This is a genomic window from Marinobacter halodurans, from assembly GCF_004327985.1.
GTDB lineage: Bacteria > Pseudomonadota > Gammaproteobacteria > Pseudomonadales > Oleiphilaceae > Marinobacter_A > Marinobacter_A halodurans.
In genome coordinates this window covers 1-54,979 of record NZ_SJDL01000031.1, presented here as the reverse complement: position 1 = coordinate 54,979, position 54,979 = coordinate 1, and the positions used below count along the sequence as shown (strand labels likewise).

At 62.6% G+C, this 54,979-nt stretch carries 61 protein-coding genes (1 of these 61 cut by a window edge); 41 read left to right on the top strand and 20 right to left on the bottom strand.

Annotated elements, in window-relative coordinates; translation table 11 throughout:
- Positions 1 to 480, bottom strand: partial view of a LysR family transcriptional regulator gene (locus EZI54_RS17400; RefSeq protein ID WP_131483150.1) — the 5' portion only. The gene continues 420 nt to the left of window position 1, outside the view; the window shows 480 of its 900 coding nt (coding positions 1–480); the start codon lies at positions 478 to 480; the stop codon falls past the left edge of the window.
- Positions 481 to 719: 239 nt separating this feature from the next.
- Between EZI54_RS17400 and EZI54_RS17395 the strand changes: the two genes are divergently transcribed.
- The 8 genes from EZI54_RS17395 to EZI54_RS17360 all read left to right on the top strand — a co-directional run bounded on the left by EZI54_RS17395 (position 720) and on the right by EZI54_RS17360 (position 8,533).
- Positions 720 to 2,081: an MFS transporter gene (locus EZI54_RS17395; RefSeq protein WP_131483170.1), complete on the top strand. Its 1,362-nt coding sequence runs from the start codon at positions 720 to 722 to the stop codon at positions 2,079 to 2,081.
- Between the two features lie 245 nt (positions 2,082 to 2,326).
- The gene (locus EZI54_RS25110; RefSeq protein ID WP_242674509.1) at positions 2,327 to 3,367 is read left to right on the top strand and encodes a methyl-accepting chemotaxis protein; all 1,041 of its coding nucleotides are present in this window, start codon (positions 2,327 to 2,329) and stop codon (positions 3,365 to 3,367) included.
- Between the two features lie 276 nt (positions 3,368 to 3,643).
- Complete coding sequence (locus tag EZI54_RS17385; RefSeq protein WP_131483149.1) at positions 3,644 to 4,384, top strand: NUDIX hydrolase; 741 nt, start codon at positions 3,644 to 3,646, stop codon at positions 4,382 to 4,384.
- Between the two features lie 320 nt (positions 4,385 to 4,704).
- On the top strand, positions 4,705 to 6,594 hold the full coding sequence (locus EZI54_RS17380) for a potassium transporter Kup (protein ID WP_131483148.1): 1,890 nt from the start codon (positions 4,705 to 4,707) through the stop codon (positions 6,592 to 6,594).
- A gap of 103 nt (positions 6,595 to 6,697) precedes the next feature.
- The gene (locus EZI54_RS17375) at positions 6,698 to 7,078 is read left to right on the top strand and encodes a hypothetical protein (protein ID WP_131483147.1); all 381 of its coding nucleotides are present in this window, start codon (positions 6,698 to 6,700) and stop codon (positions 7,076 to 7,078) included.
- 60 nt (positions 7,079 to 7,138) lie between these two features.
- Entirely contained in the window at positions 7,139 to 7,600 is a 462-nt protein-coding gene (locus EZI54_RS17370) for an SRPBCC family protein (protein ID WP_131483146.1), read from the top strand.
- 68 nt (positions 7,601 to 7,668) lie between these two features.
- Positions 7,669 to 8,151 carry a GNAT family N-acetyltransferase gene (locus EZI54_RS17365; RefSeq protein WP_165495783.1) on the top strand — a complete coding sequence of 161 codons (483 nt, stop codon included), beginning with the start codon at positions 7,669 to 7,671 and terminating at the stop codon, positions 8,149 to 8,151.
- Positions 8,141 to 8,533: a DUF4345 family protein gene (locus EZI54_RS17360; RefSeq protein WP_165495782.1), complete on the top strand. Its 393-nt coding sequence runs from the start codon at positions 8,141 to 8,143 to the stop codon at positions 8,531 to 8,533. The genes EZI54_RS17365 and EZI54_RS17360 overlap by 11 nt, the downstream gene beginning before the upstream one ends.
- An 18-nt stretch (positions 8,534 to 8,551) precedes the next feature.
- Here the strand turns inward: EZI54_RS17360 and EZI54_RS17355 are convergent, their stop codons facing one another.
- Together EZI54_RS17355 and EZI54_RS17350 are read right to left on the bottom strand one after the other, a co-directional pair.
- Complete coding sequence (locus EZI54_RS17355; RefSeq protein ID WP_131483143.1) at positions 8,552 to 8,902, bottom strand: antibiotic biosynthesis monooxygenase family protein; 351 nt, start codon at positions 8,900 to 8,902, stop codon at positions 8,552 to 8,554.
- A complete protein-coding gene (locus EZI54_RS17350; protein ID WP_131483142.1) occupies positions 8,899 to 9,246 on the bottom strand; it encodes an NIPSNAP family protein in 348 nt (115 codons plus the stop codon). The genes EZI54_RS17355 and EZI54_RS17350 overlap by 4 nt, the downstream gene beginning before the upstream one ends.
- Positions 9,247 to 9,326: 80 nt before the next feature.
- Between EZI54_RS17350 and EZI54_RS17345 the strand changes: the two genes are divergently transcribed.
- Positions 9,327 to 10,046 (top strand): ArsR/SmtB family transcription factor, encoded by a 720-nt coding sequence (locus tag EZI54_RS17345; protein WP_131483141.1) that lies wholly within the window; start codon positions 9,327 to 9,329, stop codon positions 10,044 to 10,046.
- Positions 10,047 to 10,108: 62 nt separating this feature from the next.
- On the top strand, positions 10,109 to 10,540 hold the full coding sequence (locus EZI54_RS17340; protein WP_131483140.1) for a GNAT family N-acetyltransferase: 432 nt from the start codon (positions 10,109 to 10,111) through the stop codon (positions 10,538 to 10,540).
- A 14-nt stretch (positions 10,541 to 10,554) separates the two neighbouring features.
- Here the strand turns inward: EZI54_RS17340 and EZI54_RS17335 are convergent, their stop codons facing one another.
- The 5 genes from EZI54_RS17335 to EZI54_RS17315 all read right to left on the bottom strand — a co-directional run bounded on the left by EZI54_RS17335 (position 10,555) and on the right by EZI54_RS17315 (position 14,590).
- Positions 10,555 to 11,088: a response regulator transcription factor gene (locus EZI54_RS17335; RefSeq protein WP_131483139.1), complete on the bottom strand. Its 534-nt coding sequence runs from the start codon at positions 11,086 to 11,088 to the stop codon at positions 10,555 to 10,557.
- A gap of 1 nt (position 11,089) precedes the next feature.
- On the bottom strand, positions 11,090 to 12,388 hold the full coding sequence (locus EZI54_RS17330) for a sensor histidine kinase (protein WP_341352860.1): 1,299 nt from the start codon (positions 12,386 to 12,388) through the stop codon (positions 11,090 to 11,092).
- Between the two features lie 48 nt (positions 12,389 to 12,436).
- Positions 12,437 to 13,333, bottom strand: coding sequence for an alpha/beta hydrolase family protein (locus EZI54_RS17325; protein WP_131483138.1), 897 nt, complete (start codon positions 13,331 to 13,333; stop codon positions 12,437 to 12,439).
- A 20-nt stretch (positions 13,334 to 13,353) separates the two neighbouring features.
- Positions 13,354 to 13,767 (bottom strand): MarR family winged helix-turn-helix transcriptional regulator, encoded by a 414-nt coding sequence (locus tag EZI54_RS17320; protein ID WP_131483137.1) that lies wholly within the window; start codon positions 13,765 to 13,767, stop codon positions 13,354 to 13,356.
- Positions 13,768 to 13,978: 211 nt separating this feature from the next.
- Positions 13,979 to 14,590 carry a phosphoribosyltransferase gene (locus EZI54_RS17315; protein WP_131483136.1) on the bottom strand — a complete coding sequence of 204 codons (612 nt, stop codon included), beginning with the start codon at positions 14,588 to 14,590 and terminating at the stop codon, positions 13,979 to 13,981.
- 179 nt (positions 14,591 to 14,769) lie between these two features.
- On the opposite strand from EZI54_RS17315, the gene EZI54_RS17310 reads away from it, so the two are divergent.
- Entirely contained in the window at positions 14,770 to 15,342 is a 573-nt protein-coding gene (locus EZI54_RS17310; protein ID WP_131483135.1) for a phosphoribosyltransferase, read from the top strand.
- Positions 15,343 to 15,346: 4 nt separating this feature from the next.
- On the opposite strand, the gene EZI54_RS17305 is transcribed toward EZI54_RS17310, so the two are convergent.
- From EZI54_RS17305 to EZI54_RS17295, 3 genes are all read right to left on the bottom strand, one after another.
- On the bottom strand, positions 15,347 to 16,093 hold the full coding sequence (locus EZI54_RS17305) for a siderophore-interacting protein (RefSeq protein ID WP_131483134.1): 747 nt from the start codon (positions 16,091 to 16,093) through the stop codon (positions 15,347 to 15,349).
- On the bottom strand, positions 16,071 to 16,559 hold the full coding sequence (locus EZI54_RS17300) for a MarR family winged helix-turn-helix transcriptional regulator (RefSeq protein WP_131483133.1): 489 nt from the start codon (positions 16,557 to 16,559) through the stop codon (positions 16,071 to 16,073). The genes EZI54_RS17305 and EZI54_RS17300 overlap by 23 nt, the downstream gene beginning before the upstream one ends.
- A 136-nt stretch (positions 16,560 to 16,695) precedes the next feature.
- Positions 16,696 to 17,913: a PilT/PilU family type 4a pilus ATPase gene (locus tag EZI54_RS17295; protein ID WP_131483132.1), complete on the bottom strand. Its 1,218-nt coding sequence runs from the start codon at positions 17,911 to 17,913 to the stop codon at positions 16,696 to 16,698.
- A 218-nt stretch (positions 17,914 to 18,131) separates the two neighbouring features.
- On the opposite strand from EZI54_RS17295, the gene EZI54_RS17290 reads away from it, so the two are divergent.
- Entirely contained in the window at positions 18,132 to 18,521 is a 390-nt protein-coding gene (locus EZI54_RS17290) for a nuclear transport factor 2 family protein (protein ID WP_131483131.1), read from the top strand.
- 85 nt (positions 18,522 to 18,606) lie between these two features.
- Here the strand turns inward: EZI54_RS17290 and EZI54_RS17285 are convergent, their stop codons facing one another.
- On the bottom strand, positions 18,607 to 19,902 hold the full coding sequence (locus EZI54_RS17285; protein ID WP_131483130.1) for a hypothetical protein: 1,296 nt from the start codon (positions 19,900 to 19,902) through the stop codon (positions 18,607 to 18,609).
- 246 nt (positions 19,903 to 20,148) lie between these two features.
- Between EZI54_RS17285 and EZI54_RS24485 the strand changes: the two genes are divergently transcribed.
- Positions 20,149 to 20,313: a hypothetical protein gene (locus tag EZI54_RS24485; RefSeq protein WP_165495781.1), complete on the top strand. Its 165-nt coding sequence runs from the start codon at positions 20,149 to 20,151 to the stop codon at positions 20,311 to 20,313.
- Between the two features lie 10 nt (positions 20,314 to 20,323).
- Here EZI54_RS24485 and EZI54_RS17280 read toward each other — a convergent pair whose 3' ends face one another.
- On the bottom strand, positions 20,324 to 20,965 hold the full coding sequence (locus EZI54_RS17280) for a DUF4396 domain-containing protein (protein ID WP_207389256.1): 642 nt from the start codon (positions 20,963 to 20,965) through the stop codon (positions 20,324 to 20,326).
- A 718-nt stretch (positions 20,966 to 21,683) separates the two neighbouring features.
- Here EZI54_RS17280 and cyoA point away from each other — a divergent pair.
- From cyoA to EZI54_RS17245, 7 genes are all read left to right on the top strand, one after another.
- Positions 21,684 to 22,610, top strand: coding sequence for a ubiquinol oxidase subunit II (cyoA, locus tag EZI54_RS17275; protein ID WP_131483129.1), 927 nt, complete (start codon positions 21,684 to 21,686; stop codon positions 22,608 to 22,610).
- Positions 22,611 to 22,614: 4 nt separating this feature from the next.
- Positions 22,615 to 24,606 (top strand): cytochrome o ubiquinol oxidase subunit I, encoded by a 1,992-nt coding sequence (cyoB, locus tag EZI54_RS17270; protein WP_131483128.1) that lies wholly within the window; start codon positions 22,615 to 22,617, stop codon positions 24,604 to 24,606.
- Positions 24,607 to 24,608: 2 nt separating this feature from the next.
- The gene (locus EZI54_RS17265; protein WP_131483127.1) at positions 24,609 to 25,235 is read left to right on the top strand and encodes a cytochrome o ubiquinol oxidase subunit III; all 627 of its coding nucleotides are present in this window, start codon (positions 24,609 to 24,611) and stop codon (positions 25,233 to 25,235) included.
- Complete coding sequence (gene cyoD, locus EZI54_RS17260; RefSeq protein WP_131483126.1) at positions 25,236 to 25,562, top strand: cytochrome o ubiquinol oxidase subunit IV; 327 nt, start codon at positions 25,236 to 25,238, stop codon at positions 25,560 to 25,562. It begins immediately after the preceding gene.
- On the top strand, positions 25,562 to 26,452 hold the full coding sequence (gene cyoE, locus EZI54_RS17255; RefSeq protein WP_207389255.1) for a heme o synthase: 891 nt from the start codon (positions 25,562 to 25,564) through the stop codon (positions 26,450 to 26,452). The genes cyoD and cyoE overlap by 1 nt, the downstream gene beginning before the upstream one ends.
- A 254-nt stretch (positions 26,453 to 26,706) precedes the next feature.
- Complete coding sequence (locus tag EZI54_RS17250; protein WP_131483125.1) at positions 26,707 to 27,318, top strand: Yip1 family protein; 612 nt, start codon at positions 26,707 to 26,709, stop codon at positions 27,316 to 27,318.
- Between the two features lie 304 nt (positions 27,319 to 27,622).
- Positions 27,623 to 29,191 (top strand): bifunctional GNAT family N-acetyltransferase/carbon-nitrogen hydrolase family protein, encoded by a 1,569-nt coding sequence (locus EZI54_RS17245; RefSeq protein ID WP_131483124.1) that lies wholly within the window; start codon positions 27,623 to 27,625, stop codon positions 29,189 to 29,191.
- Between the two features lie 4 nt (positions 29,192 to 29,195).
- On the opposite strand, the gene EZI54_RS17240 is transcribed toward EZI54_RS17245, so the two are convergent.
- On the bottom strand, positions 29,196 to 30,254 hold the full coding sequence (locus tag EZI54_RS17240) for an NAD(P)-dependent alcohol dehydrogenase (RefSeq protein WP_131483165.1): 1,059 nt from the start codon (positions 30,252 to 30,254) through the stop codon (positions 29,196 to 29,198).
- 202 nt (positions 30,255 to 30,456) lie between these two features.
- Between EZI54_RS17240 and EZI54_RS17235 the strand changes: the two genes are divergently transcribed.
- The 11 genes from EZI54_RS17235 to EZI54_RS17185 all read left to right on the top strand — a co-directional run bounded on the left by EZI54_RS17235 (position 30,457) and on the right by EZI54_RS17185 (position 42,397).
- The gene (locus EZI54_RS17235; RefSeq protein ID WP_131483123.1) at positions 30,457 to 30,714 is read left to right on the top strand and encodes a hypothetical protein; all 258 of its coding nucleotides are present in this window, start codon (positions 30,457 to 30,459) and stop codon (positions 30,712 to 30,714) included.
- A gap of 357 nt (positions 30,715 to 31,071) precedes the next feature.
- Positions 31,072 to 32,523 (top strand): carbohydrate porin, encoded by a 1,452-nt coding sequence (locus EZI54_RS17230; protein WP_423227007.1) that lies wholly within the window; start codon positions 31,072 to 31,074, stop codon positions 32,521 to 32,523.
- A gap of 195 nt (positions 32,524 to 32,718) precedes the next feature.
- A complete protein-coding gene (locus EZI54_RS17225; RefSeq protein ID WP_131483121.1) occupies positions 32,719 to 33,990 on the top strand; it encodes an ABC transporter substrate-binding protein in 1,272 nt (423 codons plus the stop codon).
- 99 nt (positions 33,991 to 34,089) lie between these two features.
- Positions 34,090 to 35,013 (top strand): carbohydrate ABC transporter permease, encoded by a 924-nt coding sequence (locus tag EZI54_RS17220; protein ID WP_131483164.1) that lies wholly within the window; start codon positions 34,090 to 34,092, stop codon positions 35,011 to 35,013.
- 14 nt (positions 35,014 to 35,027) lie between these two features.
- The gene (locus EZI54_RS17215) at positions 35,028 to 35,870 is read left to right on the top strand and encodes a carbohydrate ABC transporter permease (protein ID WP_131483163.1); all 843 of its coding nucleotides are present in this window, start codon (positions 35,028 to 35,030) and stop codon (positions 35,868 to 35,870) included.
- Positions 35,871 to 35,888: 18 nt separating this feature from the next.
- Positions 35,889 to 37,505, top strand: coding sequence for an alpha-glucosidase (locus tag EZI54_RS17210; RefSeq protein ID WP_131483120.1), 1,617 nt, complete (start codon positions 35,889 to 35,891; stop codon positions 37,503 to 37,505).
- Positions 37,506 to 37,539: 34 nt separating this feature from the next.
- Complete coding sequence (locus tag EZI54_RS17205) at positions 37,540 to 38,688, top strand: ABC transporter ATP-binding protein (protein ID WP_131483119.1); 1,149 nt, start codon at positions 37,540 to 37,542, stop codon at positions 38,686 to 38,688.
- Complete coding sequence (locus tag EZI54_RS17200) at positions 38,685 to 39,758, top strand: LacI family DNA-binding transcriptional regulator (protein ID WP_131483118.1); 1,074 nt, start codon at positions 38,685 to 38,687, stop codon at positions 39,756 to 39,758. The genes EZI54_RS17205 and EZI54_RS17200 overlap by 4 nt, the downstream gene beginning before the upstream one ends.
- 112 nt (positions 39,759 to 39,870) lie before the next feature.
- Positions 39,871 to 40,992: a diguanylate cyclase gene (locus EZI54_RS17195; protein WP_131483117.1), complete on the top strand. Its 1,122-nt coding sequence runs from the start codon at positions 39,871 to 39,873 to the stop codon at positions 40,990 to 40,992.
- A 105-nt stretch (positions 40,993 to 41,097) separates the two neighbouring features.
- Positions 41,098 to 41,787, top strand: a complete 690-nt coding sequence (locus EZI54_RS17190; protein WP_131483116.1) for an SDR family oxidoreductase — start codon at positions 41,098 to 41,100, stop codon at positions 41,785 to 41,787.
- An 82-nt stretch (positions 41,788 to 41,869) separates the two neighbouring features.
- Entirely contained in the window at positions 41,870 to 42,397 is a 528-nt protein-coding gene (locus tag EZI54_RS17185; RefSeq protein ID WP_131483115.1) for a C40 family peptidase, read from the top strand.
- Here the strand turns inward: EZI54_RS17185 and EZI54_RS17180 are convergent, their stop codons facing one another.
- Entirely contained in the window at positions 42,398 to 43,801 is a 1,404-nt protein-coding gene (locus EZI54_RS17180) for an SLC13 family permease (RefSeq protein ID WP_131483114.1), read from the bottom strand. It abuts the gene before it with no gap.
- A gap of 73 nt (positions 43,802 to 43,874) precedes the next feature.
- Between EZI54_RS17180 and EZI54_RS17175 the strand changes: the two genes are divergently transcribed.
- The 3 genes from EZI54_RS17175 to EZI54_RS17165 are packed head-to-tail and all read left to right on the top strand — an operon-like array spanning position 43,875 to position 44,885.
- Positions 43,875 to 44,318, top strand: coding sequence for an AraC family ligand binding domain-containing protein (locus tag EZI54_RS17175; protein ID WP_131483113.1), 444 nt, complete (start codon positions 43,875 to 43,877; stop codon positions 44,316 to 44,318).
- Entirely contained in the window at positions 44,291 to 44,674 is a 384-nt protein-coding gene (locus EZI54_RS17170) for a helix-turn-helix domain-containing protein (RefSeq protein ID WP_165495780.1), read from the top strand. The genes EZI54_RS17175 and EZI54_RS17170 overlap by 28 nt, the downstream gene beginning before the upstream one ends.
- Before the next feature lie 7 nt (positions 44,675 to 44,681).
- On the top strand, positions 44,682 to 44,885 hold the full coding sequence (locus EZI54_RS17165) for a hypothetical protein (RefSeq protein WP_131483111.1): 204 nt from the start codon (positions 44,682 to 44,684) through the stop codon (positions 44,883 to 44,885).
- A 218-nt stretch (positions 44,886 to 45,103) separates the two neighbouring features.
- On the opposite strand, the gene EZI54_RS17160 is transcribed toward EZI54_RS17165, so the two are convergent.
- Entirely contained in the window at positions 45,104 to 45,979 is an 876-nt protein-coding gene (locus tag EZI54_RS17160; RefSeq protein WP_131483110.1) for a complex I NDUFA9 subunit family protein, read from the bottom strand.
- A 129-nt stretch (positions 45,980 to 46,108) separates the two neighbouring features.
- The gene (locus EZI54_RS17155) at positions 46,109 to 47,212 is read right to left on the bottom strand and encodes a diguanylate cyclase (RefSeq protein WP_131483109.1); all 1,104 of its coding nucleotides are present in this window, start codon (positions 47,210 to 47,212) and stop codon (positions 46,109 to 46,111) included.
- A 198-nt stretch (positions 47,213 to 47,410) separates the two neighbouring features.
- Between EZI54_RS17155 and EZI54_RS17150 the strand changes: the two genes are divergently transcribed.
- Both EZI54_RS17150 and EZI54_RS17145 read left to right on the top strand, forming a co-directional pair.
- Positions 47,411 to 47,788 (top strand): SpoIIAA family protein, encoded by a 378-nt coding sequence (locus tag EZI54_RS17150; protein WP_131483108.1) that lies wholly within the window; start codon positions 47,411 to 47,413, stop codon positions 47,786 to 47,788.
- 42 nt (positions 47,789 to 47,830) lie between these two features.
- Positions 47,831 to 48,511, top strand: a complete 681-nt coding sequence (locus EZI54_RS17145; protein ID WP_131483107.1) for a DUF4336 domain-containing protein — start codon at positions 47,831 to 47,833, stop codon at positions 48,509 to 48,511.
- Here the strand turns inward: EZI54_RS17145 and EZI54_RS17140 are convergent.
- Positions 48,483 to 49,361: an eIF2B alpha/beta/delta subunit family protein gene (locus EZI54_RS17140; RefSeq protein ID WP_131483106.1), complete on the bottom strand. Its 879-nt coding sequence runs from the start codon at positions 49,359 to 49,361 to the stop codon at positions 48,483 to 48,485. The two genes, EZI54_RS17145 and EZI54_RS17140, sit on opposite strands and share 29 nt — an antisense overlap.
- Before the next feature lie 74 nt (positions 49,362 to 49,435).
- Between EZI54_RS17140 and EZI54_RS17135 the strand changes: the two genes are divergently transcribed.
- The 5 genes from EZI54_RS17135 to EZI54_RS17115 all read left to right on the top strand — a co-directional run bounded on the left by EZI54_RS17135 (position 49,436) and on the right by EZI54_RS17115 (position 53,342).
- Positions 49,436 to 49,807 carry a thiol-disulfide oxidoreductase DCC family protein gene (locus tag EZI54_RS17135; RefSeq protein ID WP_131483105.1) on the top strand — a complete coding sequence of 124 codons (372 nt, stop codon included), beginning with the start codon at positions 49,436 to 49,438 and terminating at the stop codon, positions 49,805 to 49,807.
- A gap of 62 nt (positions 49,808 to 49,869) precedes the next feature.
- Positions 49,870 to 50,409, top strand: coding sequence for a DUF2058 domain-containing protein (locus EZI54_RS17130; protein WP_131483104.1), 540 nt, complete (start codon positions 49,870 to 49,872; stop codon positions 50,407 to 50,409).
- A gap of 282 nt (positions 50,410 to 50,691) precedes the next feature.
- On the top strand, positions 50,692 to 51,216 hold the full coding sequence (locus EZI54_RS17125; RefSeq protein WP_131483103.1) for a MarR family transcriptional regulator: 525 nt from the start codon (positions 50,692 to 50,694) through the stop codon (positions 51,214 to 51,216).
- Positions 51,213 to 52,277 (top strand): HlyD family secretion protein, encoded by a 1,065-nt coding sequence (locus tag EZI54_RS17120; RefSeq protein ID WP_131483102.1) that lies wholly within the window; start codon positions 51,213 to 51,215, stop codon positions 52,275 to 52,277. Before EZI54_RS17125 ends, EZI54_RS17120 begins: the two co-directional genes overlap by 4 nt.
- A gap of 9 nt (positions 52,278 to 52,286) precedes the next feature.
- Positions 52,287 to 53,342 (top strand): DUF2955 domain-containing protein, encoded by a 1,056-nt coding sequence (locus EZI54_RS17115; RefSeq protein ID WP_131483101.1) that lies wholly within the window; start codon positions 52,287 to 52,289, stop codon positions 53,340 to 53,342.
- A gap of 99 nt (positions 53,343 to 53,441) precedes the next feature.
- Here EZI54_RS17115 and EZI54_RS17110 read toward each other — a convergent pair whose 3' ends face one another.
- Both EZI54_RS17110 and EZI54_RS24845 read right to left on the bottom strand, forming a co-directional pair.
- A complete protein-coding gene (locus EZI54_RS17110; RefSeq protein ID WP_131483100.1) occupies positions 53,442 to 54,746 on the bottom strand; it encodes a WD40 repeat domain-containing protein in 1,305 nt (434 codons plus the stop codon).
- Positions 54,743 to 54,979: hypothetical protein (locus EZI54_RS24845; RefSeq protein ID WP_207389253.1), on the bottom strand; the 237-nt coding region annotated here is incomplete at its 5' end. The genes EZI54_RS24845 and EZI54_RS17110, both read right to left, overlap by 4 nt.

Below are 54,979 nucleotides of genomic sequence, written 5' to 3'. Positions count from 1 at the left end.
TTTCAGTTCCGGTCCCGCGCTGGCGCCGATCACGCCGGTCTCCAGATCCACACTGCCGTCGCGCAGGGGGTGGCTGTCCTTGTCAGGTTTGGGGACGAAACGTAAACGTACGCCCGGGGCGTCCTGCTCGATGCGGGCGATGAGGCGGGCGCCGAAATTCTCCACGAAGCCTTCACGGTTGCGCAGCGTGAACGTCCGTTGTAGCCCCTGCAGATCCAAACCCTCGACGGGACGCAGGACGGCTTGGGCCTCCTGCACGAGCCGATTGACGGTTTCGCGCAGCTCCAGGGCACGGGGTGTAGGGACGAGGCCGCGCCCGGCCCGGACCAGCAACGGGTCGCCGGTGGTTTCCCGCAGTCGCGCCAGTGAACGGCTCATGGCCGAAGGACTTAGGCTCAGGCGCCGGGCGGCGCGCGCCACATTACCTTCGGCCAGCAGCGCATCGAGGGTCACGAGGAGATTGAGATCGGGGCGTGTCATTCGGTCACCATAGCACGATCCGGCCATTTTGGAATGGCGTCAGGTGCATGAATAAAGTGCAAACCGTGCGTCTTCCGCAACCGTTGGTCGGTTGCTAGCTTGGAGTTTCTCTAGTTCAACTGCAGGAGAATGCCATGCCCTCCATCACACCAACGAACGCCCGGCCAACCTGGGACACGGTGGATAAAAATGGTACCCGGCCGCCCGTCGTCGGCACGTTAATTACGCTGGCCCTGTCCATGCTGCTATCGTCCCTTGGCACCAGCATCGCCAATGTTGGTTTGCCCACGCTGGCGCAGGCTTTCGGAGCGTCCTTTCACCAGGTGGAGTGGGTGGTATTGGCCTATTTGCTGGCCATCACCAGCCTGGCGGTGAGCGTGGGCCGACTTGGTGACATTCTCGGGCGTCGCCGGTTGTTTTGGCTGGGGCTGGCGGTGTTCACTGTCGCATCTGGGGCCTGCGGGGTGGCGCCCAGGCTTGAGCGGCTGGTGGCCGCCCGCGCGGTTCAGGGGGCGGGTGCCGCCGTGATGATGGCTCTGGCGATGGCACTCGTCAGCGAGACGGTGCCCCGGGAGCGGGTCGGTAGTGCCATGGGCTTGCTCGGAACGATGTCGGCCATCGGCACCGCGCTGGGGCCGTCCCTGGGCGGCTTCCTGATCGACGGGTTGGGGTGGCCGGCGATGTTCTGGGTTAACGTACCGATTGGCCTGTTGGCTCTCTTCTTTGCTTCTCGATTCCTGCCCTCTGATATTCGGCCCTCAGGGGCGGATCGTCCCCGTTTCGATGTGGCAGGCACAACGCTCCTGGCGGGGAGTCTGGCGGTATATGCGTTCGCCATGACGCTGGGCCATCGTCACGGGGGCATCGGCAATCCCGTGATGCTGGGCATCGCAGCATTCGGAATGGCGTTGTTCTTTTTGGTTGAACGCCGGGTTGCATCGCCACTGATCCGTCTGGCGGCCTTCCGAAATCCAACGTTCAGCGCGGGCCTGGTCGGCAACAGTCTGGTGGCGACAGTCATCATGACCACCTTCGTCGTCGGGCCGTTTTACCTCTCGCGATCATTGGGGCTGGGCACGGCCCAGGTCGGACTGGTCATGGCGGTTGGTCCGGCGATTTCCTCTGTCACCGGTGTGTTGGCAGGACGGCTGGTCGACCGTTTCGGTACCGCACTGGTGGCGGTGGCCGGGCTCACCCTGTTGGCTGTGGGCGCTGGCGCCCTCGCGACATTGCCGATGATGTTCGGCACGGCGGGCTACATCACCGGCATTGCGATCCTGACGCCGGGTTATCAGCTGTTCCAGGCGGCCAACAATACGGCGGTCATGACAGACGTCTCCGCCGATCAGCGTGGTGTCATGTCCGGTATGTTGGGCCTGTCGCGCAACCTCGGGCTGATCACCGGCGCTTCGGTCATGGGTGCGGTCTTTTCCTTTGCGGTGGGGAGCACCGATGTGTCGACCGCAAATGTCGGGGCCGTCAGCGATGGGATGCGTTTCACCTTCGAGTGTGCCTCTATGCTGATGATGGTGGCGATGGCTGTAACGATGGTCGGTCGTCTGCTTGCAGGACGCCCAGCCATCTCAGGGCAGGCAGGATAGAAGCCCAGGTACTTGCCATTACTGCACTAGGCATGCTTCGTTCACCGCGGTGGTCAGCGTGCTTGTTGAAACGGTATCAACTTTGTGTCAAGTTAATTGATAATATAGATGATACAAAAACAACAAGAGCTTTGCTTATCCATGACTCTGTACAGGCGGAAAGCTGCGGCATTGGCACCGGCAAGCGTGTTGGGAGCGGAAATAGCCCGAAAGCCCCAACTGTCATGGACATCCGGAGGTGGGGTATGCAGGTATTCTGGGGCGCAACGGGGGTTCTGTACAGCGTGGTTTTGGCTGCGCTGGTTTTCTTGGCGTGGTGGAGCCCGTCCGTAACAGTCTGGTTGGTGGCCGTAATCGGCATCGCGGCGACGATTGGTGCTGTCGGCCTCGATACCTTGCGTAAGCGGCAATGGCTGGGTCGGAACCCGGAGGATACCCTGGCGTGGCTCGAACGTCGCCTTGCTGACTCCGGAGAAAAGACGCAAGGTGCCCTGCTGGTTCGCCTGGGCGACGCCTACGCGCGCTCCCAGGAGGAACTGTACCGGCTTCGCGACCAGTATGATGCCTGCGCCGACCGCGTGGCCTGCCTGGCCCGGGAGCGGGACGACGCCCATGATGCCTTGCAGGCCCAGGTGCAGATGACTCGCAACACCCAGGCCCAATTGGCGAACATGCAGGACGGTCTGGCCGAGCATGCGACGTTCACCGAGCAGGCGGGTGTTATCGCGCATGAGGCGGCGGGCCATGTGGACACCATTGACGGCACGATTGTGCGAATGGCTGGGAGCCTGGACGAACTCTCCGGCTATACGGAGAACCTGAGAGTGGTATTTGCCGGTCTCTCCGAGCAGTCGGAACAGATTGCCGACATCGTGGCCAGCATCCAGGACATCGCCAGCCAGACGAACCTCCTTGCCCTCAATGCAGCGATCGAAGCCGCCCGTGCCGGTGAAGTGGGGCGTGGTTTCTCGGTGGTTGCCGACGAAATTCGCTCGCTGGCCGAACGGGCCAACGGTTCAAGCGCGGAAATCCATCGCATCGCCCAAGAGCTGGGTGAAACCGCCAACGATGCGGCTTCCGGCGTTACCCAGGCGGCTCAACGCGTTCAGCAGAGTACGACGCTGGTGCAGGAGGCCGGTACGGCAATGGCTCGCATCAAGGAAGGGCAGCAGGTTCGCGCCGGCGTGGTCCGGGAAGCAAAGCAGCAGATGGAAACGCAGATGGAAATCATCGAGGAACTGATGGCGTCTTTCTCCAAAAGCAGCGCGGGAACGGTTGAAGGATGATCTGCTCCATGCCCTCCGAATGGCTTTCAGGTTTACCCGCGATCTTGTGAGCCGCCATTACCTTGGTCTTCTCCGTATCCCCCGGCCGCTCTGGAGGCGGGTCTTGTAAATCATTGCGCTCAATGGGGTACTTTTGAAGGGTTCGCCTTATCCCGCCCCGGGTACACTGCCATGGCCTGACGGAATCGTTTTCGCTACAGTCGAAAAGCACTGACTGGATGGCTGCTCTGACTGTCCGGTGCGGCACCGATCGCCACTCAATCACAGGTACTGCTTTTGACGTTCGAACTCGACCCCTTCAACGGCGTCATCATCCAACCCGACGCCATGCCCGCTGAACCCGGGGCGTTCCGTGACGCCCTGCAGGAGATCGTGACATTCTCACGCCGTGGGTCGAAGAACATTGTCTGGCTGACGCTGTCGATCCAGCGTTCGCACCTGATTGCCGTGGCGACGGAGCTGGGGTTCGTGTTCCATAACTGTCAGGAAGACGAGCTCACCTTGATCCTGAAGGCGCCGACGACGACTTTCGTGCCGTTTATCCCGACCCATACGGTGGGAGCCGGGGCGATCATCACCAATGATCAGGGCCAGATCCTGGTGATTCGCGAACAGGGCATGACCGGCTTCAAGTTGCCCGGTGGGCATGAGGAGCTGGGGGAGCGGATTGAGGATTCCGTGGTGCGGGAAGTCTGGGAGGAGACCGGTATCCGGGCGCGCTTCCTCTCCATCGTCGGCTTCACGACCCGCCACCCGTTCCGGTTCGGCAAGTCGAATGTCTATTTCGTGTGCCGGTTGGCGCCGTTAACGGAGGAGATCGCGATCCAGGATCCGGAGGAAATTGCCGAGGCCCGCTGGGTCGACTGGCATGACTTTATCGCCGACAAAACCAACTCCCCGTTCAACCGCCAGATGGTGGAAGAACTGAGCCATGTGGACGGGTTACGCGCCTTTGAGCCCTCTAACAACACCGGCCCGTTCCGCAAGCACGAGACCTTCTTTGCCAAGGGCAAATGACCACCAGCACGGCGCCCAGGCTGCTCAGCAACAGCGCCGCAAGCACCTTGACCCTCAGGGTCAGCGTCATCATAGGGGACATCCTCGTTACGTCTGTGTTGTCCTGCGGGACAACCAGCGTCCCCCGGCGGCCAGGGGTCTGATCCGGCCGCTGGATAGTATAGCCGCAGTCGTTGGAAAAGATGAGAATCCGATCTTTTGGCGGGACCTGTCCAATCGGTCATGTGGAGGATCGATCACTTGTCCTGGCGACTGCTACGCTATAGAAGCACCCCGGGGGCATCGGCCCCGGCGACCATCCCGAATCACAAGGACCGAGCATGGCGGAATCCGGAGAGGCTTCGAAGCCCGGCCGCGCGGCGGTTGGGCTGGCGGTGCTGGGGATCGTCTATGGCGACATCGGCACGAGCCCAATATACGCGCTGCGGGAGTGCTTTCGCGGGGTGAGCCCGGTGCCCATCACCGAGGACAATATCCTCGGCATTCTCTCGCTGATTTTCTGGGCCCTGATCATTGTGATCTCCCTGAAGTACATGGTCTTCATCCTGCGGGCCAACAACCACGGCGAAGGCGGGATTTTCGCCCTGCTGGCGCTGTTACGGCCGGACCAGCACCAGGACAGCCGCCCCCGCCGCGCGCTGGTGTTGCTGGGTCTGTTCGGCGCCGGGCTGCTGTATGGCGGCACCATGCTGACGCCGGCGATCTCGGTGCTCAGCGCGGTGGAAGGTCTGGAGGTGGCCGCCCCGTCGCTGGAACGCTACGTCCTGCCGATCACGATTACCATCCTGGTGGCGCTGTTTGCGGTCCAGAAGCGCGGTACGGCCAGGGTCGGTACCCTGTTCGGCCCGATCATGGTGGCCTGGTTCCTGACGCTGGCGGCGCTGGGCATCAACAGCATCATCGCTCATCCGGAAGTGCTGAAGGCGGTGGTGCCCTGGTACGCCGTCCAGTTCATGATCGAAAACCGGCTGGCGGGTTTCCTGGTACTGATAGGCGTGTTCCTGGTGGTCACCGGCGGTGAGGCGCTCTATGCCGACCTGGGGCATTTCGGGCCGACGCCGATCCGCATGGTGTGGTTCTGTTTCGTGCTGCCGGCGCTGCTGCTGAATTACTTTGGCCAGGGAGCGCTGCTGCTGGACAAGCCGGAAGGCACGTTGCAGCCCTTCTTCCACCTGGCGCCGGACTGGGCGCTGTTTCCTCTGGTGGGACTGTCCACGGCCGCGACCATTATCGCGTCGCAGGCGGTCATTACCGGCGCCTTCTCGTTGACCCGGCAGGCGGTGCAGCTGGGATTCGTGCCGCGCCTGCAGGTGCATCAGACGTCCCAGCATGCCCATGGCCAGATCTACATGCCCGGCATCAACTGGCTGCTGATGACGGCGGCCCTGGCCCTGGTGGTGACGTTCCAGTCCTCCGAAGGGTTGGCAGCGGCTTATGGGGTCAGCGTGAACGCCACCATGCTGGTGACCACGATCCTGGCATTCAATGTCGCCCGTGAGCGGGGCGGCTGGAGTCTGGTCAAGGCGGGCGTTTTCCTGTTGGTGTTCCTGAGTGTGGATCTGGCCTTCCTGACGGCCAACGCGGAAACCATTCCCCGTGGCGGCTGGTTCCCGGTGGCGATGGGCGCCGTGATCTTTACCGTGATCGTGACCTGGCGGCGTGGCAGCGAACTGCTGGTGCAGTCCTACGAGGCCAACACCATCTCTGTGGAAACCCTGTTGGGGCGACTCGAGCACGATCCCCCCCATCGCGTACCCGGTTCTGGTGTATTCTTCACCGCGCGGGCCGAGGAAGTGCCGCGGTCGATGATGCAGTTGTTGAAGCTCAACAGGTTGCTTCACGAGACGATCGTCATTGTGCATGTGAACGTCAGGCGCGATCCGCGCGTGGTGAACGAGGAGCGTTGGGAGGTCAAGGACTGCGGCCAGGGGCTTTACGAGGTGATCCTGAATTACGGCTTCATGCAGGGGTTCAACATTCCCTCGGACCTGGCGCACTGCATCGCGCATCGCAACCTGCCGATCAACCTGGACGAAACCACCTACTTCGTGGGCCGGACCTCGGTGATCGCCAACCGCAAACAGCACGGCATGATGGCCTGGCGGGACCGTCTGTTCGCCTTCATGGTCCGCAACACCCTGCATGAAACCTCACTGTACCGGATTCCCGCCAGCCGGGTGATCGAGATCGGGTTGCAGTTGGGGATCTGACGCACGGTTTTGCGCCGGGAAGGCTGTCAGGATTATGGTCGTCCGGTAACGGACCTGGGGCCCCTGGGCGAATGTCGACTAACGGAAAAGGAGATTCCCGATCATGCAGCGTCTCGCTTATGCCATGGCCATGGTGCTGACCCTCGCCGCATCCGGCGTACTGGCCGAAAGCCGGCCCGATGCCGCAACGGATGCCCTGCTCAACAGCCAGTTGGAAGCCATCGCCGCCGACGATTACGCCGGCTTTGTCGACCGGGCCGACGCGCACTTCCGCCAGACCCTGGGCGAGGATCAGTTCCACGCGGTTGCCCAGGCCCTGGCCGGCCCGTTGAATGCAGGCTACGACACCGAGTATCTGGGCTCGTTGAATCAGGCCGGTTTGAAGGTATACCTGTGGAAGATTGTCTACAGTGAGAAGAAAGACGATAACCTGATCAAGATGGCTTTGCGGGATGACGAGATTGCCGGGTTCTGGATTCAGTAGCGCCGGCTCTTCGCTGCGATCACGAGCCGGTGATCAGTCCATCCGGGAGGACGGAAGGTCATGAAAGTTCATCACCAGCTCGCCATCGAGGCGCCTCCGCACGTGATATACCAGGCGCTTACCGACCCGGAACTGATCGGCGAGTGGTGGGACAAGCAGACCGTCCGGCATACCGGGAACGGCGTGGTGCTGGAGCACGATCCAGGCCCGGAGCATGGGGTGGTCCAGATGCGTGTCGTGCTGGATATACGGGACCAGTGGGTGGAGTGGGAATGCATCAGCCAGCATCCGCCCACCAGCCCGGCATCGGCCTGGACCGGCACGCACTTGATCTTTGAGATCACCGAAGCCGAGACGCCGGTCACCCGGGTTCTGCGAGCCTATCCCGGCTTCGACACCACCCGCCTGTGCACGCTGAATTTCTTTCAGACCGACTACGACGAGCGCAGCGAATTCCTGGGGTTCAACAATTTTGCCTGGGCGCATGTGTTGCAGCAGTTGAAGCGGTTTTGCGAGGAATAGGCCGCTCGGTCATCCGTTCCCGGGGCAAATGCCGTACAACGTACACGAGACGATACAGGGGAAGTGTGGTGCGACTGGTGGTTGCAACGGAAAGGGACCGGTCTTTTGCCGAGGGCCTGGCGGTCCGGAATATGGAACCCTACTACCGCGAGCATGGACTCCAGTGGGATCCGGATCGGTTCCGTGACAACTGGGCCGGGGCGACCAACTACATCCTGGAATGCGACGGCTCGCAGGCCGGCTTTGTGTCGCTGGTGCTGGAAGAGCAGTGGGCGTATATCCGGGACCTGCAACTGGCTCCGGGTCACCAGGGGCAGGGACTGGGCACCTGGACGCTCCGCCAGGTCGAGCGCCTGTCCCGGGAGCGGGGCCGGTTCAGGCTCAGGTTGCGGACATTCCGGTCCAATCCGGCCATCGCACTCTATGAACGGCTGGGCTTCGGCATCATGGTCAGCGGGGAGGTGGTCGTCGGCATGGAAAAAGTACTTGCCGGTCCAGGGGACGGCGACACCCCCGCATCGTGCCGCCGGGAGCCTTCCTGTGAACATTAAAACGGCGTTTGTCCGCCTGAACGCCCTGATATTCGGGCTCTACGGAGCCGGGTTCATTGCGTTGCCCGCGGCCCTGTCCGGCATGGTCACCGGTGAAATACCGGCCAGCGCCACCGGGCTGACCGACATGCGCGCGACCTACGGTGGCCTGTCGCTGGGTGTGGGGGTGTTGCTGTACGTGCTGGCCCTCAAGCGGGAAACCTTACGGCTCGGGATCCTGGGGGTTGTCGTATTGATGCTGTGCATGGCCGGCGGCCGCAGCGTGGGCCTGGTCATGGACGGCGTGGCGAGCCAGACCATGGTCACGTACCTGATGCTGGAACTGGCCATGGCCGCCCTGGCCTTCTGGATGCTGGTGCGTTCCGGGGCGCAGAGGCGTTGACCGGCTGCCCTGGCCTTTTTAATCCGCCGGATGCACCTGCCGGGAATCATCTGGCGCCTCCTCCCGGTCATTCATTCCATAATCCCGGATAACGCCGGCGACCCGCAAACGGTAGTCGGCAAAGTAGCTGCCCCGCCCGCGGCGTTGTGCGGAGCGGTGGACCTCCAGGTTGCGCCATTGCCGGATGGCTTCTTCATCCCGCCAGAATGAGAGTGAAAGCAGCTTGCCGGGCTGGGTCAGGCTCTCGAAGCGCTCCACCGACAGGAAACCGTCGATGGTTTCCAGGTGGGCCTTCAGTTTGGCCGCGGTATCCAGGTAGGCTTGCCGGTGTTCGGCATGGGGCTCGACTTCGAAGATAACGGCGATCATTGGCAGGCTCCCTGATGTTGTGCCGGAATACCCAGCGTACCCTCAACGGTCTCCACAAAGGTACGCTCTTCTTTTACGATGAATCGACGCTCCAGGGCGATGTCAAAGTTGGCGCGGCCCACCTCATCGGTTTTGAGGCGAACCCGGTAGGCCTCGTAGGCGGCCAGGCTGTCGAAGGCTATCAGGCCCCAGGCCACGTTATTGGTGCCTTCATGGGGCAGGAAATAGCCCACCAGATGGCCGCCGCAGCGGGGAATGATCTGCCCCCAGTTTTCGGCATACTGGCGGAAGGCTTCCCGCTGGAACGGATCGATTTCGTAGCGGATGATGCAGGTAATACTCATGCTTGGATTCCCCTGGAGGTGACGGATAATGCTGACGCTAACACCCCATCCCACCCGGTCGGTTCGACCTGGATCGAAGCATGGCTGAAGGCCCCAATATTGTCCGACTGGCGGCGCTGATCGGTGACAATGCCCGGGCGGCTGCCCTGTCCACCCTGATGGCCGGGCGCGCCCTGACGGCCACCGAACTGGCCGATGCCGCCGGCGTCACCCGCCAGACCATGAGCTCGCACCTGGCGAAGCTGCTCGAATGTGGTTTGCTTCAGGTGGGGCGACAGGGAAAGCATCGTTATTTCCGCCTGGCGGGGCCGGAAGTGGCCCATCTGCTGGAATCCCTGATGGGTATGACACCGGCTGCGCAGGGGAGCCAGCCACTCACCGGCCCCCGGGACCAGGCCTTGCGCAAGGCCCGCATCTGTTACGACCATCTGGCGGGAGAGCTGGGGGTCTACGTTTATGATGGGATGCTTGGCAACGGCGTGCTGCGACAGGTCGAAGACGGGCTGCGTTTGACCGACCATGGCCAGCTCTGGTTTCGCAGGCTGGGCATCGATACCCATCGGGTGTCCCGGGTCAGGCGCACCTTCTGCCGAACCTGCCTGGACTGGAGCGAACGCCGCGACCATCTGGCAGGTGCCTTGGGAGCGGCCTTCCTGTCACGCATCGAAGAGCTGGGCTGGGCGGCGCGGTTGGAGGGTTCACGGGTCATGGCATTCAGCGAGGCCGGCGAGCGATCCCTGCGGTCGCTCTTTGGCGGTGTCGACCAGGAGCCCGAGCCGCCGATCCGTTGTGTCCGGTAATCTCCTGGATTTCCCTTTTCTGTTGACTCGCCGTGCCTAATAGGTGCGATAAGGATGTTCCAATGCAATACCGCTCCATGACGATTGAAGATTACGATGCCGCGATCCAGCTCTGGCAGGACACGGCCGGTGTACGGCTTCGCGATGCCGACTCGAAGGAAGGCATCGCCCGCTATCTGGATCGCAATCCCGGGCTGAGCCGGGTGGCGGTGGATGGCGGGCACATGGTGGGTACGGTGATGGCGGGTCATGACGGCAAGCGGGGATACATCCAGCATCTGGCGGTCGCGGATGACTATCGGCGCCGGGGCGTCGCGTCGCGTTTGGTGGCCGACTGCCTGGAGGCGCTGCGGCAGGCGGGGATTATCAAGTCCCACGTGATGATCCTGCGGACCAATGCGCTGGGCGAATCCTTCTGGAATAGCCTGGGCTGGCAGCGGCGGTCGGACGTAGAGCTGTTCTCGTTCATCAACGGTGGTGGTGAAAACGTCTAGACCGCATTGAGGGGTCAGTCCCGCCAGCGCGAGTGCTTCTGCAGTTTCCGTTGCAGGGTCCGCCGGTGCATGTTGAGGGCGCGGGCGGTGGCGGACACGTTGCCGTCGTTTTCGTTCAGTACCCGCTGGATGTGTTCCCATTCCATTTCCTCCACCGACGGCGGGGCCATGCGCAGGTTGGGTTCGTCCGCCACCGGTTCGAATCCGCCGATCAACTGGCTGGCGGTGATGGGCTTGCAGAGGTAGTTGATGGCGCCGCGACGCATGGCCTCGACGGCGGTGGCAATGCTGCCGTAGCCGGTAAGCACCAGCACCTCCAGGTCGGGCTGGCGGACGAGCAGTTCCGGCAGCAGTTGCAGGCCGCTCTCGCCGGCCAGGTTCAGGTCCAGCACGCAGCGCTCGAATTCGGTTTCTGCCAGGGCATCCAGGGCCTGTTCGCCGGTATTGGCGGTGGTGGTGCGGATGCCCTGCCGGTTCAGGGAGCGCTGCAGTACCTGCAAAAAGGCAACGTCGTCGTCGACCAGAAGCCAGTCACGCGGTTTGCTCATCTCACTCTCCTCTGCTGACCTTATCGGCCTGTGGCAACTCGATGATCATGGTGGTGCCTTCGTCACTGGTGAAGGCCTTGAGGGTGCCGCCCAGGCGCTGGATCGTGGCGTTGGACAGGAACAGCCCCACGCCGAGCCCGCGCTCCGACTTGACGACGTCGCCGCCCGGGGTGCCCTGCTGGCTGATGTCCATCCCCTTGCCGTGGTCACGGACCACGATTTCCACCACATCCGGCCCGGGGACCTGGGCGCCGATGGAGACCCATTCCGGGCTGGCCGTCAGGGCGTTGGCGACCAGGTTGAGCACGGCCTGGTCCAGGGTGGCATCGACCGCGACCCGGGCCTCGGGATACGGCTGTTCCCATCGAATCCGGCCGGCCGGCCAGAGCAGCGTGGCCGATTCCCGCAGGCGTGTCAGCCAGTCCTGTACGGGAAGGGTTTCCAACTGCGCGGTGCGGACCTGCATCGCGGCGGTGGAAAGCTGCTTGAGATGGCCGGAGCACAGCTGGAGCTGCTCCTCCAGCATGTCCAGGTCGTCGCCCAGTTGCGGGGCCTCGGCGCGCATTTCATCCACCAGCAGGGTCATGGTGTTCAGCGGCGTGCCCAGCCGGTGGGCTACGGTGGCCGACGACAGGCCCAGGGCGATGATCTGTTCGTCCCGCAGGCGGCTTTCCCGGGTTTCCGACAACTGCGCCTGCTGTTCGCGGATCTGGCGGGCCAGCGAGCCGACCACCAGCATCAGGATGCCGGCGGTAAGCGAGAAGGCCACCCACATGCCGAGCAGGTAGAGGTCCGGCAGGTGCGAGTTGGTTTCGTTGGGCAACACCGGCGAGCGCCAGAGAATCTCCCCGGCATAGGCGGTGATCGTCAGTCCTGTCAGTACGATGCTGTGGCGCAACGGGACCAGCAGGATGCCGAAGGCGATCGGGAGCAGAAGCGCCGGTGTGAGCGGATTGGTGTAGCCGCCGGTCTTCAGCAGCCAGGTGCCGATCAGGACGAGATCCACCACCAGCGTGGCGGTGACCGTCAGCGCATGACGCGGCGGGCGCTGGCGGAACCACAGCCAGATCAGCGTGGCGAACACTCCATAGACGAGGCACAGCAGCAGGGCCTGGGTGCTGTAGAAACTGGGCGCCACCGCCTGGGTGACGGCGAGTGTGACCAGTTGCATGGTGACGATGGCCACACGCATGGCCAATAGATAGCGGGATGCCTGGCGGAAACCGGTCTGGGATTGTGTAAGCCACTCCATGGTGGCCATTTTACCCACATTTATGCGGGCCGTTGCTGCTGTTTCCATGGTGTCCCTGCGTCATTGTGTCGCGGAAACAGTAGCACAAACGGAGCGCTATGCCGGCCCGGGAGACGGGCCATCCGTCAGCAACGGCAGCAGGATGCCCTGCCAGATGGCGTCCTGGTACCGTTCCCGGAACCAGCCCAGGTGCCCGATCCCCGATTCGCCGACGTCGCCGGGAGCCACCCGCCGGATGTCGACGGTCGCGTTGCTGTAGAAACCATGCAGGGATTCCGTATTGCGACGGGACATCATCTCGTCATCGGTAAAGGCGATGGCGGTGATGGGGATGCAAACCCCGGCGAAGCGCTCGCGCATGGCCGGACCCTCGGCGCCGACGGCGTAGTCCCGGTCCAGGCACCAGCGGCGCCACTGACGGATCACGTTGGGTGGCAGGTCGCCCACCATCCGCAGGCGGGTACCGGGAAAGTATCCGACAGTCGCCACGCTGACCGGGGCGAACAGGTACCAGAGCAGCCAGGCGATGCGTTTGGTGGGCGGTGAATTCTCCCGCCAGTAGCCGCTGCCGCAGGCGACGGTGATGGCCTGGTCCAGGTCATTGACGTTGGGCGTCATGCCCAGCAGCTGGCCGCCGACGCTGTGTCCGATCCAGTGGCACGGCAGGCCGGGATGGCGGTTGCGGGCAAACTCGATCACGCTGCGGCAGTCCTGCTCGCCCCAGTCGGTGATCCGCACCGGGCAGTCGCGCATGGCGCCTTCCAGGGAAGCGCCGGTGCCGGCATAGTCAAAGGTGATGACACTGAAGCCCTGCGCCTGCAGGAAGCGGGCGAACTTCTCGTAGCAGTGCTGGCCGACGCCCATGGCTCCGGCAACAATCACCACGGCGCGGGGCTCCGGGCCTTCGAACAGCCGCAGTTGAATGCGGTAGCCGGCTGGCGTGTCGAGCGCCAGGTCCTGGCGCCCCGCACTGAGGGGCGTGTGAATACTCATGGTGATCTCCTCCCTGCGCCTCAGAAATCGTCCACCAGGTGATTCAGGAAGCGGTACACCACCTGCATCTCCTCGTCGGTGAACCCGGCGCTCATGGTGTCGTTGAATTGGCGGATCAGTGGCCTGGCGGCCTCGATCTTCTGGCGGCCGAGCCCGGTCAGGTAGAGCCGGCCCGCCCGACCGTCCTGTTCGCAGGGCCGGCGTTCGATCAATTCCCGTTGGATCATCCGGTTGGCCAGTCCGGTCAGCGCGGAGTTGTTCAGGTGCAGACCGCGGGCGACGTCTTTCAGCAGGCAACCTTCGTTGCGGGCGATCAGCAGCAGGGCGCCGAGTTGGGTGACCGAGATATCGAGACCGCTTTCGGTCTGTTGGTCGGCGTAGTTGTAGACCCGCTGGCGGGCGCTGTTGAGCAGGTAGAAGAGTCGCTGATCCATGATGGGGCATCTGTTTCACATGTGAATCAAATATAGTTTACATGTGGACTAACTGGCAAGGGCTTCCTGGCGGAGCCTGGTTGACCCCGTTCGTCTGGCGTCTTCCAGGATCAGGTCGGAACCGTTCTGCTACAGGAAACGGGACTGCATCGAGAGCGGTTTCAAGGCGTGGCAGACTGCCGTGACGACGGTGGTGCGCGAGGGTCCGACGCTACCCGCCGGTCTTCACGCTGTCCAGGATGGCACCCAGGAAGGGTTTGTGGGTGTCGATCTCGTCGCGGCTGAGGCCGTTCAGCTCGTAGGGAAACACCAGCCAGTCTTCCGAGGTGTGCTGGCAGAAGTCCGGCTCCAGGCCGGTCCGGTTGGCGCCGGGACGCTGGTAGAGCGTGGCGATCCGGGTGTCCTGCGGCATGTTGCGCTTGAGCTGGCTGTTCAGCCGCTTGAGCACGGCGGCAATGCTGTGGCCGGTGCTGAAGACATCGTCGACGATCAGCAGGCGGTCGTCGTGGTTCAGGTTGTCCAGCAGGTAGTGGGTGCCGTGGACGCGGATGTTCTCCTCCGGCGAGGCCACCATGGCGTCGTAGTCGTGCATGCCCCGGTAGGAGGTGCGCAGGGCGATGTGATCCGTGGCGACGCCCAGGGTCTGCAGGCATTCCTGCACATAGATGCCGATGGCACTGCCGCCGCGCCAAAGCCCGACGATGAAATTGGGCCGGAATCCGCTTTCGTACACCTGAACCCCCAAGCGGAACGCGTCTTCGATCAGGTCGGCTTCCTGCAGGAAACGACGGGAACGGGCGGGTTTCGGGATTGTCTGGGTCATGGCGGCTCGGTTCCGGCGGCGGTTGGAATCAAGACCGGATGGTATCGCATCCGGGATCCATAGGTTAATCGCCGGCGCCGGCGGACGCCAGCCGGGGTGGCGGGGCTCCTGGCTGCCGGTTTGCCGCGGGCGGCGGTTTAATGGGATTATGGCGCCATTATCCAAGCCGTTGTGGTGCCATGGCAGACAAACAGTACATCAGTGCGCAGAGCCTTCTGGAAGATGCCTTCCGCCTGGGCGCGCAGGTTCTCAACTCCGGTTTTCGTCCCACGTTCATGATCGCGGTCTGGCGCGGCGGAGCGCCCATCGGCATTGCGGTGCAGGAGTTCCTGGACTATCACGGCGTCGAGACCGATCACATCGCGATCCGTACCTCGTCCTACCATGGCATCGACCAGCAGAGCAGGACGGTGCGGGTGCATGGCCTCAACTATCTGGTCAAGCACGTCACCCAGGAGGATTCCCTGCTGATCGTCGACGATGTCTTCGATACCGGCCGTTCGGTGGAGGCCATCATCGGCGAACTGCGCCAGCGGGCGCGCCTGAACACGCCCCACGATATCCGCGTCGCCGTGCCCTACTACAAGCCGGACCGTAACGAGGTGGGCTGGGCACCGCACTATTTCATCCACGAAACCGACGCCTGGCTGAAGTACCCGCACTCGCTGGAAGGCCTCTCCGAGGCGGAGATCGCACAGAACCGGCCGGAACTGCACGCGATCCTGGCGCCCCACCTCAACCAGGACGCCTGATCCCTCAGGCGCCTTCGGTCTCGGCGTCCTGGCGCTTGGCCAGCTTGTGCTGGTCTTCGCTGACGCCGATTTTCCAGTAGCTCGAGACGTACAGGTTCCGGCGACCCACTTCTTTCTCCTGCTTGAAGTAGCGGCGCAGGTTGCGCATGCCGCTGAACTCGCAGGCGGCCCACACCGACGGTTCCCCGTCCAGCCACTCCAGTTGCTGGATGCGATCGACAATCACCGCGCCCTGGGGATCCGGCTCCGGATTGATAACCCAGTGCAGCTCGATGTTTTCCGGGTGCTCCAGCGGCTGGATATCGGCTTCGTCGAGCACTTCGAGAACGGCGTAGCCTCGCGCATCCGCAGGCATTGTTTCCAGGTTGACGCTGATCGCCGGCAGGGCGGTCATGTCGCCGGCCAGCAGGAACCAGTCGGCGTCCGGGTTGATCAGCTTGCGGGCGCCGGGACCGCCGACCAGGATGCGGTCGCCGGGTTGCGCTTTTTGTGCCCAGGTGGAGGCCGGTCCCTCGGTGTCGTGGATCATGAAATCCACGTCCAGTTGCCGGGGGCGCTGGTGGCGGATGGTGTAGGTGCGCATGAGCGGGCGTTCGCCGTCGGCTTGCGGGAACACCAACTTGATGTAGGCGCTGTCCTGGTCTTCGGGAAAGTCAGCCAGGTTGTCGCCCCCAAGGGTGACGCGCAGCATGTGCGGGGTCACGTAGCGGGAGCCGATCACTTCCAGTTCACGGGGTGCCGGTCTTGGCATGGTTCGATTCTCCGGTGTTGATGGTCCCGTCCTGGCCTGCTGCATCCTGCAGGTTGTCGGCCATGACGTTTGCCAGTGTGATGAAGGTATCGACGTCGTCGGGCTTGAGATGACGGGTCATGTGGTCCATGGCGATCTGCTCCACCGTCTGCATCCGGCCGACCATGGTCTGGCCGTCGGACGTCAGCCGCAGCAGCTGACTGCGGCGGTCTTCGGGGTTGTCCACTTTGACGATCAGCCCTTCGCCCAGCAGCTCGTTGAGAACCCGGGTGATCTGGGCCTTGTCCCGGCGCATGCACTGGGCGATGAAGTGGGCGGTACACCGCTCCCGCTTCCAGATCGCCTTGAGGACCCGAAAGTGGGTGATCGGCAGGCCGATACCGGCATCGACGACGGCTGACCGCATGAAGGAGCGGTAGGCGTGGGTCAGTCGGTGCAGGGGCTCGCCGAGCGAGGTGAGTGACATCGGTCTCTCCTTGTTGTTGATAGTGTCAACCATAATACTGGGTGGTTGATACTGTCAACTACGTGGAGATGTCCATTTGTCGAGCGACGTCTTTGGGAGAGACAGACGGGCCGACCGGCCCGCCCGGGCGTGAATATCAGGGATGCAGGGTGCCGGAGTTGCCGGTATCCGGGTCGTCCTCATCCTCCTCGATGTCTTCCAGCTTGAGGTCCATGAAGCTGGACGCGGTCGCGGGCCTGTCCTCGGCCGCCGGTGCTGCGGGCGGCGTTGCGACCGACGCCGCGGCCTCGCCACTCTCCAGCTTGATCCGCAGGCGCAGGTTGTTGGGCGAATCGGCGTTGGCGATGGCGTCGTCCAGGCCTATCCGGCCGCTCTGGTAGAGCTTGAACAGCGCGGCATCGAAGGTCTGCATGCCGAGGTTCTCGGATTTCTCCATGATCTCCTTGATCTCGGTCAGGCGGTTCTTGAGGATGAGCTCCTGGATGGTCTTGGTGCCCAGCAGGACTTCCACGGCCGCACAGCGCTTGCCGTCCACCGTCGGGATCAGGCGTTGGGAGACGAAACCGCGGATATTCTGGGCCAGGGACATCAGCAGGGCCGGACGCTTCTCGTCCGGGAACAGGTTGATGATCCGTTCCAGCGCCTGGTTGGCGTTGTTGGCGTGCAGGGTGGAGATGGCCAGGTGGCCGGTTTCCGCGAATTCCAGGGCGTGCTCCATGGTTTCCCGGTCGCGGATCTCGCCGATCAGGATCACGTCCGGCGCCTGGCGCAGGGTGTTCTTCAGGGCGTTGCGGAAGCTGCGGGTGTCGACGCCCACTTCACGCTGGTTGACGATGGATTTCTTGTGCTTGTGCACGTACTCCACCGGGTCCTCGATGGTGATGATGTGGCCGCCCACCGACGAGTTGCGCAGGTCGATCAGCGACGCCAGCGAGGTGGACTTGCCCGAGCCGGTGCCGCCGACGAACAGGATCAGCCCGCGTTTTTCCATCACCAGTTCCTTGAGCACCGGTGGCAGGCCGAGGTCTTCGAATTTCGGGATCTCGGTGTTGATGTTCCGCGCGACGATGGCGACCTCATTGCGCTGCTTGAAGATGTTTACCCGGAAGCGGCCCACGCCGGGAATTGACACCGCCAGGTTCATTTCCAGCTCGTTGGCGAAGATCTGCTTCTGCTCCGCGTCCATCAGCTCCATGGCGATGGCTTCCACCTGGCCGGCGGTCAGCGATTGCTGTGACAGGGGCTTGAGCGTGCCCTGGAACTTGGCGCTGGGCGGTGCGCCGGTACTCAGGTAAAGGTCGGAGCCGTCGTGTTTCGCCAGGACATTGAGGTACTTGTCGATTGGAGTTGCCACTGCGTTTTTCCTTACAGGCCGTTCGGAACCGCCCGGAGCGCGGTCCGGAAGAGTCGGGACGATGACGGCAGTATTGGAAAAAGTGGCGCGGGGCTGCAAGAACAGCTTTGTAACTTTCGGTTTGTACTCGTATCTTTGTCAGGTCGGCCGAGACGGGCCATCTGGAAAAGCCGTCTGCACAGGCAGGTGTGGCGGCCATTGATACGGAAACCACAGAGATGATTACAACAACCATCAAACGCTGGCACGACCTGGTCGAGGCCCGCAACCCGCAGGCGCTGGACGATCTGCTGGCGGACAACGTGACATTCCATTCGCCGGTGGTGCACACGCCCCAGCAAGGCAAGGCAGTCACCAAACTCTATCTCACCGCCGCCCTGCACACCCTCAACAACGAGCATTTCCACTACACCCGCGAAGTCCTGGACGGCAACAACGCCGTGCTGGAGTTCACCACGGAGCTGGACGGGATACAGGTCAATGGTGTCGACATGATCCGCTGCGACGGCGAGGGGCGGATCGTGGACTTCAAGGTGATGATCCGACCGCTCAAGGCGGTGAACAAAATTCACGCCATGATGGCTGCGATGCTGGAGAAAATGGCCTAGGCCGGCAACTGGAGAACGGCACCGATCGGGTCACCAGCGGCATTGAGGGCTGCGCGACATTCCCGCAGCCCTGTCGTCGCTCGACCTACTGGCGTTGGATGGTCTGTATATCGCTGTAGTTGACCGGAACCACCATATTGCCGCCGAACATCCGGCGCTGAAGCTGCAGGCGCTGACCTTCCACCGCTTGCAGGCGACCCTCGAGCACCTTGCCGCTGTTCAGGACGATGCGGAGTGCCTGGTGCATGTGCCGGTTCAGCTCGTTGACGGCTATGGTGGCCGGACCTGTCGGCGCTTCCCGGGCCGTTTGGGGCGCGGCGGCGGCCGGTTTCGGCTCGGGCGGCTCCGCTAACGACCCGGTTGCCGGCTCGCCGGCGGCGGCTGTCGTTTCCGTCTGGCTGATCCTGAAAGGCTTCAGGGGGCCGCCGTCGATGCCCACTTTGGGATTGAGGCGTCCGCTCAGGTAGTCGGGGTCGGTACTCAGGTACCGGTCTTCCGTGCTGATCGGCGGGAAAGGCTCGATGGTGAGCTCAAGAGTGCTTCCCGGATGCTCAATGTACTGTTTGTAGGCGTTGGCCAGCGCGTCGTCGGGAGCCAGGGCATGCTTTGACCAGACGGCTCTCCAGGCCTTGAGATGATGTTTCTGGAATGCCTCCACGCTCATACCGGTCTCACGGGCGCAGTCTTCCAGGCCTTGCTGGACCGCGCCCTGATCCCGGATCTGGAACTCGGCGCTCTTGAGTGCCACGGAGCGGGCGCTTTGCAGGCCGTTGAAAGCGTTCAGGGCACCACCGGGATCCAGCGTCAGTTGGGTGGTGAGGGTGTTCTGGCCGTGGATCGTCACCCGGGACAGGATGTCGAGCTGGCTGCCACCCTGCGTCTGCTGGTATCCCAGGCTCATGTCGATGATGTCAACAGCGCCGCCTGTGGCCGATCCGGCGTTCCGGCTGTGATCGCCGCAGCCTGCCAGCCCCAGCTGGGTCATCATGCCTTCCCCGCCCTGGCGTTCAACGGCCGCCTGCATCAGCGGGCCATGCGGGTCAATGCGCAGGCCGACGACGTTCAGCGCCAGGTGATCCGGTACATGGCCGCTTCTCAGTTCGTCGGACAAGGTGTACAGCACCCAGGGGTTATCGGTTTCCAGGACCAGCTTGTCCATGCGGATCGAGTCGTCGACGGTATGGGGCGAAAAACGGATCCCGCTGATCTCGAGGTTACCGGTGGGCGTGACGGAGACGTCGTCATAGCTCAGCTGGCCGTAGAAGCTGGCCAACTGGACGGTCTTGTCCAACTGGTCCCGGACGGTGCTGGTCATCTGGTACTGGGCGAAGAACAGGCCGCCGGCAATGACAACAACAGCGGCAATCAGGATACGTTTCATGAGCTTCCTTGTGGTGGCATCCCTGGAAATGGCGGCCTGAAGGGCCGTATCAGTCAGAACATTAACTGAGTTTCATGTAACGATAAATATCGGAAATGTAAGGGGGCATCCCTGCCCGCTGGGGCTGCCGGAGGCTTGGCGTCCCTGGCTGGCCGGGGTTGTGCGGCGATGCGGTCAAAACGGTTGACGGGCCCGACACTCCGGCGTTAAACAGAAGTATAAGCCGTGGCCTTGGAGGTCAGACGAATGAAATGGATCGTGGTGCTTGTCGTTGTTGCTGTTGTGGCGGTCTGGCTCTATCGCGGGCGTCGCAAGAACGACATCGAGGACCCGGAAGCCAAGCGCTTTGAGGAGCACGATTATTACCTGTCGCCGGAAGAGGAGAAAGATTCCGACGACAGGCGCTCCTGAACAGTCTGCGCTACATGGCGTGTTTCACGCCGCGCTGCACCAGCCACCAGTTGGCCGGGTAGGCGGTGGCAAGGCCCAGGATCATGCCGATCTGCATCATGAACCAGAACTGCGGCGTATCGGGGCGGGGCTCCATGCCCAGCCAAAGCACCGAAGCGATGGCCATCCAGCCGAACATGCCGATCTCGAAGGCCACCAGGGACAGGGTGTCGGCCTTGATGGCATCCCCCAGGGCGCTTCGCCAATTGCCGTCGCCCATGCTCATGATGGGCAGGAACTGGAACAGGATGCCGAACAGGTAGGCGCCCACGAATTCGCCTGCAAAGTGACCCAGCAGGGCCGAGCCGAACACGGTGACGCCGAACAGGGTCGTCAGGGGCGCTGCAACGGTATCCCCCAGGGTGCAGCCACCGCCACAGTGGGTCGTGGAGACGAAAACCCCCTGCCACAACGGCTTCTCACCGTGTCCTTTCAGTCCAATCGACTTGTAGAGCCACCAGCCAACGATCGGGAAGTAGAGGCCGGTGACCGGCCAGGTGATGTTCATAATGGCCATATGCTGTGGGTTTCGCTTGACGTCAGCCGCAATGGCCAGTGCCGTCAGCAGTCCCAGGGCAATGGATAGCCAGGCAATCATCTCGAATCCGCTCAAAACGACCTCCTTGCTCAACGTATGTGCCGGTCAGGCATGAGTGTGGAGTGTTGCAGAATAAAGTGCCGCGACAAAGTGTCGCGGGCGTATGGTGCTGTCGGGGCTGGTTATCCGGCTTACGATATGCCGCGTGTCTGGACGGCATTCACCCGCTTTGCCCCGTGTCGGCTGCGTTTGGCAACATCCTGAGTCCATAGGGATGCACGTTAAAACCTTTGACCGGCTAAAGGGTCAAGGGTTTGGGCGGGCATGGCGCCTCATTAACGGTGTGATAGACTCCGGGCCCGCTGAGGGAATGACCCGTGTTGCGATGTTGATGTCGGCGTCGATGTGGCAACCCGGGTCGGATATACCGGGTCGGAAAGAGAGCCTGTCCAGGGTTTTCAGGAGTCAGGCTGGCGGTCTGTCCGTCATGATCGGTGAGTGGAGTGGCTGTGTCGCATCATGCGATGTTGTCGGTTTCCCTACTAACTGGGAGAATCGCCGGCGTCAAATGCGCCCGCATGACTTGCGTCATGTCTCTGGTGGAATCCGGCTTTGAGCTACTCCACTATTGGCGCCGATTTCTGCATGGAGTCAGGCTTCACCTGCGCGCAGTCGAGCCTGGCTGGCCCGCGCTGTCCGCAATCGATTCCTGAAATTTCCGTAATCCATTGTTAGCTACATATGAGCTTGCCCGTCAGGCCTTGGTCTGCCCTTGCTCTAATGAGGTTGAAAAATGAGAGAGAAGAGCTATTTACGCGTCTTGGGCGCTGTACTACTAGCCGCTTTGCCATTGCTGTTGTCGGGTTGCAGCTCGGCGCTGATGGATCCAAAGGGGCAGGTCGGTGAGGAACAGAAGGTCCTGATCATCACGGCATTCGCATTGATGCTGATTGTCGTTATCCCCGTAATCGTCATGACGCTGCTCTTCGCCTACCGCTATCGCGAAAGCAATAAGGACGCGACCTACAAGCCGAACTGGGCGCACTCAACGGCCATCGAGATCGTGGTCTGGCTGATTCCCTGCGTGATCATCGTCGTCCTCGCGATCCTGACCTGGGTTACCTCTCATAGCCTCAACCCGATGAAGCCGATTGCCGAGGACGGCAAGGAGACGATGGAAATCCAGGCGGTCTCTCTCGACTGGAAGTGGCTGTTTATCTATCCGGACCAGCACATCGCCACCGTCAACGAGCTGGCGATTCCGACCGATACGCCGATCCGTTTCCACATCAGCTCCGGTTCTGTCATGAACGCCTTCTGGGTGCCGGAACTGGGTTCGCAGATCTATGCCATGGCGGGTATGGACAGTCAGTTGCACCTGATTGCAGATGAAACCGGGGAATGGCAGGGCAAGTCCTCCAACTACAGTGGTGCCGGCTTTGCCGGGATGACCTTCCCGACGCATTCCATGACCCAGGAAGACTTCAAGGCGTGGGTACAGAAGGTCAAGGACGAGTCCACCCAGACCCTGTCCTTTGACGACGGTTACCAGGAACTGGCCAAGCCGAGTGAAGACGTGCCGGTTCAGTACTTCTCGAAGGTTTCACCGAATCTCTACAACGACATCCTCAACAGCTTCCGCAAGGGCATCAGCGATGAGCATGGTGAAATCGGTGAACAAGAGCATGGCGAGCGCATGAGCGCAGAGGCAGCGGAGTAAGCATATGTTCGGAAAACTAAGTCTCGAATCGATTCCCTTTCACGAGCCGATCATCATGTCGACGGTGGCCGTGATTGCCATTGTGGGCGCGGCTCTCGTTGGCTGGATTACGGTCAACAAGAAGTGGACCTACCTGTGGAGTGAGTGGATTACCTCCATCGACCACAAGAAACTGGGCATCATGTACTTCCTGGTGGCCCTGGTCATGCTGGTCCGTGGTTTCGCGGACGCCATCATGATGCGGACCCAGCAGGCCATGGCCGCTGGCGGTGCCGAGGGCTACCTGCCCCCGGAACACTATGACCAGATCTTCTCCGCCCACGGCGTGATCATGATCTTCTTCGTTGCCATGCCGATGGTGATCGGTCTGATGAACCTGGTGGTTCCGCTGCAGATCGGCGCGCGCGACGTTGCCTTCCCGTTCATGAACAACCTGAGTTTCTGGCTGTTCGCGGCCGGTGTCGTGCTGGTGAACGTCTCCCTGTTCGTGGGTGAGTTCGCCAAGACCGGTTGGCTGGCCTACGCGCCGTTGTCGGAGGCGAAATACAGTCCCGGCGTTGGGGTGGATTACTGGATATGGGCGCTGCAGATATCCGGTATCGGTACGACCCTGACCGGCATCAACTTCTTCGTCACCATCATGAAGATGCGCACCAAGGGCATGACCCTGTTCCGTCTGCCTATCTTCACCTGGACCTGCCTGGTGACCAACGTACTGATCATCGCGGCCTTCCCGATTCTGACTGCGACCATCGCCCTGCTGACCCTGGATCGTTACTTCGATTTCCATTTCTTCACGAACGATATGGGCGGCAACATGATGATGTACGTGAACCTCATCTGGGCCTGGGGCCATCCTGAGGTGTACATCCTGATCCTGCCGGCGTTCGGCGTGTTCTCGGAAGTGATTTCGACCTTCGCCAAGAAGCGTCTGTTTGGCTACAACACCATGGTCTGGGCGACCCTGGCAATCGGCGTCCTGTCTTTCATCGTCTGGTTGCACCACTTCTTCACCATGGGTGCGGGGGCCAACGTCAACGCCTTCTTCGGCATCATGACGATGATTATCGCCATACCAACCGGTGTGAAGATCTTCAACTGGCTGTTCACCATGTATCGCGGCCGTCTGGAACTCACCTCCCCGGTGCTGTGGACCCTGGGCTTCATCATCACCTTCACCCTGGGTGGTATGACCGGTGTGATGCTGGCGGTGCCGGCGGCGGATTTCGTGCTGCACAACAGCCTGTTCGTTATCGCGCACTTCCATAACGTCATTATCGGCGGCGTGGTGTTCGGCATGATGGCCGGCTACACCTTCTGGTTCCCGAAAGCCTTCGGCTTCAAGCTGGACGAGAAATGGGGCAAGCGTTCCTTCTGGTTCTGGCTGGTCGGTTTCTACGTAGCGTTCATGCCGCTGTACATCCTGAGCTTCTACGGTGCGGTGCGTCGGATGCAGTCCTACGCCAACACCGAATGGCAGCCGCTGATGATCGTGGCCTGGTTCGGTGCGGTCCTGATCCTGTGCGGCATCGCCTGCACCGCGATCCAACTGATTGTCAGCATCCGTGACCGCGAGAAGAACCGCGACGTCACCGGCGATCCGTGGAACGGTCGTACCCTGGAATGGGCTGTGTCCTCACCGCCCCCGTACTACAACTTCGCGCATCTGCCCGAGATCCACTCGATCGACAACTTCTGGGAAGACAAGCAGAAGAACCAGGGCAAGGCGCAGTTGGCCGATCCTGAAGCCATCGAGTACAAGGACATCCACATGCCGCGCAATACCGTTGCCGGTCCGGTGATGGGTGCCTTCAGCATCGTGTTTGGCTTCGCCCTGGTCTGGCACATCTGGTGGCTGGTCGGCGTTGGTGCCCTGGGTATGTTCGCGGCCTTCATGGGGCGGATCTTCAACGAGGACATCGACTATTACGTGCCCGCCGAGGAAGTGAAGCGGATAGAGACCGAACACCATAAACAGGTGGAGATGCAGGCGTAATCATGGCAACAGATACGATGACCAACCAACACGTGGCCGCGCATGGTGGCCACGACGATCACGAACACCACGACATGACCGGCACCAAGATGTACGCCTTCTGGGTGTACCTGATGAGTGACCTGATCATCTTCGGCTCGTTGTTCGCGACTTACGGCGTGCTGCACAACGGCACCGCCGGCGGCCCGGGCGGCAAGGACATTTTCGAACTGGACTTCGTCCTGATCGAGACCTTCCTGCTGCTGTTCTCCAGTTTCACCTACGGCCTGGCCGTGCTGGCGATGCACAAGGACAAGGTCAAGCAGGTCATTGGCTGGCTGGTGGTCACCTTCGCCTGCGGCGCAGGCTTCGTCGGGATGGAGATCTATGAATTCCATCACCTGATCCTGGAAGGCCTGGGGCCGGATCGCAGCGCGTTCCTGTCCTCCTTCTTCGCGCTGGTCGGCACGCACGGCCTGCACGTAAGCTTCGGTCTGCTGTGGATGGCGATCATGCTGATCCAGCTGTCCACCAAAGGCCTGACCGACATGACGCGTCCGCGCATCATGTGCCTGAGTCTGTTCTGGCACTTCCTCGACATCGTGTGGATCTGCGTGTTCACCTTCGTCTACCTGATGGGAGCACTGTAAATGAGTCACTCTCACGACCACGACAGCCATAGCCACGGCAGCACCAAGTCCTACATTATCGGGCTGATCCTTTCCATCCTGCTGACGATCGTTCCGTTCGGCATGGTGATGAAAGGCGGATTCGACGAGACGTTCGTTGTCATTGCAATTGCGATCCTGGCGGTATGCCAGGTGCTGATTCAGCTGATCCTGTTCATGCACCTGAACCTGAAGACGCAGGAAGGCCGTGATTCCGGTTCCTTCGTCTTCTTCACTGCCGTGATCCTGGTCCTCGTCATTGGTGGCACCCTGTGGATTATGTATCACCTGAACCTCAACTTGATGTAATGCCGGGCACGTCCTTCAAAGACGTGCTTGGGCAGTTCATCGCGCTCACCAAGCCGGGGATCATTTTCGGTAATTCGATCTCCGTCATGGGCGGCTTCTTCCTGGCCGCCCAGGGTGAGTTCAGCCCGGGTCTGTTCATTGTCACGCTGGTGGGACTGGCCCTGGTGATTGCCTCCGGCTGCGCGTTCAATAACCTGATCGATCGCGATATCGACGCGGTGATGGAACGCACCCGGAACCGGCCCCTTGTTCAGGGAACGATCACACCGGCCACGACCCTGGGTTTCGCGACCCTGCTGGGCCTGGCCGGTTTCACCATGCTGCTGGCCACCAACGTGCTGACGGCGGGCCTGGCGGTATTCGGCTTTGCGATCTACGTGGGCGCCTACAGCCTCTACTCCAAGCGGCACTCCGTATACGGCACGCTGATTGGCAGCCTGTCCGGGGCGGTCCCGCCGGTGGTGGGCTACTGTGCCGTGACAGGGCAGTTCGACACCGGCGCGGCGATCATCCTGGTCACCTTCTGCCTGTGGCAGATGCCGCATTCCTACGCGATTGCCATCTTCCGCTTCCGCGACTACCAGATGGCCGGCATTCCGGTCCTGCCGGTCGTCAAGGGCATTCGTACGGCCAAGTTCCATATTGTGGGCTATACCATCGCGTTCATGCTGGCGGCGCTGTCGCTGAGTCTGGCGGGTTATACCGGCATCGCCTACTTCGTGGTGATGCTGCTGATGGGGCTTTACTGGCTGAAGTTGGGACTCGCCGGTTTCCGTACCGAAGACAACGTGAAGTGGGCCAAGGGCAACTTCGGTTTCTCCATTCTTACGGTATGTGTATTGAGCCTGATGATGGGCATCAACGGTGTCCTGCCGGCCTTCCTGGCCTGAAGCTCGATTCTGACGGGCTGCTGTAGTGTGTTGTAGCAGCTCGTTTTTCCTCTCTCTCCCGGCTCGCCGGATCGGCTTCCCCTGACGTTTCGAGCGCCCCTGTTTCAATGTGCTGACTGGTGGTTCGTGATTGATCCGGGCAATTTCTGTTCGATATCCGGTGTGCTATTTTCAGAATCATCAACTATATGTTTGAGTAACTGAACCGTTCTAAGTGTAGAAAGCCATCATCGCCGTTGAGAGGGGGTGCTTGTATGCTGACACACGTCTGGGGCCTTCTGACCCACCCGAAAAGTGAATGGGGCCATATCGAGGACGAGCACGAAACGGTGACGCATCTCTATGCGCACCATGTGTTTACGCTCGCCGCTGTTCCCGTTATCTGCGCCTACATTGGTACGACCCAGGTGGGATGGGGCTTTGGAGGCGAACATGCCTTTATCAAGCTGGACCTGCTAAGTGCGCTCTATGCCGGTATTGCGTTCTATATCGCGATCCTGGCTTCGGTGTTCCTGGTTGGCAACGTGATTTACTGGATGGCCCACCGGTTCAGAAAGCCCCCGAGCCGGCGCCGCTGCGTGATCTTTGCCGGTTATATCGCCACGCCCATGTTCCTCAGTGGCCTGGTCGCCGTGTATCCGCTGGTCTGGCTGTGTCTGCTGGCGGGCATCGTGGGTTTATGCATCAGTGCCTACCTGCTCTATCTGGGCATTCCCTATTTCCTGGGGATCAGTTCGGAAGAAGGTTTCATCGTATCCAGTACCACCCTGGCCGTCGGGGTGCTGGTGCTTGAAGGCCTGTTGGCCGTGACCGTCATGCTCTGGGGTTACGGTGAGGTACTCCTGCCCTGGCTGTTCCGGTACTGACGGCCGACCCAATGGGGTGCCGCTGCACCCCGTGCTTTTCCATCTGAGCCTACCTGCGGGCGCCGCGTAACGGAGACCCTTCTCCGGTGTGCCACGCCCGCTTTTTTGCGCACCAGTGGCCCCACCGCTCCCCTAACGGCATCCACAGCCCGGCCAACCGATGCAGCATGTTGGGTCAATGAGCGTTTACCTGCCTACCGGTTTCCTCCGCCGGTTCGAAAGCCCCGTTTCACAACCCCCTATTGACGACAGGGGTGGTGGCGGAGAACGATGGATTGATCGTCGCGACAAACTGGAGGTGCCCATGTGTCCGCCGTTCAGCGATCCCAATGAGCGCCTGTATGTGCGCCAGGCCACCCTGCAGGATATCCCCGCCATCATTCGCCTGAGTCGCCGGGTCTATGCCAACACCGGCATGTACGGCTACACCGAGGGCCCGTTGACCGGGCAGATGAACAACTTCCCGGAAGGCCAGTTCGTCGCCGTGGTGGGGGATCAGGTGGTGGGCTACTGCGCGACCTTCCGAATTGCCGGTGAGGTGGCGCTGGCGCCCCACGACTGGACATCCATCACCGGCAATGGCTACGCCTCCCGTCACGATCCGGAGGGCGACTGGCTCTACGGAATGGAGGTCTGTGTCGACCCGGATTACCGCGGCTACCGGATCGGCCAGCGTCTCTACAATGAGCGCAAGGCGCTGTGTCAGAGCCTGGAGCTCCAGGGAGTGGTGTTCGCCGGGCGTCTGCCGTCCCTGCGCCGGCGGATACGCAAGTTTGACTCCGTCGAGGCCTATGTCGAGGCGATCAAGGCCAAGAAGCAGCGTGACGATGTGCTGTCATTCCAGCTTCACAACGAGTTCGAGATCCACGGCATCATCCCCCATTACCTGGATGCCGACCACGATTCCATGGGCTATGGGATCCACCTGGTGTGGCGCAACCCCGCAGTGGCGCGCAACGGCGAGCGTGGCAAGCAGAAACGCTACGGCAAGCGCATGCCCGATACGGTGCGGGTGGGCACCGTGCAATATCAACAGCGCCCGGTGGCTTCGTTCGAGGCGTTCAGCGACATCGTCACCTACTTCGTCGACGTGGTGTCCACCTATAAAGGGGATTTCGTAGTCTTCCCGGAGCTGTTTACGCTGCAGTTGCTGTCGATCGAGCGACGCAAGGAAAGCCCCGCCGCGGCCATAGAGGCGATCACCGAATACGCCGGGGCCTATCACGACCTGATGCGGGACCTGGCCCTGCGTTACAACATCAACATCGTCGGCGGTTCCACGCCGGTCCGCGAGGCGGACGGCAGCATCTACAACATGGCCTACATCTTCCTGCGGGACGGCCAGGTCTTCAGCCAGCCCAAGATCCACCCCACGCCGAACGAAGCTTACTGGTGGAACATCAGCGGCGGCCGTCGGGTAGCTGCGATCGAGACCGACTGTGGCCCCATCGGCGTACTGATCTGCTACGACGCGGAGTTCCCGGAAGTCACCCGCCACCTGGTGGACCAGGGTATCCAGATCCTGTTCGTACCCTTCTGCACCGACGAGCGCCAGAGCTATCTGCGGGTGCGCTACTGCTGCCAGGCCCGTGCGGTGGAAAACCAGCTGTTCGTGGTGATGTCCGGTAACGTCGGCAACCTGCCCAATGTGCCCAACATGGAGTTGCAGTATGGTCAGAGCTGTATTCTGACCCCCTGTGATTTCCCCTTCGCCCGGGATGGCATCGCCGCCGACACCACCCCCAACGTGGAAACCGTGGCCTTCGCCGACCTGCGGCCCCAGGTGCTGCTGACTGCGCGCAACAGCGGTACGGTCAAGAACCTGTACGATCGCCGCCACGAGCTGTACAGCGTGAACTGGCGCGGGGACTGACGGATCACATGACCAGAACCGGCTTGATCACCCGCCCCGCCGCGGCATCGGCCTGGGCCGTGTTGATGGCGTCAAACGGGTAGCGGGTGATCAGCCGGTCGATGGGGAAGCTGCCGGCGCGGTACCAGTCGATCATCTGCGGGATAAACCGTTGGGGATCGGCGTCGCCCTGGATCACCGACAGGCCGGTCTGGCCGTCCTTGAGTCCGCCGCCGTAGCCGCCGGTGAGATAGGCGACAGCACCGCCGTGGGCAAGCCAGTCCGGAATGGCCCGGAAAATCCCGCTGTCCCCGGCGCTGTCGATCAGGCCATCGACGCCGCGAGGGAAGGCGGCGGCGATACCGCCGGCCAGCGCCTGCTCGGGGCTGAGGGCGTCATCGGCTCCCAGCTCCAGTGCCAGTGAGCGCCGTTGCGCCACCGGCTCCACCACCACGATGGGACGGGCTCCGGTACGCCGGGCGGCCATCAGGGCACCGAGTCCCACCGCGCCGGCACCCACGATGACCAGGCTCTGGCGCGGGGCCACGGCCAGGGAATGGACCACTGTGCCGGCTCCGGTCTGCAGGCCGCAGCCCAGCGGGGCCAGGTGTTCGAGCGGCAGGTCCGGATCCACCTTCACCGTATTACGGGCGTTGGCCAGTGCGTGCGTGGCGAATGACGACTGCCCGAAGAAATGCCCGCTCACCCCGTCACTCAGGGCCTGGCTGCCATCGAGCCGGGCGCCGGCAAAATTGGCCGCCATGAAGGCGTCGCAATCGGCCGGAGCCCCGTTGTTGCAGGCTGCGCAGTCGCCACAGCTGGCAAAGCTCAGGACCACATGGTCACCGGGTTCCACAGTGGTCACGTCCTTGTCCACCCGTTCGACAATGCCGGCGCCTTCGTGCCCCAGGACGGTCGGTGTGGCGCAACTGGCCGCCATATCGATGTCGGTGTGACAGATGCCGCAGGCGACGATCCGCACCAGGACCTCGTCCTCGCGTGGCGCCTCCAGGGATAGCGAGGCCAGTCGAAAGGGATGGCCGCCATCGCCGGCAACGGCCGCGCAAATCGGGACTGAATGCATGCTGCCTCCTGCCAGGACACGGTGTTTCCAGTCTGGCGCGCCGTGCCGGTCGAAGGCCAGTGCCGACAGTGACGACAGAGCGGGAGTGAGCAGATGGTCACGTCCGGTTAATGTCGTCTTCATGCCGCGAGGTTGTCCCGGGCGGCCGTCATCCTGTACAGCTGTGGGTGAGACGACAGTGACCGACCCAATGGAGGTGAACATGGCTGCGCAGTCCGAATGGAAATCCCTGCGCGAGGAATATGAGGCCGCCTGGAACCGGTATCAGGCCGTGGCAGACCGGGTGTATGGCGCCTATGAGGATCTGGACGGTGGCGTCCAGGATCAGACGCCGGCCAATGAGGACCTGTCCGAGTTACAGGAAGCCTGGAAGGCCCTTGAGAACGCCCGCGATCGGCTCAATGAGCGTACGAACGAACTGCACGAACGCCATATGAATTCGGGGAAGTCGATCTCGTAACGCGCCGTCCGGGTCGCTATTGAATGGTTTGAACGCCCTGCGGTCCGGGCCGCCGAATCATACCGGCACCGTCGGAAGGCGGGATCTGAGTGACCAGGAAAACAGACGGTGTGTCGGCGTCCCATACCTGCAAACTGCAATTAAGTTGAAATTAAGTAACATCAAGGGTTGTCGATCGACCTCTCCGGCATTTATTTTGGTAATGACTTAAAGCTTTAAGTTCTCGCGGTTCGACGGAATCGGGCGATACAGGCTGGATTCCGTTTTTTTTGGCTGCGCTCTTAAAGCATTAAGTCAACCAATAAAGACCTTTAAAGCCTTACAACAACAAGATGAGGTGTATTCATGTCTCTCGTTATGACTCGGAGCCGGAACCTGGCTCTCGTTTCAGGGTTTTTCCTGCTGACGTCGGTACCCGCTGCTCTTGCGGCCGAAGAGGCCAGTCTTGAAGAGCGGGTGGAAGCGCTCGAACAACAATTGATCGAGGCGCAACAGCGAGCCCAGGATGCCGAATCCGGTGCCCGCGAAGAACGCATGGAGCAATTCGCGCGACATATGGAGGGTGAAGAGGGCTTCTCGTTCAACGGCTATGCGCGTTCCGGACTGGATATTGGCGAGAACGGCAAGAGCGCCCCGGGCGATCCCTACCTGACCCCCGCCGGCTCCGTGGGTGGTGCGGTCGGCCGACTGGGTAACGAGGACAACACCTACGTCGAGGCGACCCTCAATTACCTTCAGCGCTTTGAGAACGGTGCAAAATCCCACTACCGCGTCATGCTGGCCGACTATAGCCAGTCGTCCAACGACTGGACCGCAGCGGACTCCCAACTGAACGTACGGCAGGTCTATGTGGAGTTCAGCGATTTACCGGCGTTTACCGGGGCGTTTGAGAACGCCTCCATCTGGGCCGGTAAGCGATTTGACCGGGATAACTTCGATTTCCACTGGCTCGACAGCGACTTCGTGTTCCTGGCTGGCACCGGTGCCGGCGTGTACGACATTGCATTCAACGATGCCTGGAAGATGAACCTGTCGCTCTATGGTCGCAGTTTTTCCGAGTTCCCGACCGACACCAACGTGGAGCCGGAAACCGACAGTACCGATAACCTGGTGCTGACGGCGAATAACTACTTCGGCCCCGTCCAGTGGATGATCAGCGGCATGTCTGCGGCTGATAACAGTGAGCGTGTCGTTGCCGGCAGCCAGAATGTCGCGGACAAGGGTGTCCACACCATGCTGGCTTACCACGGCGACAGCTTCTTCGGGCTGAGCGAGGGCAACTTCAAGGTGGCCCTGATGGCCGGTGAGGGGCTGGGCGCCGAAGTCAAGAACATCGGTTCCGACGGCAACCTGAACGAGGATGCCGTCTCCACCCGCTTTGGGGTCTACGGCACCACGTATATCAGTGACAACTGGCGGATAGCGCCCATGATCCTCGCGGAAACCAGCCAGGATCGCTACGTCAAGGGCGACGAATACAACTGGTTGACGGCCAACGTACGCCTGGCCGACGAGATCAATACCAACTTCGAAATGCAGTACGAGACCACTTGGCAAACCATGGATCTCAAACCACAGCAGTACGCCGGTCGCAGCGATGCCCAGGGGCACTACGCCAAGGTGACCGTGGCACCGACGTTCAAGCCCCAGGTCGGGGGCTTCTGGAATCGCCCGGAAATCCGCGCTTTCGCCACGTACTCCACCTGGAGTGACGAGCTCAATGATTATGCCGAAACGGATGCCTTCGGCCAGGACGATTTCACCGGCGGTCAGTGGACCTTCGGTGTCCAGGCTGAAACCTGGTTCTGAGCCCGCGGGACTGGAAGTTCACCTGTAAATTTAAGTTAAATTTAAGTGGATCTGGCGGTTGCGGGGCTGCCCCGCTTTCTCTAACTTTACTGGTGGACTTAAAGCATTAAGGAGCCTCTGATGAACGCCTCGATCAGAGGCTCCCAAGGTGCACCAGATCCGGCGAACCCGACAACAACAAAATGAGGTTCAATAATGTTTACACGAGTTTGTAAGACCGTCCTGAGTGTGATGGCTGCCGTACTTTGGGGTACCGCATCGGTACAGGCGGCGACTGTCACGATCTCCTGTGGCGCCGTGGGCGCCGAGCGACAGCTCTGCGAGCAGGGCACCCAGGCCTGGGCCGAGAAGACCGGCAACCAGGTCAAGGTGGTCTCCACGCCGAATTCCTCCACCGAACGCCTTTCCCTCTACCAGCAGTTGCTGGCCGCCCAGTCGGGCGATGTGGATGTGTTCCAGATCGACGTCATCTGGCCCGGCATGCTGGCGGACAACTTCATCGACCTGAGCAAGTACAGCAACGGCGCCGAGAAAGAGCACTTCCAGTCCCTGGTGCGTAACGACACGGTCGACGGCCGCCTGGTGGCCATGCCCTGGTTCACCGACGCCGGTGTGCTCTATTACCGCAAGGACCTGCTGGAGAAATACGACCAGCCGGTGCCGGAAACCTGGGCGCAGCTGACCGATGTGGCCAAGACGGTCCAGGCCGGCGAACGCAAGGCCGGCAACGACAAGATGTGGGGGTTCGTCTGGCAGGGCCGGGCCTACGAGGGGCTGACCTGTGACGCGCTGGAATGGCTGGCCAGCTACAACGCCGGCACCATCGTCGATCGCGACGGCAAGGTCACGGTGGATAACCCGCAGGCGGTGAAAGCCCTGGAAATGGCGCACAGCTGGATCGATACTATCTCGCCCGTGAGTGTCCTCAACTACACCGAGGAAGAAGCCCGCGGTGTGTTCCAGTCCGGTAATGCGGTGTTCATGCGCAACTGGCCCTACGCCTGGTCGCTGGCCCAGAGCGCCGACAGCCCGGTCAAGGGCAAGGTGGGCGTGGTGGCCCTGCCCAAGGGCGGTGAGGACGGTCGTCATGCCGGTACCCTGGGTGGCTGGCAGTTGGCGGTCTCCAAGTATTCCGCGCACCCCGAAGTGGCGGCGGACCTGGTGATGTACCTCACCAGCTACAAAGAGCAGAAACGTCGCGCCATCGAAGGCAGCTACAACCCGACCCGTCCGGAGCTCTACAAGGACGAGGAAGTCCTGGCCAAGGTGCCGTTCTTCGGCGATCTGTTCGAAACCTTCAAGAACGGCGTGCCGCGCCCGTCCTCGGCCACCGGCGACAAGTATGGCCGGGTGAGCAACGCCTTCTATAACGCGGTGCACAGTGTGCTTTCCGGTGAAAGCTCGGCCGAGGACGCCCTGGGCAGCCTCGATCATCAACTGAACCGTCTGGGCCGGCGCGGCTGGTAAGCGCGCCGCTCCCCGTCGATCGAGGTCGCCATGGCTCTGTCCAAAACCGATCCGGCTGCCACGCAGCCGGTTACAACCGCGCCGGCCGGGGATCGGGTAATGCCCCGCCGGCAGGGCCGGGTCAGCCGCCAGCGGGTGCGCGCTGCCTGGTTGTTCCTGATCCCCATGCTGGTGGTGCTGGCCGGTGTGGCCGGCTGGCCGCTGCTGCGCACCATCTGGTTCTCACTCACCGATGCCAGCTTCTCCGACCTGAGCAGCTACCACTTCATCGGGCTGGAAAACTACCTGGTCTATGACGACGGCGCCTGGTACGGCGTGCTGGCAGACCCGGTGTGGTGGCACGCGGTCTGGAACACCGTCTTCTTCACCGTGGTGTCGGTGAGCCTGGAGACCGTTTTTGGCCTGGTTATCGCCCTGACCCTGAACATGCAGTTTCGCGGACGCGGCTGGGTAAGGGCGGCGACCCTGGTGCCCTGGGCCATTCCCACCATCGTCTCCGCCAAGATGTGGGGCTGGATGCTCCACGACCAGTTCGGGATCATCAACCACCTGCTGCTGGGTATGGGGGTGATCGACGCGCCGCTGAACTGGACCGCCAACCCGGACCTGTCCATGTGGGCGGTGATCATGGTGGACGTATGGAAAACCACGCCGTTCATGGCCCTGCTGGCGCTGGCGGCGCTGCAGATGCTGCCGTCGGACTGCTACGAGGCGGCGAAGGTGGATGGCATCAACCCGGTGAGGGTGTTCTTCCGGGTGACCCTGCCGCTGATCACGCCGGCGCTGATGGTGGCGATCATCTTCCGGGTGCTGGATGCCCTGCGGGTGTTCGACGTGATCTACGTGCTGACGTCCAACAGCGAGGACACCATGTCCATGTCCGTCTACGCCCGCCAGCAACTGGTGCAGTTCCAGGACGTGGGCTACGGCTCGGCGGCATCGACCGTGCTGTTCCTGATCATCGCCCTGCTGAGCATTACCTACCTTTACCTGGGCCGCAAACAGATCGGAGGTGACGCATGAGCGCCAAACCTGTGCTGAGTCGCCGCCAGTTGAAACGCTATGTGGGCAAGGTTGCTTTCCTCTTCCTGATCGTGGCGATCCTGCTGTTCACCGTATTCCCGTTCTATTACGCGATCCTGACCTCGTTCAAGAGCGGCTCGGAGCTGTTCACCGTGGACTACTGGATCCACTCGCTGAACTTCGGCAACTACACGTCGGTGCTCGGCCAACAGTCGTTCCTGGACAGTATCTGGAATTCGGTGCTGGTGTCGTCCATGACAGTGCTGATCGCCATGCTGCTGGGCGTCACTGCCGCCTATGCCCTGGGCCGGGTGCGCTTTCGCGGACGCGGGCCGATCCTGATGATCGTGCTGGGTGTGTCGATGTTCCCGCAGGTGGCGGTGCTGTCCGGCCTGTTCGAAGTCATCCGGGCGATGAACCTGTACAACAACCCCTGGTCGCTGGTGTTTTCCTACACCATCTTCACCCTGCCGTTCACGGTGTGGGTGCTGACCACCTTCATGCGGCAACTGCCCAAGGAACTGGAAGAGGCGGCCATCGTCGACGGCGCCTCGCCGGTGGTGACCCTGTTCAAGGTGTTCGTCCCGTTGATGGGCCCTGCCATGGCCACCACCGGCCTGCTGGCGTTCATCGCCGCCTGGAACGAGTTCCTGTTCGCCCTGACCTTCACCCTGACCAACGACCAGCGCACGGTGCCCGTGGCGATTGCCCTGATTACCGGTGGTTCCCAGCACGAATTGCCCTGGGGCACCCTGATGGCCGCCTCGGTGATCGTCACGGTGCCGCTGATCGTGCTGGTCCTGATTTTCCAACGACGCATCGTCTCCGGCCTGACGGCGGGTGCGGTGAAAGGCTGATTCTAGGAGTCCCGATTTATGACCCAAGCACGACCCTGGTGGAAAGGCGGACTGATCTACCAGATCTATCCCCGTAGCTTTATGGACAGCGACGGGGACGGCATTGGCGACCTGAAGGGGGTGATGTCGCGCCTGCCCTACGTGGCCTCGCTGGGGGTGGATGCCATCTGGCTGTCGCCGTTTTTCCTCTCGCCGATGAAGGATTTCGGCTACGACGTCTCCGACTACCGGGCGGTGGACCCCATGTTCGGTACCCTGGACGACTTCCGGGCGCTGACGGCCGAGGCCCACCGGTTGGGGCTCCAGGTGATGATCGACCAGGTGCTGTCCCACACCTCCGACCAGCACCCCTGGTTTGCTGAGAGCCGGGCCAGCCGCGACAACCCGAAGGCAGACTGGTTCGTCTGGGCCGATCCACGTCCCGACGGCACGCCGCCCAACAACTGGCTGTCGATCTTCGGCGGCAGTGCCTGGGCCTGGGATGCCCGGCGCGGCCAGTATTACCTGCACAACTTCCTGGTCAGCCAGCCAGACCTGAATTTCCACAACCCGGATGTGCGCCAGGCCCACCTGGACAACATGCGCTTCTGGCTCGACCTGGGCGTCAACGGGTTCCGCCTGGACACGGTCAACTTCTACGTCCACAACCGCTCACTGGCGGATAACCCGGCGGTGCCGGCGGGCGAGAAGAAAACGGTGGTGGCCAAGGGTGTGAACCCCTACACCTACCAGCGCCACGTCAACGACCTGAGCCAGCCGGAGAACCTCGACTTCCTCAGCGACATGCGGGCGCTGATGGACAGCTACCCGGACACCACGCTGGTGGGCGAAATCGGCGACGACAGGCCGCTTGAGCGCATGGCCGAGTACACCGCCGGCGACCAGCGCCTGCACATGGCCTACTCGTTCGACCTGATGACGGACAGCTTCAGCCCGGAGTACATCCGTGACGTGGTGCGGAATTACGAGAACGGGATCGGCGACGGCTGGCCTTGTTGGGCGTTGAGCAACCACGACGTGGTGCGGGTGGTCAGTCGCTGGAGTCGCGGCGACGAAGACCCGCAGGCCTATCCGCCGGTGTTGATGGCGCTGCTGCTGTCCCTGCGTGGCAGTGTCTGCATCTACCAGGGCGAGGAACTGGGCCTGCCGGAAGCGGATGTGCCGTTCGAACGCCTGCAGGATCCCTATGGCATCAACTTCTGGCCGGAATTCCGCGGTCGCGACGGTTGCCGCACGCCCATGATCTGGACGCCCACGGAAAAAGCCGATTTCACGACCGGCGAGCCCTGGCTGCCGATCGATCGCGATCACCTGGAGTACGCGGTCAGCGTCCAGGAGGAGCACAGCGATTCCATCCTCAGCCGCATGCGCACGCTGATCCAATGGCGCCAGCAGCAGCCGGCGTTGTGCGGCGGCGAACTGGAACTGGTGGAAGGCACCGGCGACGTCCTGTGCTGGATCCGCCGTCACCCTGAACAGACCCTGCTGGTGGCGATCAATATCACCGGTGAGGCCCAGTCCCTGGACTGGTCGGGCCGGGACCTGCGGCCTGTTGACGGCCATGGATTCCGCGGCCGGTTGCACGACGGCACCATTGAGCTGCCGCCGTACCAGGCCTTCTACGCCGAACTCTGAAACAGGGCGCGCACGACGCCCGGGAGCATTGAACATGGCTTGTGTGGAACTGAAAAACATCACCAAGACGTTTGGCAACGAGGAAATCATCCACCAGATCGACCTGCGGGTGGAGGATGGTGAATTCGTGGTATTCGTCGGCCCCTCCGGCTGCGGCAAATCGACCCTGCTGCGACTGATCGCCGGACTGGAGGAAATCACCGACGGCACCCTGGAGATCGACGGCGAGATCGTCAACGAGCTGTCGCCCAAGGAGCGCGGTGTGGGCATGGTGTTCCAGTCCTACGCGCTCTACCCGCACATGAACGTCTTCGAGAACATCGCGTTCGGCCTCAAGCTGGGCAGCGGAGCGGGTAAGGAGAAAATCCGCGAATGGGTGCAGAAGACCGCCGACGTGCTGCAGTTGGGCGAGCTGCTGCACCGCAAGCCGCGGGAGCTGTCCGGCGGCCAGCGCCAGCGGGTGGCCATCGGCCGGGCGATGGCGCGGGAACCCCGCATCATGCTGTTTGATGAGCCGCTGTCGAACCTGGACGCCAGTCTGCGGGTGCAGATGCGCAACGAAATCGCCAAGCTGCACAACCGGCTGCAGTCCACCATGATCTACGTGACCCACGACCAGGTGGAAGCCATGACCCTGGCGGACAAGATCGTGGTTCTCAACAAGGGGCACATCGAGCAGGTGGGCTCGCCCTTCGACCTCTATGAGAACCCGGAGAGCCTGTTCGTGGCGGGCTTTATCGGCTCGCCCAAGATGAACCTGCTGCCCGGTACCCTGGCAAAACCCGGTGCGGACACCAGCGAGGTGGCACTGGACGGTATTGGCCCCGCCCGCTGCGCGTGCGATAGTTCGCGGCTGGAGGCGGGCGCGACGGTGACCCTGGGCATACGTCCGGAACACCTGCAGTTGCGCAAGCCAGGCCCCGACGATACCCCGCTGGAGGTGATGAACGTGGAATACCTGGGCAACGAGGCCTATGTCTACCTGGACGTGCCCGGCGCCAGCCAGCCCCTGGTGGTACGCCAGCCGGTGCCCTGTCCGGTGGTTCCGGGGCAGTCACTGGTGCCGGTGATCAGCGTCGACAGCGCACACCTGTTTGACGACAACGGTCAGGTGCTGCGCCGGACCCGGGCCCCGGCGGCCAATGAGGTTGGGGACGCCCAGTTGGAAGGCGCCCAGGGATGACGGCCAGGGGCGTACCGCCGCGCCCGGACGGGGAGCGGCTGACCGTCAAGCGTATGGCGGAGCTGCTCAACGTCTCGACCGCCACCATCTCCAATGCCTTCAACCGGCCGGACCAGCTGTCCGAAGCGCGCCGGCGCTGGATCCTGGACGAGTGCAAGCGGCTCGGTTACATGGGCCCCAACGCCGCGGCCCGCAGCCTGCGCACCGGGCGGACCGGCAATGTCGGCGTGATGCTGGCGGACAACCTGGCCTACTCCCTGACCGATCCGGTGGCCAGTGAATTCCTGCATGGGCTGGCCGAGGTCTTCGACCAGAACCGGATGAACATGCTGCTGCTGTCCAGTCAGGATCCGGACAGCGAATACCGCAGCCACCTGCAGGAAGCGATGGTGGACGGTTTTATCATCTACGGCTGGCTGTCCAAGGGCCGCACCTACGACCGGCTTCTGCAACAGGGAAAACCCATGGTGGCGGTGGATTTCGACCTGGAAGGCTGTACCTGGGTCAACATCGACAACTACGAAGGCGCACGCACCAGTGCCGAACACGCCCTGAAAACGCCGCCGCAGCGGGTCAGCATCCTTGGGCTGCGTCTGGTGGCCTCGGATCGCGTCTGCCGCATCGAAGACCGGGAACTGTTCCGCGAGCAGCGGGCGGTCTCGGTGCGACGTCTGAGCGGCTATCTCGATGCCCTGCATGCTGCCGGCCACGATGTTCCTCCCGAGCGTATCTGGTCCACCCCCACCAACGATCATCCCGACGCCTATCAGGCCGCCTGGGAGGCCCTCAATACCGGGCAGCGGCCGGATCTGCTGCTGTGCATGAGTGACCGGCTGGCGCTGGCGGCCATCCAGGTGGCACTGCAGATGAAGCTGCGCATCCCCGAGGACCTGCGCATTGTCGGCTTCGACGGTATTCCCGAAGGCAACACCCTGCACCCGTCGCTCACTACGGTCTACCAGCAGAGCGCTGAGAAGGGGCGGATGGCGGCGCGCCTGTTCCTGGGGGAGGAGCAGGACCGCAATGTGCTGATTCCCACCCGTCTGCTGGTGCGCGAAAGCTGCCCCTGAGGAACTGTTGGGGGATATCATTGCATGACAGTCTGGACATGTTGGTGGTCGTTGGCGCGTGAGGATCGTACATCTGACCTATAGTGTGTGAGTCTGGCTCACGAAGGTCTCTATGTACGCATCGATCAAAAAGCTCTGGTTGCGGGGTACCCTGGGTCGGCCGCCGCGACTGGCGCGACAGATTGCGCTGACGAACCAGATCGCCCTGTTCGGCGCCGTGGCCACGTTGCCCTACCAGCTGTTCTATCTGTTTTACGATATGGCCCTGTACTGGCCGGTTTTCTCCCTGAACATGCTCTTTATGGCGGGTTACCTGGCGGCTCTGGGGTTCAACTGGGGGCAGCGTCACACCTATTCCCGCAATCTCGTTCTGATCAATGCCTGCACCCAGATCCTGGTGGTGACCTATTTCATTGGCGCGGCGGCCGGTGTTCACCTCTTCTACTACGCCATTGGCAGCGTGCTTTCCCTGATTTTTATCCGCTACAGGGCTGGCATGCTGGCGTTGTTGCTGGGCGTGCTGGTGGTGCTGTTCCTGGTTTGCCAGTTTGCCTTTGCCGAGGCGGCGACGCCCGTGCCGGAGCCGCTGGTTCACTGGATGTTTGCCGTCAGCGTGGTCGGTGCCATGACCCTGAGTGGCAGCTTTTCGTACCTGTTCCGTAAGGAAATCGACCACGCCGAGGATCAACTGATCCAGTCCAACCGGGATCTGGAGAAGCTGAGCAGTACCGACAAGCTGACGGGGCTGGCAAACCGGCGTAGCCTGGACCGGTTCCTGAATCGCGAATGGAGCCGTTCGCACCAGGACCAGTTGCCGACGTCGATCCTGATGTGCGATGTCGACTGCTTCAAGAGCTACAACGACCATTACGGCCACCAGGCCGGCGACGAGTGTCTCCAGGCCATCGCCCAAGCCCTGACCGACGTGGTGCGACGCCCCACGGACCTGGTGACCCGCTACGGTGGCGAGGAGTTTGCCATCGTCCTGCCCATGACCCCCGAAACCGATGCCGGGGTGATTGCCGAACGGCTGCGTGCCCGGGTGGAATCGCTGGCGATACCCCATGCCCGTTCCGAGGTGGCGCCGGTCGTGACCATCAGCGTCGGATTGAGCACGTTGGCGCCCGCCGGAGAGCAACCGATGGAGCAGGTCCTGGCCCAGGCCGACAGCGCCCTGTATCGGGCCAAGCGCGAGGGCCGCAACCAGGTACGCCAGTACCGCGATGGCGACTGAACCCCCGCGGTGTGCGGAGCGGATGCCCCCCGTGGCGGGCTGCATTTACCGCAACGCCGGGTTATGGTGAGGTCTGAATCCCTAACGGTCTGTCAGGAGGTGCTTATGTCATTGTCGGGTCAATCCCTGGCCGGTAAACGCATTCTGGTCACCCAGGCGGATGACTTCATGGGGCCGGCGCTGTGTGAGGTGCTGGCCGAGCATGGCGCCACGGTGATCGATGACACCACACCCCTGTTGCCCACCGGAGCGGCGGCCAAGGTGGTCCGCGCCGCCGGTGATGTGGATGTGCTGGTGGCCAACCTGGCCATTGCCGCCCCCAGCACGCCGGTGGACGAAGTGACCCAGGATGAATGGCGCAACGTGTTCTCGGCGCTGGTCGATCCCCTGCCGCGGCTGGTGCAGGCGGTGCTGCCGGGCATGCTGGACCAGGGCCGCGGGAAGATCCTGGTCATGGGCAGTGCATCGGCCCTGCGCGGCATGAAGCGGGCCTCCACCTACAGCGCCGCCCGGGGAGCGCAGCTGGCGTACGTCCAGTCGGCGGGCGTCGAGCTGGCACGGCACAACATCCAGCTCAACGCGATCGCCCAGAACTTTGTGGATAACCCCACCTATTTCCCGCCGGATGTCCAGGCCAATCCCCGCTTCCAGGAACGGGTGCAACGGGAGGTGCCGCTGGGGCGTCTGGTCACGCCCCGCGAAGACGCCAGCCTGGCCGCCTATCTATGCAGCGAAGCGGCGGACTGCTTCGTCGGCCAGGTATTCCCGATAAGCGGCGGCTGGGTCACCCGGTGAGCCAACCGTAACCTGACAGCCAGGGAATTTGCTTATAAAGTAAACAGATACTCTTTCTTTTTCACGGGTTGGTTGTTCGAACATGGCCAGGATACTGTATTTCAGTCTGTTTGCCGGACGGTGCAGCGCCGTGCCGGCCCTGTTCTGGCTCGTGTTGGCCGCGTTGGGCCTGGAAGGCTGCGCCAGCAATACCTCCCTGCCGCGCGCCCCGGCCACGCCACCGGATACGGTCGCCACGTCGGACACTGCGGCCCGCCTGTGGCAGGTGTTCGAGCGCTACGAAGGCACCCCCTACCGCTATGGCGGTACCGACGGCGACGGCTTCGACTGCTCCGGTTTCATCATGACCGCCTACCGCGAGGGGCTGGACCGGCTGCTGCCGCGCACCACCGACCAGATGCTGGCGATGGGGGACGTGGTGCCGCTGAACCAGATCCGGCCCGGTGACCTGGTGTTCTTCCGCATCGAGGGCAAGGACCAGCACGCCGGCATCTACATGGGCGACGAGCGCTTTATCCATGCTTCCAGCTCGGTGGGTGTCACCGAGTCGCGCCTCGATGGCTACTACTGGCGGGATCGCTACAGCCAGGCCCGCCGCTTCGATCACTGATCAGCCAGCGGTGTTGAACAGACCCAGCAGTTGCCACCACAGGTAATCCAGCGGCGTCAGGATCAACAGGGCGATTACCGTCAATGGAACCGTGATTCTCAGCAGGCTGCGCACCGGCTCGTTGGCCAGTTGCATACCCACCAGCAGCGGGCCGGACTGGTACGGCAGCAGGATGGTGGAAAAGCCCACCACCTGGGTCATGATCACGGCCTCCAGGTTCATGCCGGTCAGATCCGACAGCTGTCCCGCCATGGGTGTCAGCACGGCCGGAACCCCCGGCAGCGTGGTCAGGATACCGGTGGTGAAGGCCATGCCCACGAGGGAGAAGAAGTTGCGGGCATCCGCACCGGGCGCCAGCGGCAGCCAGTCCTCCAGGGTGGCGGCCAGCACCTGGCCCAGGCCTGAACTGTTGACCACCGCACCCAGCCCCAGCACGCCGGCCACGAACAGCAGCACCGTGATGTTGAGCTGTTGGCCGACGCGGCGGTTGTCCACCAGTCCGACCTTCGGCAGCAGCAGGTAAATGGCGGCGCCCAGACCCACCCAGGCGGGGCTGACGCCGTGCCAGCTGTCGGTCAGCCACAGCGCCAGGGCCAGCAGCAGGATGACGGCCAGGTAGCGCTGCTGGCCGGTCATGCGGCCGATGGCGTCGCGGTGGTCCGGTGTGGCCGGCGCTACCGCCATGCGAGCGGGAAAGAAACGCAGGATCAGGCCCGCGATGATCAGGGCCTTGAGCGCGCCCAGGATGGGGAAATGCAGCAGCAGGTAATCGGTATAGCTGAAGTCGACACCGTAGATCGTGTTGGCGGCGCCCACCATCACCATATTGGGAATGTTGGCCGGCAGGATGGTAAAGGTCGGCACGTGACAGCCGAAGGTGACGGCCAGGGCGATGCCGGTGCGGCCCCGGCTGCCGGTTTCAAAGCCGCAGCGCTCGGCCAGTGCCAGGCCGACCGGCACCATCATCAGGATACGGCCCATGGACGACGGCATGACGAAACCCAGCAGCGTGCAGACCACCACCAGCCCCACGACCAGCCCGCGATAGCTGTGGCCCAGGTGCCGCCCCAGCAGCGCGGCCACCCGGTCGCCGAGGCCGGTGGAGCGAATCGCCATGCCGATCACCATGCCGGCAAAGATCAGCCACCAGGCCGAAGACGAGAACCCGGAGAAGATCTGCGCCGGCGTGGCCACCTCCAGCAACAGGGCCGCCAGGAAGAAAATCAGTGCGCTCAGGTACTCCGGCAGCACGCCGGTGGCCCAGAGCACCAGCGTCACCAGGACGATGCCCAGCGTGCGGGTCTGCCCGGCGCTGAGCGCGGCCGGCGGATGGAGCTGGATCAGAATCGCCAGGAGGACGGCGATGGCCACCAGGCCCTGGCTGAGATGACGCTTATCAAGCACGGCGTGACTCCTGTCGTGAAAGTGGCTCCATCATGGGTGTAAGCTCGTCATGTGAAAAGACGACAGACTGACAATGGATATCGCAAACACGACACAGCACGAACCCCAGGGCAAGGGACTCGTTGAGGATCCCCTCCGGCCGGTGCTTTGCCACGCGGCGGTCTACGGCAGCGACCGGACCGTCCGCTTCCACCACCATCCGCGGGCCCAACTGGCCTGGGCGGAGTCCGGCGTATTGCAGATCCGCACCGACAGCGGCGCCTGGGTGGTGCCGCCGACCCATGCGGTCTGGATCGCACCGCAACTGAACCATCAGGTCACCACCCACACGCCGGCCTCGGTCCGCTACCTCTATGTGGACGCCAGCGTCTGTGACGGCCTGCCGGAGCATTGCCAGGCGATGGAAATGACCGCGCTGCTGCGGGCCCTGATCCGGCGCATTATGGGGATGGATCTGGCCCGGCCGGTGCCGACAGCCGGCTGTTGCAGGTGGCGCTGGACGAGATCGGCCGCCTGACGCCCTCCCCCCTTTATCTGCCCGCCGGCCACGATCGTCGATTGCAGACCCTGATGCAGGTACTGGCGGAAAACCCGGCCGAAACCCGGCGGCTGGACGAACTGGCGCGCCGCTGCGGTGCCAGTCCGCGGACGATGGAAAGGCTGTTCCGCGCCGAGACCGGCATGAGCTTCCAGCAGTGGCGTACACGGTTGCGCCTGCTGGAGGCGATTAACCGGTTGGGAGAAGGGGAAAGCAGTGCCGCGGTGGCCTATTCACTGGGGTACCGCAGCAGTGCCTTCGTGGCGACCTTCCGGCGCCATTTCGGCAAGCCGCCGCAGAGCTTTATCCGGGAAAGTGACACACACGAGAGGTAGCCGCGACATGCTGGATCCGACAACCCTGTTTGTAGCCCTGATTTTCAGTTCGATCGGGCTGGGGTATTTCATCTATGGGCGCCGCCAACAGGACAAGCGGTATTTCTATACCGGGCTGGGGCTGATGTTCTATCCGTATGTGGTCAGTGCGGTGTGGCCGATGGTGGGCGTGGGGGTGGTGTTACTGGTGTTGCCCCGGTTTCTGCCCTGAGGCAGGAAAACGTCTGGAGGGGCGGTCGCATCGGGCCGGGAAGGCCGCTGTCGGCCCGCCCTTCCCGGTCCCGGTGCGGGCGGCGATCACGCATGACACCTGCCAATCCACAGAGCGGAGCCCAGCCATGAGCGACGCAATCGATGAGGTGCCCGACAACGCTTTCACCGAAACGGTGATCCAGGCCAAGCGGCCGGTACTGGCTGCTCCCTGCCCCCTCATCCGTCCTCAATGCCCCGTGGTTCGATGCCCAGATCGGCGAAGCCGGCGGCACCTTTTCCCACGACATTGTCGGCCTGCATCAGGATCAACTGGTCACGGGTCAGTGGCGGCGAACGCAGCACCGAGAGCAGGGCCGCCCCGGCAAACCACAGGCTGAACGGTACCGGCACCAGGGGCCGATGACGCCGCTGCTGGAACATGACGGCTTGCACCAGGCTCCGGTAACTCAACGTATCGGCACCCCCCAACTCGTACACCCGGCCGCCGGTGCCAGGCCCTTCGATGGCGATGATGGTCGCCCGGGCCACGTCATCCACATGGACCGGCTGCAGTCGGGTGTCGCCCCGGCCGAACAGGGGAACCACCGGCAGGCGTGAGAGCTTGGCCAGCGTGGCCAGCAGCCCCTGGCCATCGCCGAACAGGGCGCCGGGACGCAGCAGGGTGACGTTCGGGAATTCAGTGCGCACCGCCGCCTCACCGCGGCCCCGGGCGCTCACATAGCGGGATCGGGAGGCCGGATCGGGATTGAGTCCCGACAGATGGATCAGGCGCGGCACGCGCTGTTCCCGGCACCGGCGTGCCAGCAACGCCGCACCGGCGACGTGGATCGACTCGAACGTCAGGCTGGGCGGGTTCTCCACAAAGAGACTGACGGCGTTGACGACCGCATCGGCCCCGGCCAGGGCGGGATCGATGGAGGCCGGTTCCAGCAGGTCGGCGGCCCGGTACTCCACCCTGGGCGAGGACACCGGCAAGGTATCCGGGTGGCGGGCGACGATGCGCACGCGGTGACCGGCCAGCAGGGCCTCGCGCACGATGCGGGCGCCCAGGAAGCCGGTGCCGCCGAAGACAACAATCAGGGATTCACTCATGGCCCCAGGTTAGTGCCCGGGAGCGCCATGAATCCAGCCCTGCGCTCGCCGGATCCAGGTCGGTTACTATCTGGCGGACACTCATTGGTGAGGATGACGCTAGGGATCAGGCGGTGATCCGGGTTGCTGTTAACCCGTGTGGCTCAGGACATCCGCGCCGGTGTCATGCACGTCGCTGACGATGCGGTTGCGGCCCTGGTGCTTGGCCTCGTAGAGCCAGTGGTCGGCCCGTTTGATGGCGGCTTCCACGGATTCTCCGGGCCGCACGCTGACCAGGCCGAAACTCATGGTGACGTTGATGCGTTCGCCGTCGACCCGGGAATAGTGGCTGGCGAGCCGGTCGCGGAAGCGCTCCAGCGCCGCCAGGGCGGTTTCCCGGGTGGTGTCCGGGAAGGCGATCATGAACTCCTCCCCGCCCCAGCGGCACAGGCAGTCGGAACGCCGGAACCCGCCCAGCAGCGCAATGGCGATGTCCTCAAGTACCTGATCCCCGGCCTCGTGACCGTAGCGGTCGTTGACCGCCTTGAAGTGATCGATGTCCCCCATGGCGATGCAGTAGTTGCGGGCCAGGCGGTCGCTGGCGGCGAAGGTCTGGTGCAGGAAGTCATTGCCGAAACGGCGGTTGTACAGACCGGTCAGTTCGTCGCGGTTGGCGATCTCGGTCAGCCGCCGTTCCTGGGATTCGTTGATCTGGCGCACCATCACCACGGCCAGGATCAGGGGCAGGGCCGCGGCCATCACGTTGAAGAACAGCAGCAGCGGCAAATATTCCGCATAGGCGAAGCCATAGGGCAGGGCCGCGTAGCGCAGCTGCAGGTAGGCGAACAGGGCAATCAGGGTAAAGCCGATAACCGCGGCCTGCCTGGGCAGCATGCGCGGATTGATCACGGCCACGCAGGCCACCGGCCAGAGATAGTAGTGGAAACCGGCGGCGGCACCGAGGGTCGCGGTGGCCAGGAACGCGTGCCCGGCGATCTCCAGGCACATGAGATAGATGGCCGCAGCGTGCATGCCGGCCCGGTTCAGCCACAGCGAGACGGCCAGGACCAGGACGCTGAGGATGTTGAACAGGGCCAGCGTATCCGCACCAATGACGGTGAAGAGGCCGATGAATCCGGTATGGATGAGCGTACCGGCGATGGCCGTGATGTTCAGGACAACGTACTTGCGGTAGTTTTCGATGCGAACCCGGGCCGGCTTGCGACGCAGGCGGTAGACTTCAATGGCGGTCATTGACAACGCTGGCTCTGGTTGGGCCCATGTATAAGGCGCTCTTGTTTACCGGCAGTATAGCGCGATCGGGATCGAACGTGCCGCATCATCGTGGTCCCGGAAGGTGGGTATCCCGATGCGGGATTGTGGCGCTAGACTGGGACATGGAGGAATAGTTCCCCGGACCAACCGACAGCGCGGTTCTGCAGGGAGGTGACCATGTTGAAGGTGACACTGGATCGCGACGGTGGCATCGCCATCCTGGAGCCGGACCGGGCCCTGACCCGGGAGGATTTCCAGTATGCCGCGAACGTGATCGACCCTTATATCGAGGCGCATGATGCCCTGAAAGGCTTGCTGGTCCATGTGGATACGTTTCCCGGGTGGGCGTCCTTTGCCTCCATGTTGCATCATCTACGGTTCATCCGGGATCATCACCGCCATATCCGCCGGGTGGCGCTGGTCACCGACTCCGGCGTGGTCAACGCGGCGGAGACCCTCGGCAGCCACCTGGTGGCGGCAGCGATCCGGACATTTCCGGCCGATGCCATGGGCGAGGCCCGGCGCTGGCTGCTGGCGCCGGATAGCGGGGCCTGAACCGATCAGGGAATGGACCAGACGGAGCACTGGGAGGGAGCAATGGAGCAGCTTGCCGGAAATCTATGGGTCGTGGACGGCGAAACCGTGTCCTTCCATGGATTTCCATACACCACACGGATGACCCTGGTCCAACTGGCGGACGGCACGCTCTGGGTGCACAGTCCCGTCACCCTGACAAGGGCCCTGCGCTACCGGTTAAGCAGCCTGGGACCGGTGGCGCACCTGGTCGCCCCCAATCACCTGCATCACCTGTTCCTGCCGGAATGGATCGAGGCCTATCCCGAAGCAACGGTGTACGGCACGCGCCAGGTGATCGAAAAACGACCGGATATCCACTTCGATGAGGTTCTCGACGGCCGGCACCGGGAATCCTGGCGCCAGGAAATCGATGAAGTACTGTTCACCGGTTCGCGCCTGATGGAAGAGGCCGTGTTCTTCCACCGGCCCTCCGAAACGCTGATCGTCGCCGACCTGATCGAGAATTTTCCGCCGGGCCACTTCAACTGGTGGCAGAAGCCGATTGCGCGGCTGGCCGGCGTCCTGGCGCCGCATGGCAAGACGCCGCTGGACTGGCGGTTGAGCTTCAACCGACAGCAGGCCCGGGCCGGCCTGGCGAAGATCAAGGCGTGGACGCCGCGGCAGATCGTCATGGCCCACGGCGAGGTGGTCCGGGAAAAGGACAACCGGTTTCTCAACGAGTCGTTCGATTGGCTCCAGTGACGGCCGCGGCGTTGGGCTCCAGTCCGTTCTCGGTGACCCGGCCGCTGATCAGGGCCGCCGGAATCGGTTCGAAGTAGACATTGTGGATGCGGATATTCCGGTTGTCGATGGGGGCCAGCTCAGCGGGATCCATCTCCTCGAGGGTGACGGAAGCACGTGTCAGCGGGCTGTCGCGAAAACCGTCGGCCAGCACCCAGAAGGGTTTGCCCAGGTCCCGGGCTGCTAGGGCCTGCAGGTAAGTGCCGGTCTTGTTGAGGAAGTGATGGTCCGCCAGCCAGCAGTCGCAGCCGGTGAGGTTGAGGTCCACATGAGGCATGAATAATCCCATTTCGGCGTCGGTGATCAGGGTCACCGGGACACCCAGGTCGGCCAGTTCCGCAGCCACCTGCCGGCCCTCGTTGCCGGGGCCGCTGAGGGTGCACACAACGCTGAATGGCCGTTGCCGGTCCACCAGCGCCCGGAACAGCTGCATCACCGTACCGCTGCGGCTGTGGGTCATGATAACGGTGCCGGGCGACACCAGGTCGACCGCATGCCGGGCGGTATTCCGGCCGGCCTGGGACAGGTCGAGGTAAATGGCCTGGGTGGCGCCGCGGGCCTGGCGGCGCAGCTCGTCGCCGGTCAGCGTCAGGTCGATGGCGGCCAGCCAGCGGCGGATGGCGTTGCCCAGCGGCACCATGCTGGGCCGTGCTTCGGCCAGGGTGTCCGCCAATTCATTCAACTGGTCGACGGACGGATCCGGTCCGCTGGCGAGGTAGTCGTCCAGCCCGCGCAGGGCCTCGAGCGTCAGTTGAGAGGCACCTGAGGACTGGTCCTGTTCCAGCTGGACAATGAAAGCCGGCCGTTTCATGGTGGCTGCATCCTGTCACGTTTGGCACATCATTATACCCATCCTGAGGTCGGTTTGATGACATGCAAGAGGGAATGACGGACTGCAACGATACCCTTACCGTCTACTATGACGGCGCCTGTCCGCGCTGCCGGGCGGACCGGCGGCGCTATGAACGCTGGGCCGGCGAGACGGCGGATCGGGTTGTCTGGTACGACATCACCGGCCGCGAGTCGGAACTCCGGTCCCTGGGCATCGATCCGGACACCGCCCTGCGGGAGCTGCATGTGCGGGACCCGAATGGGCGTATCCATCGGGAACTGGAGGCCTATCGCCTGTTGATGGCGCGGGTGCCCCGTCTCAAGCCCCTGGCCTGGCTGATGGGACTGCCGCTGGTGCGGCCCCTGCTGTCCTGGTTGTACCGGCGTTGGGTGCTGCGCCGGCTGCATCGGCAGGGCCGGCTCTGACCATTGCCTCCGGTAGCCACCATTGTTGATAATGCCCGCATTGCAAGCGGAGAGAATGAATCATGGCGAAATCCCTGCAGGAACAGCTCCTCCAGGCCGGTCTGGCGGACGAGAAGAAAGCCCGCCAGGTGCGGCAGGAAAAGCGAAAGGCCCGCAAACAGAACAAACCGGCGGACGCCGAAGCCGCCGCCCGCAAGGCCGAGGTTGAAAAGGCGCGTGCGGAAAAAATCGAGCGGGACCGCGAGATCAACCGCCAGCGCCAGGAACAGCAGGCGCAACAGGCCCGCCAGGCCCAGATCCGGCAGATGGTCGATCAGCACGGCATCGCCCGTGACAGGGGCGAGACGCCCTACCAGTTCGTGGTGGGCACCAAGATCCACAAGATCTACGTCAGCGCCGAGCAGGCCGACAAGCTGGCCCGCGGCCGGCTGGCCATCGCGGTGCTGGGTGAGGACTTCCACCTGATCCCGGCGGATACCGCCAGCAAGATCCTGGAACGGGATGCCGAAATGCCCGTGATCCTGCACGATCCCAAGTCCGACCAGCCGGACGAGGACGACCCCTACAAGGATTACCAGATCCCCGACGATCTGATGTGGTAAGCCCGACCAGTTGATTCCCTGGGGCACGGTGCCCTTCCTCCAGCGCTGTGCCCGGGTCCCGCCATTGCCTGTATCAAACCGCCCCGCCTGCTCCTTCGATCCCCGCCAGAGTCCGTCACCGCGTGCCGAACGACCGGTGCTTTCGATGCCATAGGGAAATGCCCTTACGATATGTAGCTGGCTAAACAAATAAAGGGGCGTTAGAATGCGTTATACATTAGCTTGCTAACGACTGTATCCGCCGGCCCTTCTCTGCCTCCGGCGAATCAAGGAGCTGACCCCATGACTGATTCCAAATCGGGCGGCACAGAATCCGCCGGTCCGCTGACGTTATCGATTCACGACAGCCTTAAACCCTCTCTCGGTGGCGCACTGGGCCGGCTGCACCGCCTGTGGCGCCGGGCCATAACTGATGCCGTCTCACCCATGGCCATGACCGAGAGCCGCTGGTCGGTGATGGTGCACCTGTTCAAGCTCGGCGAAGGTGTCAGCCAGCAGAGCCTGGCCCGGGAACTGGAAATCGAGATGCCGTCGCTGACCCGCACCCTCAACCAGTTGGAGGACCAGGCGCTAATCGAGCGCCGCCCCGATCCCCATGACCGCCGGGCCCACACGCTCTGGTTCACCCCACGGGGCCGCGAGCTGGTCACGCAGATGGAAGCGCGCATCAAGGCGGTGCGGGCCGATATCTGCGAGGGCCTGACCGCGGAGCAACTGGACCAGTTCGCCCAGGTGATCACCGTCATGGAAAACAATGTCCGCCAACACCTGGCGGGTGCCAAACCGAAGGAGTCGTCCCCGTCATGACGCCGGATCAGAAATTCGCCCGGTGGGTCCACGTATCCCTGGTGGCCTTTGTTGTCCTGTTTGTCTACTTCCTGATGGCGGACCTGTGGTTGCCGCTGACGCCCCAGTCGCGGGTGATGCACACCGTGGTGCAGGTAGCGCCCCAGGTCAGTGGCCAGGTGGCTGAAGTTTATGTCCACAACAACCAGCACGTGAAAGCCGGCGAGGTGATGTTCACCCTCGATCAGCGGCCCTACCAACTGGCCCTGGACAAGGCGAAGCTGGTGCTGGAGAACGCCAGCGTGCAGAACGACCAGTACGATGCCTCGATTGCCTCGGCCGAAGCCAACCTGGCGGCGGCCCGCGCCCAGGCGGCGGAACTGTCCCGCGAGGCCTCCCGCATGAAGCACCTGATCAGGCAGGGCGGTGTGTCCCGCCAGCAGGCCGATCAGACCCTGTCCCAGTACGATGCGGCGCGGGCCAGGGTCAAGGCGGCCGAGGCCCAGGTGCAGCAGATGGAGGTCCAGCGGGGCCTGAGTGGCGAGTCCAACCTGCGACTGCGCCAGGCCCGCAACGCCCTCTCCCAGGCACAACTCAACCTCAGCTACACCGAGATCCGTGCCGAAGAGGATGGCGTGATTTCCAACCTGCAGGTGGAACCGGGCACCTACGCCAGGGCCGGTACCTCAATGGCCGCGCTGGTGGGCGACGAGGCGGACGTGATCGCCGATTTCCGTGAGAAGTCCCTGTCCCACGTCAGGCCCGGCGACGGCGCGGCGGTGGTGTTCGATGCCCTGCCGGGCGAGGTGTTTGAGGCCCGCGTCGACGCAGTGGATGCCGGCACCCGCCAGGGCCAGCTGGCTGCCGATGGCACCCTGGCGGCGCCCCAATCCACGGACCGTTGGGTGCGTGACGCCCAGCGCCAGCGGCTGCACCTGAGCCTGACGGAGAATCCGGAACTGCTTCAGTCACTGCCTTCCGGCGCCCGGGCCACGGTGCAGCTGTATCCGATCGGCGGCCCGGCGGCGTGGCTGGGGACCCTGCAGATCCACGCCGTCAGCCTGATGCACTACATCTACTGAGGTCTGCCCATGCCCCGTATCAAGCCGCTGCTGATGGTGCAGAAGCGGGAGATGAACGCCAACGACCTGCGCCAGTGCCTGCGCATCGCCTTCGGCGGCATCCTGGGCTTCCTCTACTGCAAGCTGACCCACAGCAGCTACGGCGCCTTCTATGTCGTCTATCCGATGCTGCTGCTGGGCATGGTGCCGGTCATCAACGGGCACATCCTGCGCCAGTTTGCCGCCAGCGCCGGTCTGGTGACCGTGGTGGTGCTGGTCCTGCATGGCCTGTTCGGCGACAAGCCGGTGCCGATGACGTTGCTGGTGGCCGGCCTCTTCGCGCTGCTGTTCCGGGAGATGGCGCGCGGCCCGAACCTGCTGTTCGGCGCCCAGTCCATCGTCGCCCTGTCCATGCAGTTCAACTTCGCCAGCTACCCCGGTGCGGACGTGGTGAACCTGGCGCTGTCCAACGGGGCCGCCACCCTGTTGACCGTCTTTATCGCCTGCCTGATGCACACGGCCTTTCCCGATGTGGAACCGCGTCAGCCCCGGCAGATGCCAGCGAAACCGGCCAGCAACCGGCGCCATGAGGTGATCCTGGCCACCACGGTGGCCACCCTGTCGTTCATTGCGTTCCAGGTGATGGACCTGCGCGGCTCCCTGTCGGCCCAGGTGGCCACTATCCTGATCCTGTTCCCGCTGAACTGGAAAGGCGCCGGACCGGCCGCCTGGAACCGGGCCATCGGTACCCTGGTGGGCTGTAACGTCGGCCTGCTGTTGCAGCTGCTGCTGTTCAACCACTTCAACATCCTGCCGCTGACCGCCTTCGGCCTGTGGCTGAGCCTGTTTATCTTCGCCCGGCTGCACACGCTGGAAGGCGGCCTGTCGGCCTCCGGCTTCAGCGGCCTAACCACCATGGCGATCCTGTTTGGCCAGTACCTGTCGCCCCAGCAGGACCTGATCTACAGCGACCTCTACCGGTTCAGCTCGTTGGCGGTTGGCGTGTCTGCGGCGCTGTCGGCGGTGTACCTGATGCACCACCTGCTGGATCGTTTCGAAAGCACACGGCTGCAGCCCTTGGTTTAGCGGCGCTGTGGCTGAGCGAGCATCTTTTCCCGTCTGCCAGAGGTTGTCGATAGCGGGGCCTTGCCGGACGGTGTCGAGAACATTGAGCGTGGTCAGCCCTTACTCCACCACCCAGGTCCGCTTCAGGGTCTGCTTCTCTCCATCAAAGTGATACACGCTGATGCCGCCGTCGTCGTTGTGACCAATCACCAGCACCCCGGCCTGGGGCGAGGTGGCAATGGCAGTATTGCGCGAGTAATGGGAGCCGTAAGTTACGAGTTCTGGGGATTCTCCGAGATCGAAATAGGCTTGGGGCCAGGGATTGCCGGTCTTGAACAGCGAGACGATGTGGCTGTTATTGCCAAACCGCAGGAAGTAGTCACTGTGGTCGATAAAGGTGTTGGCAAGAGTGATGTCTTGCGCCCCTGGAGGGGCATCGATGAGTCCACTGGTATCCCGGTTACGTGGGTCGCCCAATTCGTATCCCGTATTCTCGATGAAGATACCGCCGTAGTAACCGGCCATTCGATGTCTGATTTCCGGCTCATCGGTATTCCAGTAGAACGCCTTTCCCGACTCGTCGGAACCAACGACCCATTGCCCATCGGGGCTGAGGGTGGCGTGAGTCTTTGCGTCGAAGCCATTAAATTTGGCGACCGGGGAGCCGGTCTGAAGATCCCATAGAGCAACGTAGTTCAGGTTTTGATAGTCAGCATGTTTGGCATGTAGGGCTTCTATGGAACGGTAATAGGGTTTCTCGTAAGCCTTTGCCTCACCCCAGCCCGCGGTCAACAGGTGCTGGCCTTTGGTATCCATCGACAGGTTCAGCAGTTTGTGAAAACCGATGAATGCCTTGTCGTCCGGACCTTTCAGTATCCGGGTATTGCCGCTGGCATCCCGCTGATATAGCCCCCAATCCTGATCCGAGTAATAGTAGTGGCCCAGATCACGATCAATCAGATGGCCATAGGTTGCCACCGGGAGCTGGAACTGTTGTACACCGCTTCCATCCAGGTTTTGAACGTGTACGACGTTGTCCAGGCCCTGCCACATAATCTGGTGGCTGTCCGGGACGAAGGCGGCGCTGTAGATGTTGGCGTTGTCCTGGAGTTGGCGGTATTCGTGGGTTTTCAGGTTCCACAATACCAGGGCGTTATCGCGATGGGACGTCAGCGCATATTGGCCATCGTCGGAGACGTCCGCTGCCATCACCGGGCCAAAGGTGCAGCAGGACAGGCCCGAATAGGTCGCCAGAGCGCATCCGCTGGTGGTGGCTAGCATCGCCATACTGGCGATGAATGCGATGATTCGCTTCCACTGCCTGGTCCACTCGAGAGTTTTCAATCCGATTTCCGACCATGCCAGGATATGCATCGTGATATGGGGGTTACTTCTTCTGGAGGTAAGGTCGAGGATACTAATCATTTGCAGTACCGCCCAAAGCTCGAATTATTCAGTAGTCTTTCTTCCATAATTGCCCGTTTATAGCTTTGGATGAAGACCTCCTCGCTGGGAATATGCATCCCGGAATGGCTGAAGAGCCAGTCGCTTTGATCAACGAGAATTAGTTTCTGAGACTGGTACATATCAAAGAGAAAGGGGTCAAACCTCTCTTTCGATTGCCGATTAATCAACGGTTTGATGCCATCGTATCCAAG

Coding starts and splice junctions, on each gene's coding strand:
- EZI54_RS17290 (WP_131483131.1), top strand. CDS start 18,132: ATGATTACAACAACCATCAAACGCTGGCACGACCTGGTCGAGGCCCGC.
- EZI54_RS17285 (WP_131483130.1), bottom strand. CDS start 19,902: ATGAAACGTATCCTGATTGCCGCTGTTGTTGTCATTGCCGGCGGCCTG.
- EZI54_RS24485 (WP_165495781.1), top strand. CDS start 20,149: ATGAAATGGATCGTGGTGCTTGTCGTTGTTGCTGTTGTGGCGGTCTGG.
- EZI54_RS17375 (WP_131483147.1), top strand. CDS start 6,698: ATGCAGCGTCTCGCTTATGCCATGGCCATGGTGCTGACCCTCGCCGCA.
- EZI54_RS17395 (WP_131483170.1), top strand. CDS start 720: ATGCTGCTATCGTCCCTTGGCACCAGCATCGCCAATGTTGGTTTGCCC.
- EZI54_RS17125 (WP_131483103.1), top strand. CDS start 50,692: ATGACTGATTCCAAATCGGGCGGCACAGAATCCGCCGGTCCGCTGACG.
- cyoB (WP_131483128.1), top strand. CDS start 22,615: ATGTTCGGAAAACTAAGTCTCGAATCGATTCCCTTTCACGAGCCGATC.
- EZI54_RS17265 (WP_131483127.1), top strand. CDS start 24,609: ATGGCAACAGATACGATGACCAACCAACACGTGGCCGCGCATGGTGGC.
- cyoE (WP_207389255.1), top strand. CDS start 25,562: ATGCCGGGCACGTCCTTCAAAGACGTGCTTGGGCAGTTCATCGCGCTC.
- EZI54_RS17235 (WP_131483123.1), top strand. CDS start 30,457: ATGGCTGCGCAGTCCGAATGGAAATCCCTGCGCGAGGAATATGAGGCC.
- EZI54_RS17120 (WP_131483102.1), top strand. CDS start 51,213: ATGACGCCGGATCAGAAATTCGCCCGGTGGGTCCACGTATCCCTGGTG.
- EZI54_RS17320 (WP_131483137.1), bottom strand. CDS start 13,767: ATGGATCAGCGACTCTTCTACCTGCTCAACAGCGCCCGCCAGCGGGTC.
- cyoD (WP_131483126.1), top strand. CDS start 25,236: ATGAGTCACTCTCACGACCACGACAGCCATAGCCACGGCAGCACCAAG.
- EZI54_RS17350 (WP_131483142.1), bottom strand. CDS start 9,246: ATGAGTATTACCTGCATCATCCGCTACGAAATCGATCCGTTCCAGCGG.
- EZI54_RS17225 (WP_131483121.1), top strand. CDS start 32,719: ATGTTTACACGAGTTTGTAAGACCGTCCTGAGTGTGATGGCTGCCGTA.
- EZI54_RS17340 (WP_131483140.1), top strand. CDS start 10,109: ATGCAATACCGCTCCATGACGATTGAAGATTACGATGCCGCGATCCAG.
- EZI54_RS17335 (WP_131483139.1), bottom strand. CDS start 11,088: ATGAGCAAACCGCGTGACTGGCTTCTGGTCGACGACGACGTTGCCTTT.
- EZI54_RS17220 (WP_131483164.1), top strand. CDS start 34,090: ATGCCCCGCCGGCAGGGCCGGGTCAGCCGCCAGCGGGTGCGCGCTGCC.
- EZI54_RS17200 (WP_131483118.1), top strand. CDS start 38,685: ATGACGGCCAGGGGCGTACCGCCGCGCCCGGACGGGGAGCGGCTGACC.
- EZI54_RS17250 (WP_131483125.1), top strand. CDS start 26,707: ATGCTGACACACGTCTGGGGCCTTCTGACCCACCCGAAAAGTGAATGG.
- EZI54_RS17355 (WP_131483143.1), bottom strand. CDS start 8,902: ATGATCGCCGTTATCTTCGAAGTCGAGCCCCATGCCGAACACCGGCAA.
- EZI54_RS17345 (WP_131483141.1), top strand. CDS start 9,327: ATGGCTGAAGGCCCCAATATTGTCCGACTGGCGGCGCTGATCGGTGAC.
- EZI54_RS17150 (WP_131483108.1), top strand. CDS start 47,411: ATGTTGAAGGTGACACTGGATCGCGACGGTGGCATCGCCATCCTGGAG.
- EZI54_RS25110 (WP_242674509.1), top strand. CDS start 2,327: ATGCAGGTATTCTGGGGCGCAACGGGGGTTCTGTACAGCGTGGTTTTG.
- EZI54_RS17185 (WP_131483115.1), top strand. CDS start 41,870: ATGGCCAGGATACTGTATTTCAGTCTGTTTGCCGGACGGTGCAGCGCC.
- EZI54_RS17140 (WP_131483106.1), bottom strand. CDS start 49,361: ATGAAACGGCCGGCTTTCATTGTCCAGCTGGAACAGGACCAGTCCTCA.
- EZI54_RS17240 (WP_131483165.1), bottom strand. CDS start 30,254: ATGCATTCAGTCCCGATTTGCGCGGCCGTTGCCGGCGATGGCGGCCAT.
- EZI54_RS17230 (WP_423227007.1), top strand. CDS start 31,072: ATGACTCGGAGCCGGAACCTGGCTCTCGTTTCAGGGTTTTTCCTGCTG.
- EZI54_RS17325 (WP_131483138.1), bottom strand. CDS start 13,333: ATGAGTATTCACACGCCCCTCAGTGCGGGGCGCCAGGACCTGGCGCTC.
- EZI54_RS17380 (WP_131483148.1), top strand. CDS start 4,705: ATGGCGGAATCCGGAGAGGCTTCGAAGCCCGGCCGCGCGGCGGTTGGG.
- EZI54_RS17115 (WP_131483101.1), top strand. CDS start 52,287: ATGCCCCGTATCAAGCCGCTGCTGATGGTGCAGAAGCGGGAGATGAAC.
- EZI54_RS17165 (WP_131483111.1), top strand. CDS start 44,682: ATGCTGGATCCGACAACCCTGTTTGTAGCCCTGATTTTCAGTTCGATC.
- EZI54_RS17310 (WP_131483135.1), top strand. CDS start 14,770: ATGGCAGACAAACAGTACATCAGTGCGCAGAGCCTTCTGGAAGATGCC.
- EZI54_RS17315 (WP_131483136.1), bottom strand. CDS start 14,590: ATGACCCAGACAATCCCGAAACCCGCCCGTTCCCGTCGTTTCCTGCAG.
- EZI54_RS17145 (WP_131483107.1), top strand. CDS start 47,831: ATGGAGCAGCTTGCCGGAAATCTATGGGTCGTGGACGGCGAAACCGTG.
- EZI54_RS17245 (WP_131483124.1), top strand. CDS start 27,623: ATGTGTCCGCCGTTCAGCGATCCCAATGAGCGCCTGTATGTGCGCCAG.
- EZI54_RS17160 (WP_131483110.1), bottom strand. CDS start 45,979: ATGAGTGAATCCCTGATTGTTGTCTTCGGCGGCACCGGCTTCCTGGGC.
- EZI54_RS17300 (WP_131483133.1), bottom strand. CDS start 16,559: ATGTCACTCACCTCGCTCGGCGAGCCCCTGCACCGACTGACCCACGCC.
- cyoA (WP_131483129.1), top strand. CDS start 21,684: ATGAGAGAGAAGAGCTATTTACGCGTCTTGGGCGCTGTACTACTAGCC.
- EZI54_RS17190 (WP_131483116.1), top strand. CDS start 41,098: ATGTCATTGTCGGGTCAATCCCTGGCCGGTAAACGCATTCTGGTCACC.
- EZI54_RS17195 (WP_131483117.1), top strand. CDS start 39,871: ATGTACGCATCGATCAAAAAGCTCTGGTTGCGGGGTACCCTGGGTCGG.
- EZI54_RS17305 (WP_131483134.1), bottom strand. CDS start 16,093: ATGCCAAGACCGGCACCCCGTGAACTGGAAGTGATCGGCTCCCGCTAC.
- EZI54_RS17110 (WP_131483100.1), bottom strand. CDS start 54,746: ATGATTAGTATCCTCGACCTTACCTCCAGAAGAAGTAACCCCCATATC.
- EZI54_RS17370 (WP_131483146.1), top strand. CDS start 7,139: ATGAAAGTTCATCACCAGCTCGCCATCGAGGCGCCTCCGCACGTGATA.
- EZI54_RS17155 (WP_131483109.1), bottom strand. CDS start 47,212: ATGACCGCCATTGAAGTCTACCGCCTGCGTCGCAAGCCGGCCCGGGTT.
- EZI54_RS17210 (WP_131483120.1), top strand. CDS start 35,889: ATGACCCAAGCACGACCCTGGTGGAAAGGCGGACTGATCTACCAGATC.
- EZI54_RS17205 (WP_131483119.1), top strand. CDS start 37,540: ATGGCTTGTGTGGAACTGAAAAACATCACCAAGACGTTTGGCAACGAG.
- EZI54_RS17175 (WP_131483113.1), top strand. CDS start 43,875: ATGGATATCGCAAACACGACACAGCACGAACCCCAGGGCAAGGGACTC.
- EZI54_RS17135 (WP_131483105.1), top strand. CDS start 49,436: ATGACGGACTGCAACGATACCCTTACCGTCTACTATGACGGCGCCTGT.
- EZI54_RS17330 (WP_341352860.1), bottom strand. CDS start 12,388: ATGGAAACAGCAGCAACGGCCCGCATAAATGTGGGTAAAATGGCCACC.
- EZI54_RS17130 (WP_131483104.1), top strand. CDS start 49,870: ATGGCGAAATCCCTGCAGGAACAGCTCCTCCAGGCCGGTCTGGCGGAC.